Source organism: Streptomyces sp. NRRL F-6492 (assembly GCF_001280125.1).
In the GTDB taxonomy this organism is placed as follows: domain Bacteria; phylum Actinomycetota; class Actinomycetes; order Streptomycetales; family Streptomycetaceae; genus Streptomyces.
Map to the genome: position 1 here is coordinate 1 of NZ_LGEG01000024.1, position 55,393 is coordinate 55,393.

Sequence of the window (55,393 nt, forward strand, 5' to 3'; positions counted from 1 at the left end):
AAACGCCCGGTTACATTCCGAACCCGGAAGCTAAGCCTTTCAGCGCCGATGGTACTGCAGGGGGGACCCTGTGGGAGAGTAGGACACCGCCGAACAATTTTTAGCCTCAACCCCCGGACATTGTCCGGGGGTTGAGGCATTTTTGCGTTCTAGGCTTGTGCCATGCGATACGACTTGGTCATCTTCGACAACGACGGTGTGCTGGTGGACAGCGAGCCGATCTCCAACACCCTGTTGGCCGGCTATCTGACGGAGCTCGGGCACCCCACCTCCTACGAGGACTCGCTGCGGGACTACATGGGGTCCGCCATGCACCGCGTTCACGACCTGGTCGAGGAGCGGACCGGGCAGCGGTTGCCCGTGGACTTCGACGACGTCTTCCACGCGCGCGTCTTCGCCGCGTTCCGGGCGGAGTTGGAGCCCGTGCCCGGGGCCGAGGACGTGCTGAAGCGGCTCGTCGGGGCCGGGGTCCCGTACTGCGTGGCCTCCTCGGGGAGTCACGAGCGGATCGGGGTCGGGCACCGGAAGACCGGGCTCGACGCCTGGTTCCGGGACGGGAACGTCTTCAGCTCCGAGGACGTCGGCCGGGGCAAGCCGGCGCCGGACCTGTTCCTGTACGCCGCCGCGCGGATGGGCGTCGAGCCCGGGCGGTGCGTCGTCGTCGAGGACAGCCCGCTCGGCGTGCGGGCCGCCCTGGCCGCGGGGATGGACGTGTACGGGTTCACCGCGATGACGCCCGAGGAGAAGCTCGCCGGGGCCCGTGGGTTCTTCCGGAGGATGGACGAGCTGCCCGCGATTTTGGGTCTCTGATCCATCTACCCAGGGGTAGGTTCCGGCCGTACGCTGTGCCGCCATGACGGATACGCGGTTGCGGCGTGGGCGGGGATCCCTGGCGGTCGGCTTCTTCGTGCAGGGGGTCACCTTCGCCCTGCTCGTGACCCGGATACCCGCGATCCAGGACCGGTACGGGATATCCGACGCGCTGCTCCCCGCCTTCCTGGCGGCCGTGCCGATCCTCGCCGGAGTGGCGAGCGTGACGACCGAGAAGGTCGTCGCCCGGGTGGGGCCGGCCGTGGTGCTGCGGTGGGCGCAGCCCTTCGTGCTCCTGTCCCTGCTCGGCGTGGGGGCCGGTACGGAGCTGTGGGAGGCGGCCGTCGCCCTCGGGCTCTTCGGGGTCGCCGTGGGCGCCCTGGACGCGTCCATGAACATGCTGGGCGTGAGCCTCCAGCGGGCGTACGGGCGGAGCATCATGCTCGGCTTCCACGCCTCGTACAGCCTCGGCGGGATCGTGGGGGCCTCGCTCGCCTGGGTGGGGGCGCACTGGCACCTGTCGCTGTTCACGTCCTATCTGCCGGTCGTGGCCGTCCTGTTGCCCCTCGCGCTCGTCGGCAGCCGGTGGTACGCGGCCGGTGGTGACGGACCCGCAGCGCAGGAGGGCGCGGAGAAGGGGAGCGGCGGGGTCGCGTTCAAGCTGCTGCTGCCGCTCTGCCTCGTCATGACCTTCGCGTACATCGGGGACTCCACGGTCGCCAACTGGAGCGCCAAGTACCTCCAGGACGTGCTCGGCAGCTCCGAGGAGCTGGCGACCGTGCCGTACAACGCGTACATGGTGACGACGCTCCTCGGGCGGGCCGTCGGGGACTTCGGGGTGCGCCGGCTCGGGGCCGCGGCGGTCGTGCGCGGCGGGGCCGTGCTCGCGGCGCTCGGGTTCGGGCTCGTCGCGGTGGCGCCGGGCGCCTGGGCGGGGATCGCCGCGTTCACGCTGCTCGGGCTCGGGCTCAGCGTGATCGTGCCGCAGACCTTCGCCGCCGCCGGGCGGCTCTTCCCCGGGAACAGCGACGCGGCCGTCGCCCGGCTGAACGTCTTCAACTACGTCGGGTTCCTGATCGGGTCGCCGCTCGTGGGGGCGCTCGGGGACGCGTGGAGCTACCGGGGCGCCATGCTGGTGCCGATGGTGCTCGTCCTGGTGACGGTGGCGTACGCCACGTCGTTCGGCCCGCGAGGGGCCCGATACGGTGGCGGGCATGAGCGGCCGCGCACTGTTGATGTGGGATGAAGCTGTCACGCAGTACGACTTCGGGTCCGAGCATCCGATGGATCCGGTACGGCTCGCGCTGACGATGTCGCTGGTGCGGGCCTACGGGCTCGACCGGGCGGTCGACGTGGTCGCGGCGAAGCCGGCCGGGGACTCGACGCTGCGGCTCGTGCACCGCGAGGACTACGTGACGGCCGTGCGGGCGGCCTCGGCCGACCCGCGCCGCGCCGACCAGGCGTACGGGCTCGGCACGGTCGACGATCCGGCGTTCGCCGGGATGCACGAGGTGTCGGCGCTGATCGCCGGGCAGTCGGTGGGGGCGGCGGAGGCCGTGTGGCGCGGGGAGGCCGCGCACGCGGTGAACTTCTCCGGCGGGCTGCACCACGCGATGCCCGGGGCGGCCGCGGGCTTCTGCATCTACAACGACGCCTCGCTCGCCATCGCCCGGCTCCTCGAACTGGGCGCGGAGCGGGTGGCGTACGTGGATGTGGACGTGCACCACGGGGACGGGGTGCAGGCGGCGTTCTGGGAGGACCCGCGGGTCCTGACGGTCTCGCTGCACGAGCATCCGAGGACGCTGTTCCCGCAGACCGGCTGGCCGGAGGAGACCGGCGCGCCGGGGGCCGGCGAGGGCGGGGCCGTGAACGTGGCGCTGCCGGCCGGGACCGGGGACGCGGGATGGCTGCGGGCCTTCCACGCGGTCGTGCCGGAGCTGATCGCCGACTTCCGGCCGCAGGTCCTCGTGACGCAGCACGGGGCGGACACGCACTTCGAGGACCCGCTCGCCCACCTGGCGGTCTCCCTCGACGCCCAGCGGGCGGTGCAGGAGGCCTGCCACGAGCTGGCGCACGAGCACGCCGGGGGCAAGTGGCTGGCGCTCGGCGGCGGCGGGTACGCGGTGGTGGACGTCGTACCCCGGTCGTGGACGCACCTGGTGGGGATCGCGGCGCACGCGCCCGTGGACCCGGAGTCGGTGATCCCCTCGTCCTGGCGGGACGAGGTGTACGCGCGGACGAGGCAGTTGGGGCCCGCGCGGATGACGGACGGGCGGTGGCCGGTGGACTTCCGGGACTGGGCCGGGGGGTACGACCCGGCGGACCGGCTCGACCAGGCGGTGATCGCGACCCGCAAGGCGGCCTTCCCGCTGCGGGGGCTGCTGGCCTAGCCGGCCTTCGGCCCCGGGAACGCCCTGCCGGAAGTTACGCCGACGGTGGGGCGTCCGGCAGGTTCGCGTCCCCCGGCGCGCGCGTTCCGGCAGCATCGGAAGGGTGTTGAGTACCGGGGAGCTGCGGGCGCATCTGTTGGCGGCGGGGTTGGCGGGCGCGGTGGCGACCCCGCGGGAGGAGAACCTGCGGAGCTACCGGCTCTTCGCCGCGCGCGATCCCCGGGTGCTGCTCGGGCTCGACCCGGTGCGGGCGTGGGACGAGGCCGCGCTGCTGCGGCTCATGGCCGACCGGTGCGGGGTGTCGGGGGACCCGGGGCACCGGTCGGGGCCGGACGCCATCGACCCGGAGCGGACGGTGCGGGGGCTCGACGCCTTCGCGGCGCGGCTCGGCGCGGCGGCGGCCCGGCGGGTTCCGGTGCTCCTGGGGACGGGGCATCCGCACCGGTTGCTCGGTTTCTACGCCGCTCTCGCAGACGCCTTGTCGGCGGCGGGATGTCTTGTCCTCACCCCGGCGCAGGGGAGATGTGTCGACATGACGACCCGGTTCGGCGTACGCACGTACCTCCTCGACTACGCACGGGGGGTGGCGTTCGTGCGGGAACCCGGACCGCCCGGCGGCGGGCGCGCACCGGGGGCGCACTGTCATTCGCCGCTGCCGGTCAGGGCCGCCCTGGAGAGCGCGGCCGACTCCGGCGGGCCGCTTCCGGAGCTGGTGGTCGGGGACCACGGATGGGTCTGCGGAGCAGGTCAGCTGGGTATCGAGGCCATCGGGCTCGCCGATACGGACGATCCCGCGCTGTTCGTCGGGGAGGCGGAGGGGCAGGTGTCGGCCGTGGTTCCGCTCGACGACGGGGTGCGCTCCGCCTCGTACCTCCCGCTGACGCGCTATGTACTCAATCGCGCGTGTCTGTCACGGTAAACGGCCGGTGGCAGCTCCTCTTCCCCACTCGTACCACCCGCCCCTACTCTGGATCGTGAGCGCTCGGCGACGAAGAGTCACCGGAGGGGAAGCCGGTGGGCGTCGCGGCGGAAGGTACAGGTGGGTCATGGCTGCTGGCGATCGACCTCTCAACGAGGTCAAGTTTCTGACCGTGGCGGAAGTCGCCTCGGTGATGCGCGTCTCGAAGATGACCGTGTACCGCTTGGTGCACAGCGGTCATCTGCCGGCGATCCGGGTGGGCAGGTCCTTCCGGGTGCCGGAACAGGCGGTGCACGAGTACCTCCGGGAGTCCTACGTGGGGGTGGGGACCGCGTAGCGAGCGCGCGGCACGGCGCCGGGAGAAGCCCGGGAGGACCCCGGGCGGCCCCCGGGTGATCCGGACATCGCCCTCGGATTACGAGCGAGGTGCTCGGGACGGTAGGCTAGGCCGACGTAGGTCGTGTGGGCCCAGACGCCCCGCACCGATTCCCGCCGAGGCGGGAATGTTCCGAGAAGTGAGCGAGGGTAGTCGTGGGCTCTGTTATCAAGAAGCGGCGCAAGCGGATGGCGAAGAAGAAGCACCGCAAGCTGCTCAAGCGCACGCGCGTTCAGCGTCGCAACAAGAAGTAAGGCGACAGCTGCACCGCAGCATTCAGTGCGTCGGGCGTGGCCCTTCACCGTTCGCGGTGGAGGGCCACGCTTTTATTGCAACGAAATCTGGAAGCGCTACGGTGGCGACCAGCGGAACCTAAGGAACCGGTCGGACCGACGGAACCGGCGGGACCGGCAGAAGCAGCGGAAGCGATCCCCGGAAGACGGACGGAAGGCGCTGATCTTGGGCAAGGTCGTGCTCGTCACCGGTGCCGCCCGGCACCTCGGCGGCCGCTTCGTGCGGCGGATCCAGCGGGACCCCGAGGTGGAGCGGGTGATCGCGGTGGACGCGGTCGACCCGGCGCACCAGCTCGGCGCCGCCGACTTCGTACGGGTGGACATCCGCCGCCCCGAGATCGCGAAGGTCCTCGTCGAGCACGACGTCGACACGGTGGTCCACCTGGACGTCACCGGGACGGCCCTCGGCGGGGGCGGCCGGACGTCGGTCAAGGAGACCAACGTCATCGGCACCATGCAGCTCCTCGGCGCCTGCCAGAAGTCGCCGCGGATCGCGCGCCTCGTCGTCAAGTCCAGTACGAGCGTGTACGGCTCCGCGCCGCGCGACCCGGCCGTCTTCACCGAGACGACGCCCGCGAAGGCGCTGCCGAGCGGGGGCTTCGCGAAGGACGCCGTCGAGGTCGAGGGATACGTACGGGGCTTCGCCCGGCGCCGCCCGGACGTGGCCGTGTGCGTGCTGAGGTTCGCGAACATCCTGGGGCCCCGGATCGACTCCCCGCTGACCGAGTACCTGGCGCTGCCGGTCCTGCCGACCGTCCTCGGCTACGACCCCCGGCTCCAGTTCGTCCACGAGGACGACGTGACCGACGTCCTGCGCCTGGCGGCGCACGAGCCGCGCAGGGCCACCCAGAACAGCGGCACCTTCAACGTGGCCGGGGACGGGGTGCTGCTCCTCTCCCAGTGCGCGCGGCGGCTCGGCCGGCCGACGGTGCCGGTGCTGCTCCCGGCGGTCACCTGGGTGGGGACGGCGCTGCGCACGGTCGGCATCACCGACTTCGCGCCCGAGCAGATCCGGCTGCTCACGCACGGCAGGGTCGTCTCGACGGTCCACACGCGCGAGGTCTTCGGCTTCTCGCCCCGGCACACGACGGCGGAGGCCTTCGCGGACTTCGCCCGCGGCCGGGGGCGGGGGCTGCTGCCGCCCGAGGCGCTGGCCGGGGCGGTGGACCGGCTCGCCGGGCACCTCGCTCCTTCTTCTCCTTCCGGAACTCCCACAGTTCACGACGGCGCCTGAGGAGGCCCGACTGCGATGGCGGACGCCAAGGTCATTCCCTTCGACGACGACCGCTCACGGGCCCGTCGCAGGCCCGCCCGGGCCGACGGCGAGGAGGCGGCCGTACGGGCCCTGCCGGGGCCCCAGGAGCCGGAACTCCCCGCCGTCCGGGCGGTGGAGGAGCAGCCGGCCGCGCCCGTCGCCCCGGAGCCGCCGGAGGCCGGGGGCGGCTGGGAGCGGCGGCTCGCGGGCGGGCTGGCGTTCCTGCGGCGGCGGATCACCGGCGAGTACGAGGTCGACGAGTTCGGCTACGACGAGGAGCTCACCGACCAGGTCCTGATGTCGCTGCTGCGCCCGCTGTACGAGAAGTACTTCCGGGTGGAGGTGAAGGGCGTCGAGAACATCCCCGACAAGGGCGGGGCGCTGATCGTCGCCAACCACTCGGGGACGCTGCCGCTGGACGGCCTGATGATGCAGGTCGCCGTCCACGACCACCATCCGGCGGGGCGGCACCTGCGGCTGCTGGCCGCGGACCTGGTCTTCGTGCTGCCGGTCGTCAACGAGCTGGCGCGCAAGGCGGGGCACACCCTGGCGTGCGCGGAGGACGCGGAGCGGCTGCTGCGGGCCGGCGAGATCGTCGGGGTGATGCCGGAGGGCTTCAAGGGGATCGGGAAGCCCTTCGGGGAGCGGTACAAGCTCCAGCGGTTCGGGCGGGGCGGGTTCGTCTCGACGGCGCTGCGGGCCGGGGTGCCGATCGTGCCCTGCTCGATCGTGGGCGCGGAGGAGATATACCCGATGGTCGGGAACGCGAGGACCCTGGCGCGGGTGCTCGGCCTGCCGTACTTCCCGCTGACCCCGACCTTCCCGTGGCTGGGGCCGCTGGGGGCGCTGCCGCTGCCGACGAAGTGGACGATCCAGTTCGGGGAGCCGATCCAGACGGACTCCTACGCGCCGGAGGCGGCGGAGGACCCGATGCTGATGTTCAACCTGACGGACCAGGTGCGGGAGCAGATCCAGCACACGCTCTACAAGCTGCTGGTGCAGCGGCGTTCGGTGTTCTTCTGAGCCGTGCCCGGTCCCCGTGGCCGGGGGCGGGGCAGGAAGAAGGGGCGTCCCCCGTCCGTGGGGGCGCCCCTTCTCCTTGCTAGCGAGCGTCCTCGCTGTCGATGCCGAGGCCCGGAAGCAGGCCCGGCAGGATGGGCGGGATGGTGACGTCGGGGACGTCGGGTGCCGGCTGGTCCGCCGCCGGCGGGGACGTCGGCGTCCCGGTCGGGGAGGGCTTGAGCAGTCCGCCGCTGCCGCCGCCGATGAGGCCGTCGTCCTGCGGCGGTGCGGTGGTGCCGCCGTCCGTGCCGGGACTCGTGCCCGTGCCGCCGGGGCCCGACGGGCGGGGCGCGGTGGACGGGCCGCCCGAGGACGGCGTCTCCCGGCCGGCCGGCGGACGCCGGGTCACGGTCTCGCGGGCGTCCTGCGGCGCGCTGGGCGTGCTGCGGGGGCCCTCGGTGCCGACCGCGCCCTTCTCGGGGGTGCGGGGGAGCACCGACTGGAGCGGCTCGACCTCTTCGTCTATGGCGTCGAAGACGTGCGTGACCTCGCTGCCGACGTCCGCGAGCTGTACGGGGAGCCGGTCGCGCAGGCCGTCCCAGGTGTCCCGGTGGGCCTGGGCGAAGGAGTTGAGCCGGGCCATCGGGGCGATGGCGCCGTCCCGCTCGTACGCCTGGCGGAGCAGCCGGTGGCCCTCGGCGGCGTCGTGCTTCATCCCGCCCAGGACGCGGCGGATCTCGGCGAGCGACTCGTGGTCGAGGTCGCCCGCGCGGCCGCGCTCCATGAGGCGGCGGGCCTCGCTGAGGCGGGTGGAGGCCTGGTCGAGGTAGATGCCGCCGCGGTCCGCGTCGTCGTCCGCCATGCCCAGCTTGATGTCCTCCATCCCGCGCTTCAGCCCGTAGAGCGAGTCACCGGGAAGCGCGTCGGAGCTGGCGGCGGCCACTCCGCCGAAGGCGCCCGCGGCCACACCGACCGTGAGGCCGCCGGCGGCGAGCCCCTTGGACCAGCGGGAACGGGGGCGCAGCTTCCGGAGCGAGGACGCCCGGTGGGCTCCCTTGCCGGTGGACGTCCGCTGCTCCGGCACCGTGGGGCCCGCGGCCGCGGTCCCCTCCATGAGCATCGCTTCCATGGCGGCGACCATCCGGGCCCGGTGCACCACCTTGACCTCGGGATCCAGCTGCGGCTTGGGCAGCTCACCGAGTCCGTTCGCCAAGGCCAGGAGCCGTCCCTGCGGTGCAGGTTCGGCCGGTTCGGCCGGGGTCTCGGGCTGCTCGGCCGCAGCGCCCTCGGACGCCCGTTCCTCCAGGGCCTGGGCGAAGGCGTTCGCCCGCCGGTGCGCCGATACGTTCGCGATCACTGGCGGCACCTCCTCTCGTCATGACGGTCGACTCCCCGGGGTGTCCGGAGGGTTGCACACCTTGAGCGCGACCACACGAAAGAGTGAGTGGCCGCGGGCATGGCGTGACCTCGGGGAGCCTGCATCCCGCACAACGAGCGGCGCGGCACTTGGGTTACGCGCGAGAGATGATCGGACCAGTGCGTCACTGAGGCGTCACCGACTGTGAGTTGGACGGGGGTCGTGGGGACGTGTGGGGGGAGTGAGGGGAATGGGGGAGAAGGAGGGACGGCCGCGGACCGGGGCGCGTGGGGGGCGCCGGGCGGTCGGCGGGGGGCGTCCGGTCGGCGCGCGCCGCCGGTTCGGCGGGCATCGCCGGTTCGGCGGACGCCACCGGGCCGGCGGGCGCCGCCGCGTCAGCGGGCGTCGTCCGGAAGGAGGCGGGCCAGGGTGCGGACCGCCCGGTACTGGAGGGTCTTGATCGCCCCCTCGTTCTTCCCCATGACGCGAGCGGTCTCGGCGACCGAGAGGCCCTGGAGGAAGCGCAGGGTCACGCACTCCTGCTGCTGGGGGTTGAGGCGGCGGACCGCGTCGAGGAGGGCGGCGTTGGAGAGGGACTCCAGGACGGAGTCCTCCGGGCTGCGTTCCACCTCGTTGGCGTCGAGCATCTCGCCGGTGGTGACCTCCAGGCGGAACCGGCTGGACTTGAAGTGGTCGGCGACCAGGTTCCGGGCGATGGTGACGAGCCAGGCGCCGAAGTCGCGGCCCTGCCAGGTGAAGGTGGAGATCCGGCGCAGGGCGCGCAGGAACGTCTCGCTGGTGAGGTCCTCCGCCGTCGCCTTCCCGCCGACGCGGTAGTAGATGTAGCGGTAGACCGTGTCGCTGTACTGGTCGTACAGGCGGCCGAAGGCCTCGGCCTCGCCCGCCTGGGCGCGCTCGACGAGGTCCATCATGCGGGCGCTGTCGCTGTCCGCGGTGGGACGGCGGGCGGGGGCCGAGGCTCCGGAACGGGCGCCGCGTCTGCCCACGGCGGCGCTGCCGTCGGCCAGGGCGTAGCAAGGTCCGACGGGTGCCGGTGCGGCGAAGGCGAAGGCGGGGACGGGGCCGGCGTACGCGGTGGGGACGAAGCCGCGCAAGTGGTCGAGGACCGTTGCGCGCAGCGTAGCCAGGCCCGAGGTGTCAACCCCGACGTGTGGGTACACGGGACTCCCAGAGGCAGAGCTTCCATCACGTGCAGTGCGGGACCGTTCACCCGTCGTAGCGACGTGAGGGGTCCTTTGTGCGTCTGAGGAGAATAACGCTTCGTACAGGCAGCGCTACACCCAGTTGCAGAAATCGCCGGTTCCGTCGTATCTGTTACTGCTTGCAGTCGGATCAAGGTCCAGTTGGTGACTGGTTGTTGATCGGTCTGCTTTCGAATGTGATCACGTGCACGTTGCGTTGTGCTCAAGTGAGAGATGCGCGAGTGATCCGGGCCGCTGCGGGGTAAGGGCCCGGGAATGCCCGGGAGTCGACCTGTGCGGTGCTGTTCGACCACGGACGGGTGAGGGCGCCCGGTCCGGGGTTGTCGCAGATGATCGCAGCCGAAACGTATCGGCAGCTCAGGGGCGGCGGAGGGCGCCCGGAGTCAGTGGCGGCGGCGGTGCAGGGCGACCGCGGCGGCCGTGCCGCCGGCCAGCGCGCCCAGGCCCGCGGCGGCGGGGATGCCGACCTTGGCGGCCTTGCGCCCGGTCCGGTAGTCGCGCAGCCGCCACTCCCGGTCCTTGGCGTGCCTGCGGAGCTTGGTGTCCGGGTTGATCGCGTACGGGTGCCCGACGAGCGAGAGCATCGGGATGTCGTTGTGCGAGTCGCTGTACGCGGCGCAGCGGCCCAGGTCGAGGCCCTCCGCGCCGGCGAGGGCCCGCACCGCCTCGGCCTTGGCCGGTCCGTGCAGGGGCTCGCCGACCAGCCTGCCGGTGTAGACGCCGTCGACGGACTCGGCGACCGTGCCGAGCGCGCCGGTCAGGCCGAGCCGGCGGGCGATGATCGTGGCCGTCTCGACCGGGGCGGCCGTGACGAGCCACACCTTCTGGCCCGCGTCCAGGTGCGCCTGGGCGAGGCCGCGGGTCCCGGGCCAGATCCGGTCGGCCATGTACTCGTCGTAGATCTCCTCGCCGATGCTCATCAGTTCGGAGACGCGGTGGCCCTTGACGATGGACAGGGCGCTTTCGCGGGCGTCCTGCATGTGCTCGGGGTCCTCGACGCCGGCGAGCCGGAACCAGGCCTGCTGCCAGGCGAAGCGGGCGAGCTCGCGGCGCTGGAAGAACTTCCGCTTGTACAGGCCGCGGCCGAAGTGGAAGATCGCGGCGCCCTGCATCACGGTGTTGTCGAGGTCGAAGAAGGCGGCCGCCCGCACGTCGCCGACGACCGGGAAATCGGGCTCGGCGGGGGGGACGGCCGAGGCCTCCTCCCGCTCCCGTTCCAGCTGGAGCGAGGTCTTGCGCGCTGCCTCGGCAGCGGCCTCGCCTGCGAGGACGCTGCGCGCGGTGGCGGAGCGCCTACGAGGGGTGAGCCATCCCAGAGCGGCCATGCCGTGAGCATAGCCAGTCTGTTCGGTACTTCCCGACTTGTGACGATGCCGCGGCGTGAACAGTGCGGGGCCCTCCTGTCGATCGGGTCACGTCCGGGCGCGTCCGTCCGGGGGCGCCGGTCCGTCCGGGTGCCGGGACCTCCGCGCGCCGGGCCGTCCGCGCGCCGGGCCGTCCGGGGTTCCGTCGCGGCGGGACAGAATGGGCGCCATGTTCGGACGGAAGAAGAAGGCGGACGCCGGGGCGCGGACCGTGACCCTGATCGGCAGGCCGGGCTGCCACCTCTGCGACGACGCGAGGGCGGTGGTCGAGGCCGTGTGCGCGGAGACGGGGGCCTCCTGGGAGGAGAAGGACATCACCCGCGACGAGGAGCTGTACCGGGCGTACTGGGAGCAGGTTCCCGTCGTCCTGGTCGACGGGGAGCAGCACACCTTCTGGCGTGTGGACGCCGACCGGCTCCGGCGCGAACTGGGCGCATGACCGGAACCCGGTTACCATCATGGACGTTTTGTTGGGTTTCGGGGGCGTCACCGTGAGGAGAGTGTGCGGCTTTGCCCCCTTCGGGTTCTCAACGCGTCGCGCTCCTCCGCGGTTCCACGGCAACGGGAACCGGCCGCGTGACCCCGGTCACTTTGGCCGGACAAAACGGACACCATCTTTGTGCACGCGTTCACAAAGACATAGCCTGCATTCGACGGGGCGGTCTTGGGACATACGGCCGCCTGCAGCCCCGCTCATCCCGCAGGAGCACCGTGGCAACTGGCCGAACTCACCGACCGGCGACCCGTAGCCGAGGAATTCCCGAGGCCACCGTCGCCCGGCTTCCGCTGTATCTGCGCGCGCTGACCGCGCTCTCGGAGCGCTCCGTACCCACGGTCTCCTCCGAGGAGCTCGCGGCCGCGGCGGGCGTCAACTCCGCGAAGCTGCGCAAGGACTTCAGCTACCTCGGCTCCTACGGCACCCGCGGGGTCGGCTACGACGTCGAGTACCTCGTCTACCAGATCTCCCGCGAGCTGGGCCTCACCCAGGACTGGCCCGTCGTCATCGTCGGCATCGGCAACCTCGGAGCCGCGCTCGCCGGTTACGGCGGCTTCGCCTCGCGCGGCTTCCGCGTCGCCGCGCTGATCGACGCCGACCCCGCCATGACCGGCAGGCCCGTCGCCGGCATCCCCGTCCAGCACAGCGACGACCTCGAGCGGATCATCGAGGAGGACGGCGTCTCCATCGGCGTCATCGCCACCCCGGCCGGCGTCGCCCAGCAGGTCTGCGACCGCCTCGTGGCCGCCGGCGTCACCTCCATCCTGAACTTCGCCCCGACCGTCCTCTCCGTGCCCGACGGCGTCGACGTGCGCAAGGTCGACCTCTCCATCGAGCTCCAGATCCTCGCCTTCCACGAGCAGCGCAAGGCCGGCGAGGACGCCGGGGCCGACGGCGACGCGGAGCACACCCCCGCCGCCGCACCGCCCGCCCCCCGCGGCACCACCGGCGGCGGCACCCGCAAGGGACCCGACGGGGACGTCCCCGCCGTGATGCCGGCATGAGCCTCCTCGTCGTCGGACTCAGCCACCGCAGCGCCCCCGTATCCATCCTGGAGCGGGCCTCCCTGCCGGCGGACACCCGCACCAAGCTCCTCCAGGACACCCTCGCCGCCGAACCGGCCACCGAGGGCACCGTCCTGGCCACCTGCAACCGCATCGAGCTCTACGCCGACGTCGACAAGTTCCACGCCGGCGTCGCCGAGCTGTCCACGCTCCTCGCCCAGCACAGCGGCGTCGGCCTGGACGAGCTCACCCCCTACCTCTACGTGCACTACGAGGACCGGGCCGTCCACCACCTCTTCTCGGTGGCCTGCGGTCTGGACTCCATGGTCGTCGGCGAGGGCCAGATCCTCGGCCAGATCAAGGACGCCCTCGCCCTCGGCCAGGACCTCCACACCGCGGGACGCCTCCTCAACGACCTCTTCCAGCAGGCCCTGCGGGTCGGCAAGCGCGCCCACAGCGAGACCGGCATCGACCGGGCCGGACAGTCGCTCGTCACCTTCGGCCTGGAACAGCTCGCCGACGGCGAGGACGTCGAGACCTGGGCCAAGGGCAAGAAGGCCCTCGTCATCGGCGCCGGCTCGATGTCCTCCCTGGCCGCCGCCACCCTCGCCCGCGCCGGCGTCGCCGAGATCGTCGTCGCCAACCGCACCCTCGCCCGCGCCGAGCGGCTCGCCCGGATCCTGAGCGAGCCCGGCGGCACGGGAGTCGCCGCACGCGCGGCCGAGATGGTTGCCGTCGGCGACGAACTGGACCGCGCCGACATCGTCGTCTCCTGTACCGGCGCCACCGGACTCGTCCTCACCGGCGACGGCGTCGCGACCGCCGTACGGGACCGCGAGGCCCCCCTCGCCCTGCTCGACCTCGCCATGCCCCGCGACATCGACGCCGCCGCCCACCGCGTCCCCGGCGTCCGGCTCGTCGACATCGAGTCGCTCGCCGAGGCCTCCGCCGACGCGCCCATGGCCGCCGACGTCGACCAGGTCCGGGCCATCGTCTCCGACGAGGTCGCCGCCTTCGGCGCCGCCCAGCGCGCCGCCCACATCACCCCCACCGTCGTCGCCCTGCGCGCCATGGCCGCCGACGTCGTGACCACCGAGGTCGCACGCCTCGAAGGCCGCCTCCCCGGCCTCGACGAGAAGCAGCGCGCCGAGATCACCCAGACCGTGCGCCGCGTGGTCGACAAGCTCCTGCACGCGCCGACCGTGCGGGTCAAGCAGCTCGCCAGCGAGCCCGGCGGCGCCGGGTACGCGGACGCGCTGCGGACACTCTTCGACCTCGACCCGGAGACGGTCGCCGCCGTCAGCCGGGCCGACCTGAATGACGCCGACGTCAAGAACCGAGGGCGAGTATGACCGAGAGGGCACTGAGGCTCGGGACCAGGCGCAGCAAGCTCGCCATGGCCCAGTCCGGGCACGTGGCCGAAGCCGTACGGCAGCTGACCGGCCGGCCCGTCGAGCTCGTGGAGATCACGACGTACGGGGACACCTCCCGCGAGCACCTCGCGCAGATCGGCGGCACCGGCGTCTTCGTCGCCGCCCTGCGCGACGCGCTGCTCGCCGGCGAGGTGGACTTCGCCGTCCACTCGCTGAAGGACCTGCCGACCACTCCGCACCCCGACCTGGTCGTGGCCGCGATCCCCCGCCGCGAGGACCCCCGCGACGTACTGATCGCCCCCGCCGGCATCACGCTGGACCGGCTGCCCGCGGGCGCCCGGGTCGGCACCGGCTCGCCGCGCCGCATGGCCCAGCTCCACGCCTACGCGCGCAGCCACGGCCTGGAGATCACCTGCGTCCCGATCCGGGGCAACATCGACACCCGGGTCGGCTACGTCCGCGGCGGAGAGCTCGACGCGGTGGTCCTCGCCGCGGCCGGACTCAACCGCATCGGCGGCACCGAGGAGCTCACCGGCTCCCTGAGCGCCGACCGCCTCCCGGTCGACGTCGTGCTGCCCGCCCCCGGCCAGGGGGCCCTCGCCGTCGAGTGTCCGGCGTCCGACGCCGGACTCGTCGCCGCGCTCGCCGCTCTCGACGACCCGCACACGCGGGCCGCCGTGACCGCCGAGCGTTCCCTGCTCGCCGCCCTGGAGGCCGGCTGTTCCGCACCCGTGGGTGCGCTCGCCGACCTGCTGGCCGACGACCCCGGTCACGGGCAGGCTGTCACCGAAATGCGCCTGCGCGGCGTCGTCGGCACCACCGACGGCTCGACGCTGGTGCAGCTGTCCACCACCGGACCCGTACCCACCTCGCACGACGAGGCCATGGCGCTCGGACGCGTACTCGCGGACGAGATGCTCGCCAAGGGTGCGGCCGGTCTTATGGGGGAGCGAGCACTTTGAACCCCACCAGCCCGACCACCAGCCCCCTGTCCCCGCCCTTCGCGGGCCACGGACACGTCACGTTCCTCGGCGCGGGACCGGGTGACCCCGGACTCCTGACCCTCAGGGCCGTCGAGGCCCTCGCGGGGGCGGACGTCCTGATCGCCGAGCCGGAGGTCCTCGACGTCGTCCGCGGCCATGCGCGCGCGGGGGTGAGCACGCCGGAGCTGGCGGTCGTCGACGAGGCGTCAACAGCCGCCGGAGTCCCCGTGTTGAGGGACGCGGCCAATCTTGTCATGGAGGCCGCGAGGGGCGGCAGGCGGGTCGTCCGCGCGGTGACCGGCGACCCCGGCCTCGACGGCAACGCCGGAGCCGAGATGCTCGCCTGCGCCGCCGAGGGCATCCCCTTCGAGATCGTCCCCGGCGTCGCCACCGCCGTCGGCGTCCCCGCCTACGCCGGCGTCCCGCTGCGCGACGCCCGGGGCACCGACGTGCGCTTCGTCGACGCCCGCAGCGCCGACGAGCGGTGCTGGGCCGAGGTCGGCGCCTCCGACGGCACCGTCGTCGTCTCCACCACCCTCGACTCGGTGGCCGCCGCCGCCGGCGAGCTGGTGGCGGCCGGCCGCAAGCCGGACACCCCGCTTACCGTCACGATCGCCGGCACGACCACCCGCCAGCGGACCTGGAACGCCACCCTCGGCACCATCGCCCAGGTCTTCAAGCAGGGCAAGGTCCTCCCCTCGCCCGAGGGCCACCGGCCGGTCATAGCCGTGGTCGGCGAGCGCAGCGCCCCGGCGCAGCGGGACCAGCTGTCGTGGTTCGAGTCCAAGCCGCTCTTCGGCTGGCGGGTCCTCGTGCCGCGCACCAAGGAGCAGGCCGCCTCGCTCTCCGACCAGCTGCGCTCGTACGGCGCCGTGCCGCACGAGGTCCCGACGATCGCCGTCGAACCGCCGCGCACCCCGCAGCAGATGGAGCGCGCGGTCAAGGGCCTGGTCACCGGCCGCTACGAGTGGATCGCCTTCACCTCCGTCAACGCCGTCAAGGCCGTGCGCGAGAAGTTCGAGGAGTACGGCCTCGACGCCCGCGCCTTCGCCGGGATCAAGGTCGCCGCGGTGGGCGAGCAGACGGCCGCCGCGCTCGTCGACTTCGGCGTCAAGCCCGATCTGGTGCCCAGCGGCGAGCAGTCCGCCGCCGGACTCCTGGAGGACTGGCCGCCGTACGACCCGGTCTTCGACCCGATCGACCGCGTCTTCCTGCCGCGCGCCGACATCGCGACCGAGACCCTGGTCGCGGGCCTCATCGAGCTCGGGTGGGAGGTCGACGACGTCACCGCCTACCGGACCGTACGGGCCTCGCCGCCGCCGGCCGACACCCGCGAGGCGATCAAGGGCGGCGGCTTCGACGCGGTCCTCTTCACCTCGTCGTCGACCGTGCGGAACCTGGTCGGCATCGCCGGCAAGCCGCACAACGTGACGGTCATCGCCTGCATCGGCCCCGCCACCGCCAAGACGGCGGAGGAGCACGGCCTGCGGGTCGACGTCCTGTCGCCGGAGCCGTCCGTCCACAAGCTGGCCGAGGCCCTCGCGGACTTCGGCACGCGGCGGCGGGAGTCCGCCCTGGAGGCGGGCGACCCGGTCACGCGGCCGAGCGAGCGGCGGCCGGGCGCGAGACGGCGCCGGACGACGTAAGCGGTTCTCCGGGGTGCGGGTCCCTTTCCAGGGGCCCGCACCCTTCGCGTTGTGCGGGAGGGGCTTTTCGCGGCAACACCCTGTCGGCAAGTGCACCGGGCGCGCGGGCGTAGCCTCGACCGTATGAACTCGTACGGATCCTTTCCCGGGGCGCGCCCGCGGCGGCTGCGGACGACGCCCGCCATGCGGCGGATGGTGGCCGAGACGCGGCTGCATCCCGCCGACCTGATCCTGCCCGCGTTCGTGCGCGAGGGGATCACCGAGCCCGTGCCGATTGGGGCGATGCCCGGGGTCGTGCAGCACACGCGCGACACCCTGCGGAAGGCCGCCGTGGAGGCGCTGGAGGCCGGGGTCTCCGGGATCATGCTCTTCGGCGTGCCCGAGGACGCGAAGAAGGACGCCGCCGGCACCGCCGGGACCGACCCCGACGGGATCCTCCAGGTCGCGATCCGGGACGTGCGGGCCGAGGTCGGCGACGACCTCGTGATCATGTCCGACCTGTGCCTCGACGAGTTCACCGACCACGGCCACTGCGGCGTCCTCGACGCCGAAGGGCGGGTCGACAACGACGCCACGCTGGAGCGCTACGCCGAGATGGCCCAGGTCCAGGCCGACGCCGGCGTCCACGTCGTCGGCCCCTCCGGGATGATGGACGGCCAGGTCGGCGTGGTCCGCGACGCCCTGGACACCATCGGCAAGGAGGACGTCGCGATCCTCGCGTACACCGCGAAGTACTCCTCCGCCTTCTACGGCCCCTTCCGCGAGGCCGTCGGCTCCTCCCTCAAGGGCGACCGCAAGACCTACCAGCAGGACCCGGCCAACCTCCGCGAGTCGATGCGCGAGCTGGCGCTCGACCTGGAGGAGGGCGCGGACATGGTCATGGTCAAGCCCGCCGGCCCGTACCTCGACGTCCTCGCCGAGGTCGCCGCCGCCGTGGACGTGCCCGTCGCCGCGTACCAGATCAGCGGCGAGTACGCGATGGTCGAGGCCGCCGCCGAGAAGGGCTGGATCGACCGCGACAAGGCGATCCTGGAGACCCTCACCGGCATCCGCCGGGCCGGCGCGCAGCTGATCCTGACGTACTGGGCGACCGAGGTCGCGCGGAAGCTCGGCCGCGGCGCCTGACCGACCCGGGCCCGCCTCCTGGCTGGTGGGGGGCCGTCGACCGGCGCACCCTGGAGGAGTAGCCGACAGGTACCTCGCCGGAGGTGGTCCTCATGATGCACACGCTGGTCGGATGGCACGTGGAGATGGAGTTCCGGGAGGAGGGCGACCGGACGCGGGCCGCGGCCATGGTCCGGCTGGGCGACGGCACCGAGTTCCGGGCCCACGGCACCGCGAACCGGCACCCCTCCGACCCGGACCAGCTGCGGGTCGGCGAGGAGATCGCCGGCGCGCGCGCCCTGATGGACCTCGCCTCGCAGCTCCTCCAGAAGGCCCACACGGAGATCGACGAGGTGTCCGGACGCACCTCCCACGGCATCCGGTGACGACACGGCGGCACGCCGCGGCCCGGGGGACGGGACGCGGCGCGCCGGAGACGGTTCGCGGGACCGGAAGGCCGGTCGGGGGGTCGATCGGAAGGCCGGTCGGAAGGCTGACCGGAAGGCCGGTCGGAAGGCCGGTCGGAAGGTCGGTCAGAAGGTCGGTCAGAAGGCCAGGGCGTCCTCCATCGAGTTCTGCCAGTACGTGACCCGGGTGGTGCTGTCCGTGTACGTGCCGGCCGGCAGCTTCAGGACCGCCGGGCCCCCGGCCGAACCCGAGCCGTCGCGCGGGGCGAACCACACGGTCAGGGACTTCGACGTCCGGCCGTGCTTCCCGCTGCCGTCGGCCGCCGACAGGATCATGGCCGCGTACGCGCTCTCGCCCGGGAACAGCGTGACGACCGCCTGCGGCTTGCTGCCCTGGTCCACCGCGACCGCCGCCTGCCCGTCGTCGAGGCGCAGCACCGGGGCGTAGTAGGCGCTGCACGCCGTGCGGCCGGTGTTGGTGACGGTGAGCAGCGCGTGGTTGAGCGGACGGCTGACCGGGCTGTAGACGACCCGCACGGCCGACGCGTCGCACGGCCGGTCCGCCGTGTCCTTTCCGCCGCCGCCTTCGCCCTTGCCCTTGCTGCCGCCGTTCCCGCCGTTTCCGCCGGGGGCGGGAGTGGAGCCGGGAGAGCCCTGCGGGGAGGTGCTGGTGTTGCCGGAGGAGTCCGGGGCCGTGGACGTGGGCGCCGGGGTGGGCGTCGGTGCCGACGTCGTCGGAGCGGTGGTGGTCGGCGCGGTCGTGGTCGTGGACGAGGCCCGGCCCTCGTCCCTCGTCCCGCCCGCCGAGCCCTGGCAGGCGGTGAGGGAGAGGGCGGCGGCGGTGACGGCCGCCGCGGCGGCGACGCGGATGCGGTGCGTACGCATGGTGGTGGAACCCCCGTGGGTGTCATTGCTTTTCGGTCGGTCTGCGTCTGCCGCACGATCCGTCGACCGGTGCCGTGCGGCGTGGTCCCAGGTTGCGGGGCGGCGGATTCCGGCCGCAACGCCGAACGGGCCATGAGGGACGCCGGAATACTCACGGGTACGGTGACCAGCGGGAACGGCCCCTGCCTGGAACGCCGTTCCGGGACGCGAGGGCACCGAGTACGGGGAGGGGCACGGTGGCGACCACGCCGGAGGCCCAGGAGTTGGGCGCGCTGCTGCGGCGGCTGAAGGAACGATCGGGACGCAGTTACGGGGTGCTCGCCGGACGGCTGCACGTCAGCACGTCCACCCTGCACCGCTACTGCAACGGGGACGCCGTACCGGCCGAGTTCGCGGCGGTCGAGCGGTTCGCCCGCCTCTGCGGGGCCGAGCGCGAGGAACTGATCGAGCTGCACCGGCGGTGGATCGTCGCGGACGACGCGCGGACGCGGGGGCGGGCGGCGACGGGCACGAAGTCGAACGGGTCGGAGCCGGTGCCGAAGCCGGAGCCGGAGCCGGAGCCGGAGCCGGAGCCGGAGCCCGAGCCGGAGCCGGAGCCCGAGCCCGAGCCCGAGCCGGAGCCGGGGCCGGGGCCTGACGCGGAGTCGGTGCCGGAGTCGGTGCCGGAACCCGTGCCCGTATCCGTACTCGTGCCCGTACCGGAGGCGGAGGCGGAGGTAGCCGAGGGAGGCGCCGTTCCTGACGGGGCCGACGTGCCCGACATCCCGCGCGTTCCCGACGCGCCCGGTCCCCGGAACGGGAGCCCGCGCCGGCGACGGGTGCTCGTCGCGCTCGCCGCCGCCGCGGTCGTCGCGGCGGCCGTGCCGGTCGCCGTGTTCGCGGCCGGTGGCGACGGCGACGGACGACCGGAACGGGCGGCGCGGACCCCGGCCCCGTCCGGCCCGGCGACCGGCGGCACCGCCCCCGTACGCCCCGGCCCCACCACGTCCCCGACCGCGACGCCGAAGCCGACACCGTCCTCGCCCGGCTCCCCGTCCGGGCTCCCGGACGGCAAGGGCTCCGCGTCCCCCTCGGCCTCCTCACCGGCCCCGTCGCGCAATCCGTCGCCGACCGCCTCGCGGCCCGGGACGCCCGCGACCGGTGTCCCGCTGCGCGTCGGCGTCAGCTCGTACAACTGGGAACTGCCCTGCGGCCAGTACTACCTGCTCGACCGCGCACCCGGCGCGGTCCCCCCGCCGCCGCCTCCGCAGGACCACCGCGGCTGGGCGCGGGCGCTCGGCGCCGTGGACGGCGGCGGGATGCGCCTCGAACTCACCGCCACGGGCCGCACGTCCGACTCCGTGGTGATCAACGACGTCCACGTCCGGGTCGTGGGACGCGCGCCCGCGCTGCCCTGGTCGGCGTTCTCGATGGGCGAGGGCTGCGGCAGCGGCGTCACCCCGCAGACCTTCGCCGTGGACCTCGACCGCGCCCAGCCCGGCGTCCGGCCGGTCGCCGGAAAGAACGGCGACGTCGTCGTGCCCGCCGAGGACTTCCCCTACAAGGTCGCCTCCGACGACCCCCAGGTGCTCCGCTTCGACGTGACCACGAAGGCCCACGACGTCAGCTGGTACCTGGAGGTCGACTGGAGCAGCGGCGACCGCAAGGGCACGATCCGGGTCGACGACGCGGGCCGCCCGTTCCGCACCAGCGCGACCGCCGGGCGCCCCGCGTACATCTGGTGGGTCGAGCCGGGCGAATGGCGCCCGGCCGACGGATGAACGCGGGGCCCGCCCCGGGGCGCTGCGGGATCAGAGGCGCTCGGGCGTCCGGATGCCCAGGAGCGCCATGCCCTGGTGGAGCGTGCGGGCCGTCAGGTCGCAGAGGAACAGACGGTTCTCCGCGACCTCCCGCGCCGGCTCCGGCTTGATGACCGGGCACTGGTCGTAGAACGTCGTGTACAGCGAGGCCAGCTGGTAGAGGTACGCGGCGAGCTTGTGCGGGGCGTACTCCGCGGCGGCCTCCGCGATCACCTCGCCGAACTGGTCCAGGTGCAGACCGAGCGCGCGCTCCGCCGGGGCCAGCTCCAGCTCCGGGTGGGCGACCGGGCTGCGGTCGCCCGCCTTGCCGAAGATCGACCTGACCCGCGCGTACGCGTACTGGAGGTACACCGACGTGTCGCCGTTCAGCGACACCATCTGGTCCAGGTCGAACTTGTAGTCACGCGCGGCCGACGTCGACAGGTCGGCGTACTTCACCGCGCCGATGCCCACGTACCGGCCGTTCTCGACGATCTCCGCCTCGGTCAGGAGGGACTGCCCGGTCTTCTTCCGGTAGTCCTCCTCCTTCTCGCGGACGACCTCCGTCGCCCGGTCCACGGCCTCGTCCAGCAGGTCCACCAGCCGGACCGTCTCGCCCTCACGGGTCTTGAACGGCTTGCCGTCCTTGCCCAGGACCGTGCCGAACGCCAGCTGGACGGCCTTCACCTCGTCGTTCAGCCAGCCCGCCCGGCGGGCCGTCTCGAAGACCATCTTGAAGTGCAGCGACTGCCGCGCGTCCACCACGTACAGCAGGGACGTCGCCTTCAGGTTCCGCACCCGGTCCCGGATCGCCGACAGGTCCGTCGCCGCGTACCCGAAACCGCCGTCGGACTTCTGCACGATCAGCGGCACCGGGTTGCCGTCCGGGCCCTTCACGTCGTCGAAGAACACGCACAGGGCGCCCTCGGAACGGACCGCGACGCCCGACTCCTCCAGGATCCGGCAGGTCTCCACCAGCATGTCGTTGTAACCGGACTCGCCGACCACGTCGGTGTCCCGGATGTCCATGTCCAGCTTGTCGAAGACCGAGTAGAAGTAGATCTTCGACTCGTCCACGAACCGCTGCCAGAGCGCGAGCGTCTCCTCGTCACCGGCCTGGAGGTCCACCACGCGCGCGCGGGCCCGCGTCTTGAACTCCTCGTCGGAGTCGAAGAGGGCACGCGACGCCTTGTAGAGCCGGTTGAGGTTCGACATCGCCTCCTCGCCGGACACCTCGGACTCCGAGGAGTGGTCCAGCTCGTGCGGGTGCTCGATCAGGTACTGGATGAGCATGCCGAACTGGGTGCCCCAGTCGCCGATGTGGTGGCGCCGGACCACCGTCTCGCCGGTGAACTCCAGGATCTCGACCATCGCCGCGCCGATCACCGCGGACCGCAGGTGGCCGACGTGCATCTCCTTCGCCACGTTCGGCTGCGCGTAGTCGATCACCGTCGTGCCGGCCGACTCGTCGAACGGCACGCCGAGACGCGCGTCGGCCGCACGGGCCGCGAGGGTCTCCACGATCGCCGCGTCGGTGACCGTGATGTTCAGGAAGCCGGGCCCCGAGACCTCGACCTCCTTCAGGACGTCGTTCGCCGGAATCGCCTCGACGACCTTCGTCGCCAGCTCACGCGGATTGCCCTTCAGCCGCTTGGCGAGCGCCAGGATGCCGTTGGCCTGGAAGTCGGCCCGGTCGCTTCGTCGCAGCAGCGGGTCGGCGGACGCGGCCTCCGGCAGGGCTGCCGAGAGTCCGTCCGCGAGGCGCTGCTGCACGGTCGAAGCGAGGGAAGGGACCGAGGCCATGAGCTTCCGTTCCGTTGAGAGGTGTCCGGTGGTCTATTTCGCTTGTCAAGTGTCCCATGGGAGAGCAACGTGTTTTCTCCGCCTGTGGACGACCGGACCCCACCCGGCCCGGCCGGAACCGCGGACGACCCCGACCTGTGGACAACCCCGGGGCCCGTCGTTCCGTCTGGGACAATGACAGGCGTAAGGCCTGACACAAGGCACCGAGGGATTTACGGAAAGAAGGACGTACCGACCGTGGCTCAGAGCAGCACCGAGACCGACTGGGTCTCCCGTTTCGCGGACGAGGTCATCGCCGAGTCGGAGCGACGTGCGCCTGGCAAACCGGTCGTCGTTGCCTCCGGCCTCTCCCCCTCCGGCCCGATCCACCTCGGCAACCTCCGCGAGGTCATGACCCCGCACCTGGTCGCCGACGAGATCCGCCGCCGCGGGCACACCGTCCGGCACCTCGTCTCCTGGGACGACTACGACCGCTACCGCAAGGTGCCGAACGGCATCGAGGGCATCGACGAGACCTGGGCCGAGCACATCGGCAAGCCCCTGACCTCAGTCCCGGCCCCCGCCGGCTCGCCCCACCCCAACTGGGCCGAGCACTTCAAGGCCGCCATGGTCGAGTCCCTGGCCGAGCTCGGCGTCGAGTACGACCCGATCAGCCAGACCGAGCAGTACACCGCCGGCGCCTACCGCGAGCAGATCCTGCACGCCGTGCGCCACCGCGCCGACATCGACGCCATCCTCGACCAGTACCGCACCAAGAAGACGCCCAAGAAGCAGTCCCAGAAGCCCCTCGACGAAGCCGAACTGGAAGCCGAGGAGGGCTCCGGCGCGGCCGCCGAGGACGACGGCTCCGGCGGCGCCACCGGCTACTTCCCGTACAAGCCCTACTGCGGGCGGTGCGAGAAGGACCTCACCACCGTCACCTCCTACGACGACGACACCACCGAACTCGCCTACACCTGCACGGCCTGTGGCTTCACCGAGACCGTCAAGCTCAGCGAGTTCAACCGCGGCAAGCTGGTCTGGAAGGTCGACTGGCCCATGCGCTGGGCCTACGAGGGCGTCGTCTTCGAGCCCTCCGGCGTCGACCACTCCTCGCCCGGCTCCTCCTTCGTCGTCGGCGGCCAGATCGTCCGCGAGATCTTCGACGGCGTCCAGCCCATCGGCCCCATGTACGCCTTCGTCGGCATCAGCGGCATGGCCAAGATGTCCTCCTCTCGCGGCGGCGTCCCCACCGCCGCCGACGCGCTGAAGATCATGGAAGCGCCCCTGCTGCGCTGGCTCTACGCCCGCCGCAGGCCCAACCAGTCCTTCAAGATCGCCTTCGACCAGGAGATCCAGCGCCTCTACGACGAGTGGGACAAGCTGGAGGCCAAGGTCGCCGACGGCACCGTCCTGCCCGCCGACGCCGCCGCCCACTCCCGCGCCGCCCGCACCGCCGCCGGCGAACTGCCCCGGACCCCGCGCCCGCTCCCGTACCGGACCCTGGCCTCGGTCATGGACATCACCGCCGGACACGACGAGCAGACCCTGCGGATCCTCACCGAACTCGACCCCGACCACCCCGTCACCTCCCTCGACGAGGTCCGGCCGCGCCTCGACCGCGCCGAGAACTGGATCACCAACCAGGTCCCGGCCGACCAGCGCACCATCGTCCGCGACGAGCCCGACACCGAGCTCCTCGGCTCCCTGGACGACGAGGGCCGCGAGTCGCTCCGCCTCCTCCTGGACGGCCTCGCCACCCACTGGTCGCTCGACGGGCTCACCACCCTCGTCTACGGCGTCCCGAAGGTCATGGCCGGACTCGACCCCGAGGCCAGGCCGACGCCCGAGCTCAAGCTCGCCCAGCGCGCCTTCTTCGCCCTGCTCTACAAGCTCCTCGTGAGCCGCGAGACCGGCCCGCGCCTCCCCACCCTCCTCCTCGCCGTCGGCGCGGAGCGGGTCAGGAAGCTCCTCGGCGCGTGACGGACGCGTAGGACACACGGAAGGGGCCGCCGCCCGGAAACCTCCGGGCGGCGGCCCCTTCCCCATGCACCGTACGGATCAGGTGGTGTGGCGCGTGGCCATCGCCTGCCGGATCTCCTCCTGGGTCTCCGCGATCAGCAGCGGGAGCAGCTCGGGGTCGTAGTACTCCTGACCGCCGTGCTCCTCGGCCACCAGCCGCGCGAACTCCGACTCCTCCAGGAGGTGGTCGTTCTCCCGGGCGTACTCCCACATCAGGTCCTGGACGACCTTGTGCAGCTGACCGTCCCGCGGGTCCGCCTCCTCGGCGTACTCCTCGGCGTACTCCTCGACGTACTCCCCGGCCTGCTCCTGGTACTCGGCGAAGCCCTCGGCACCCGGCGCGGGGAAGTCGCCCTGGGCGGGGAAGTCCCCCTGGACCCGCGGACCCGGGGCCGGCTGCTGCTCCTGGCCCTCGACGCCCTGCAGGTTGTACGTGCCCGTGTACGTCTTCGGGGAGACCTCCTGCGCGTCGAACCACGGACTCTCGTGATTCACCGGCGCGACCTGCGCGATCGGCGCGACCGACGCGTCCGCCCCCGGAAGCCCCGCCTGCTGCGGAAGCTGCTGCGACGCCAAGGCCGGCTGAGGCTGCTGGAACTGCTGGGGCAGCGCAGACGGCTGGGACGGATCGAGCACCTGACCGGGCTGCGGAGGCAGCACCGCCGGCTCGATGCCCGCCGCCGCCAGACCCGCCGCCGCCGTGTCCGCCAGCGGCACCCCGTACCGCGCCAGACGCAGCGGCATCAGGGCCTCCACGGGAGCCTTCCGCCGCCAGTTCCGGCCGAACCGGGCCTGGAGCCGGGCCTGGTAGATCATCCGCTCCTGCTCCAGCTTGATGACCTGCTCGTACGAACGCAGCTCCCACAGCTTCATCCGCCGCCACAACCGGAAGGTCGGCACCGGCGACAGCAGCCACCGGGTCAGCCGCACGCCCTCCATGTGCTTGTCGGCCGTGATGTCCGCGATCCGGCCCACCGCGTGACGCGCGGCCTCCACGGACACCACGAACAGCACCGGAATCACCGCGTGCATGCCCACGCCCAGCGGATCCGGCCACGCGGCCGCGCCGTTGAACGCGATGGTCGCCGCCGTCAGCACCCACGCCGTCTGCCGCAGCAGCGGGAACGGGATCCGCAGCCACGTGAGCAGCAGGTCGAGCGCCAGCAGGACACAGATGCCCGCGTCGATGCCGATCGGGAAGAAGTACGAGAAGGTCCCGAAGCCCTTCTGCACCGCGAGCTCGCGCACGGCGGCGTACGAACCCGCGAAACCGATCCCCGCGATGATCAACGCACCGGCGATGACGAGGCCGATGAGTATTCGGTGTGTGCGTGTCAGCTGCATCGCGGCCACCCGCGAACCCTCCCATCGAACGACATCTCGCGCGCACAGAGTGGCACATGTGAACGAAGCCCGGCCCCCGGGGGAGGGACGGGCTCCGCACCCACGTACCGTTCCGTGCTGCTTTGCGCCTACTTGTTCACGACGACCCGGCCGCGCCTACTTGTTGGCCGCGGCGACCGACGCCACGGCCTCCTTCGCCGCCCTGACCGCACCGTCCGTGATCGTCTTCTCCGACGGAGTGGGCGCACCCGCGTAACCGGCGCCGTTGTACGACAGCAGCACCAGCACGTTGCCCGTACGCGCCACGATCGAGGTGTAGACGAAGTCCTCGCCCGTCTTGCTCTCCTGGTACGTGATGGCCTTCGCCTCGTCACCGATGCCCGTGGCCGCCGTGGTCCGAAGCTTCTTCGCCCCCGCGGTCCCCTCGATCTTGGCGACCTCCTTCGCGAGGTTCTGCTCCGCCCGCTCCTGGCCGCTGCCGAGCGAGGCGTCCGACTCGTACCGGTAGACGGACACGTCCAGCCAGCGGTACTGCGAACCCTTCACGCCCTTGTCGTCGAGGCCGTTCCACGAGCAGCCGCCGCGGCTGCCCAGATCGCTGGAGACGCCCGGCGTCCCGTTCTTGGTCTTCGCCTTCGGCACCAGGGACGCCGTCGTCTTCGCCGAGACCGTCCGGCAGACCTGCGGCAGCTTCGCGAACTTCGCGGGCTCGACCGCCTTCGTCGTCTGCGAGGGCGAGGGGGTCGCGGACGCGCCCGTCTTCTCCTGCGCCTTCGGCTTCCCGGAGTCACCGGAGTCGGAGGAGCAGCCGGCGGCGACGAGCATCACCGGGACGGCTGCGCAGGCGAGTATGCGGGTGAGTCGCCGAGCTGATCGCTGCATGGTTCCTTCAGTCGCTTGTCGTACGGTCCGGCGGTCGTGCGGCCCGGCCCTGGCCCGGCGGCCGCGACCACCGGTACGGCCACGGGCCACGGCGACACGTTACGTGGTCGCCCTCCGCTCACGGAGCGGCACCGAACGGCTACTCGTCCAGTCGGTCGGCGAGCAGCCGGGCCACCTTCCGGGCCCTTTCCTGCAGTTCCGTGCTGTCCGGGGCCTCGGAGGAACCGGTGATCTCCTCCCGGTAGGACACCGTGACGATCACATTGGATGTGCGGAACACCACGCTGACCGACCGCTGACGGCTGTTCGCACCGGCGTTGCCGAGGACGTCGTCGAGGTACGCGACCTCCCCGAGGCCCTCCAGGACGCGGGGCTCCAGACCGGTGGAGTCGGGGGAGCCGGACGGGGCCGGCCCCGTGGAGGCCGACCCGGTCGGGGTGGGGGCGGTGGAGGGGGGAGTGGCGCCACCGGTCGCCGTCGGCCTGTGCGCCGGAGGGGTGGTCGCCGTCCCCGTGGGACCGGTCGTACCGCCGGGAGTGCCGGTGGGCTCCGGCGGCGCGGTGGGCGGCAGGGGGATGCCCGCCGCGAGCTGCTTGCGGACGTACACCTCCTGCGCCCGGGCGTCGTCGCTGACGGCGGTGTCGTACGAGACCACCCGCTCGACGTCGAGCGACAGCCGGTGCGAGGTCTCCGGGGTGTCGGCCCGCCACGAGCAGCCGACGCGCCGGTCGGTGTCGTACGTGACGGCGGCGGTGCCCCGGTACGTCCTGTCGCGCTCGGGGTCGGGCAGGGCGGCGGCGCCCGGGAGCATCTCCTTCAGGACGGCCTGCGGGACGGTGCCGCACGGCTCGAAGAGGGTGCGGTAGCGGCCGGGGGGCGCGACGGGGGCGGCGAGACCGGCCTTGGCGTCGACGGTGACGTCGTCGGCGGGGGTGCCGGAGGAGCATCCGGCCAGGCCCGCGCCGATGCCGAGGCCGAGTGCGAGGACGACGGCGGTACGGGCCGTGGGCCCGGTGCGGCCGGGGGCGTACCTCTTTCGCTGCACGGTCCCAGGCTCCCTTCTCCCGAAGACTTTCCCGAAAACTGTTTGCCGCGCGAACCCGGCCGATGGACACAATGTCTATCGCACACGCTGCCGTTGATGCCGGTCCCCTGTCACCTGTACGGGCTTTGGCTCCGGTTTTTGCGTTATCCGGCTTTTCGGGGGAATCGAGGAAGTATGTCGTACGTAGAGGTGCCGGGGGCGCAGGTGCCGATCCGGATGTGGGCCGACCCCTCCGCGGTCGAGGGCGGCGCCATGCAGCAGCTGCGGAACGTGGCGACGCTCCCCTGGATCAAGGGCCTGGCCGTGATGCCGGACGTGCACTACGGCAAGGGCGCGACGGTCGGCTCGGTGATCGCGATGCGGGGTGCGGTGTGCCCGGCGGCGGTCGGCGTGGACATCGGCTGCGGCATGTCGGCGGTCAAGACCTCCCTGACGGCCGAGGACCTGCCGGGCGACCTCTCCCGCCTCCGCTCCAAGATCGAACAGGCCATCCCGGTCGGCCGCGGCCTCCACCGCGAGACGGTGGACCCGAAGCGGCTGTACCAGTTCCCGACGGCGGGGTGGGACGACTTCTGGTCGCGGTTCGACGGGGTCGCGGACGCGGTGAAGTTCCGGCGGGAACGGGCGGGTCAGCAGATGGGAACGCTCGGATCGGGAAATCATTTCATAGAGTTCTGTGTAGATACATCCGGTTCGGTATGGCTCATGCTGCACTCCGGGTCCCGGAACATCGGCAAGGAACTCGCCGATCACCACATCGGCGAGGCGCAGAAGCTGCCGCACAACCAGGGGCTCATCGACCGCGACCTGGCGGTGTTCGTCGCGGACACCCCGCAGATGGCGGCCTACCGGCACGACCTCTTCTGGGCGCAGGAGTACGCCAAGTACAACCGCGCGATCATGATGGCGCTCTTCCAGGAGGTCGTCCGCCGGGAGTTCCGCAAGGCCCGGGTGACCTTCGAGCCGGTGATCTCCTGCCACCACAACTACGTGGCGGAGGAGCGGTACGAGGGCATGGACCTGCTGGTCACGCGAAAGGGCGCGATCCGGGCCGGCGCCGGGGAGTTCGGGATCATCCCGGGCTCGATGGGCACGGGGTCGTACATCGTGAAGGGTCTCGGGAACGTGGCGTCCTTCAACTCGGCCTCGCACGGCGCCGGCCGGAAGATGAGCCGGAGCGCGGCGAAGCGGCGCTTCACGACGCGGGACCTGGAGGAGCAGACGCGGGGCGTGGAGTGCCGCAAGGACTCCGGCGTCGTGGACGAGATCCCCGGCGCGTACAAGCCGATCGAGAAGGTCATCGACCAGCAGCGGGACCTGGTGGAGGTCGTGGCGAAGCTGAAGCAGCTCATCTGTGTGAAGGGCTGAGCCGCCCCCGCGGGGACCTCGCGGTTCCGGGGCTTCGGGACGGGAGGGGCCGGTGCTGTGCGCACCGGCCCCTCCCGTCGTCCTACGACTCCCGGTGGACCTTGGTGTTGGAGGCCTGGGCGCGGGGGCGCACGACGAGGAGGTCGATGTTGACGTGCGGGGGGCGGGTGCAGGCCCAGGTGATGGTCTCGGCGACGTCGTCGGCGGTGAGGGGGGCGGCCACGCCGGCGTAGACCTTGGAGGCCTTGTCGGTGTCGCCGCGGAAGCGGGTGGTGGCGAACTCGTCGGTCTTGACCATGCCGGGGGCGATCTCGATGACGCGGACGGGCGTGCCGACGATCTCCAGGCGGAGGGTCTCGGCGAGGACGCGGGCGCCGTTCTTGGCGGCGACGTAGCCGCCGCCGCCCTCGTAGGTGCCGTGGCCGGCGGTGGAGGAGAGGACGACGACCGTGCCGTCGCCGCTCGCGGTGAGGGCGGGGAGCAGGGCCTGGGTCATGTGGAGGGTGCCGAGGACGTTGACCTCGTACATGCGCCGCCAGTCCTCGGGGTCGCCGGTGGCGACGGGGTCGGCGCCGAGGGCGCCGCCCGCGTTGTTGACCAGGACGGCGAGGGCGCGGAAGGCGGTGGCGAACTCGTCGACGGCGGCGCGGTCGGTGACGTCGAGGGCGTAGGCGGTGGCCTGGTGGCCGGCGTCGTTGATCTCGGCGGCGAGGGCCTCGATGCGGTCCTTGCGGCGGGCGGTGAGGACCACGCGGTAGCCGGCGGCGGCCAGCTGCCTGGCCGTGGCGGCGCCGATTCCGCTGCTCGCGCCGGTGACGACGGCGATGGGGGTACCGGGGGCGGTCATGGCGTGCTCCTCGCGCAGGTGATCGACGGTGGTGATCGCCCGGCCAGGATAGGCGGGGCGGGTCGGGGAGGGTCGGGGCGGTCGGCCGGCGCCGGGTTCCGGTGCTCGCCGTCGGTGACCCGTGCGTACGATCTCTGCATGACGCAGAAGGGTTCCGCCCGGCGCGAGGCGCTGATGACCGAGCTGCACGGGGAGGCCCGCCGCTACATGGCCGCCTACGCCCTGTTCAACCAGGCCGTCGCGGACCATCTGGGGCTCCACCCGACCGATGTGCAGTGTCTGAACCTGCTCAGTCTGGAGGGCGGGCCGGTGACCACCGGGCGGATCGCCGAGCTGACCGGGCTCACCACCGGCTCCGCGACCCGGCTCGTCGACCGTCTCGAACGGGCCGGATACGTGACGCGGGCGCGCGACACCGAAGACCGGCGCCGGGTCCTGGTCTCGCTCGCCCCCGGGCGGGCGGCGGAGCTCGGTGCCCTGTGGCGGAGGCTCAACGGCACGTGGGGCACGATGTTCGACGTCTACAGCGATGCCGAGGTCGCCCTGCTCATCGCCCACATGCGGCGCACCGTGGAGGTGAGCGCCCAGCAGGTCGAGCGGTTGCGCGAGGGCGACTTCGACGGGCCGGACGCCCCTGGCGGAGACTCCTAGCGGGCCGCCGTTCCGCCGAATTCGCGCACCGCGTCGGAGACGATCGCCTCCAGGCGCGCGTGGTGGGCGCCGCGCCAGTAGACCCGGTCGCACTCCACGCACTGGGCGAACACGTCGTAGGTCTTCTCGGTGCCCTGCTCCAGTCGCTCGCGCACGGCGTCCTTGTCGGCGCCGCTCAGTTCGCCGTTGCAGGCCGTGCAGCGGGTCCAGGGCGCGAGCGGCGGTGCGAACCGTTCGAGGACGTCCCGGAGCTGCTCGTCCGGCCGGTCGCTGTAGACGTAGGCGCCCGCCCACAGTTCGCGGCGGCGCAGCAGGCCGCGGTCCCGGGAGAGCAGGACGCGGCGCTCCCGCGCGGAGAGGGCGGCCAGGGCGGGGTCGCCGATGTCCTCGCTCTCGTAGGCCGCGTCCACGCCGAGCAGGCGCAGTCGCCGGGCCAGGGTGCCGAGGTGGACGTCGAGCAGGAACCGGAGGGGTGCGCCGGGGACCGGTTGCGGGCGGGTGACGTCCTCGACCTCGATCGTCTCGCCCGCGGCCGGGACGTGCGAGGTCTCGACGGGCCGCCCGTCGGCCAGGAGCCGTCCGGCCTCGGTGAGGGGCACGCCCAGTGACTCCACGACGTGGCCGAGGGAGGAGGCGCCGTCGGTGGTCACGGGGGTGGGGCCCGAGCGCCGCTCCGCCGAGACGAAGAGCCGCAGGCCGGGGGCGAAACTGATCTGGATCTCCGGTCCGTTCACGGGGACAGGATGGCACCGCCGGCGGACGGGCTGCCAGGGAATTCGGCCGGGGCGGGGCCGGGGGCGGGGCCGGGGGCGGGCCGTTCAGGGTCGGAAGGCCTCCGCGTGGTCCGTGGCCCAGGTGGTGAAGGTGCGGGGCGGGTGTCCGGTCAGTTCCTCCAGGGTGCCGGTCAGGGGCGCGGGGCGGCCGTCGTGGGCGGCCCAGTGCGAGAGGAGGCCGTCGGCGATCGGCTCCGGGACGAAGGCGGCGACCGACTTCTTCCACTCCTCGGGGGTGACGGCGGTGTGCGGTGCGGGGCGTCCGGTCACCTGGGCCAGGATCGCCAGCTGTTCGGTGAAGTCCAGTGACGCGGGGCCCGTCAGCCAGTAGGAGGAGCCGCGCAGCCGGGGGTCGGTGAGGACCGCGAGGGCCGCTTCGGCGAGGTCGCGCTCGTGGATCGGGTCGCTGTGCGCGTGGGGGTACGGCAGGGCCGGGCCCTGGCCCGTCTTGAGCCGTCGTGCCCAGGCGAGGGCGTTGGTGGCGAAGGCGCCGGGCTGGAGGTGGGTGGCCTCGAAGGCGCCGGAGTCGGCGGCGGTCGCCAGGGCGCGCTCGGCCGCCAGGTGGCGGGCGGCGACGGCGTTCCCGGCGGCGTCGGGGGCGAGGACGGAGCTGGAGGAGAGCAGGACGACGTGCTCGACGCCGGTGGCGCGGGCCCGTTCGGCGAAGGTGTCGGCGTGTGCGGCCTCGGCGTAGAGGAAGACGGAGTCGACGCCTCGCAGGGCGGTGTCGAAGGTGGCCGGGTCGGTGAGGTCGCAGTGCACGGTGCCGACTCCGGGGGGTGGGGAGAGGTCCGCGGGGTTCTGGGAGCCGGCTGTGGCCTCGACGCCCGCGGCGGCGAGGAGGTCGAGGAGGGCGGAGGCGACGCGGCCGCGGCTGCCGGTGACGAGAACGGTCATGGGGTGTCCTTCCGGGAGGAGCAGTCGACGGGTGGCCGTTGGCCGTTGGCCTTTGGGCGTTGGGCGTTGGCCGTTGGCCTCTGGTCGGCGGGGCGTGGGAGACCGGCTCGGCCATTTCGACTGCGCTGCGAATAATCTGCGTGACACAGATGAATATCCAGGGCGACGCCTCGGCGGTCAACCCCGAAAAATCCTGGGGTACCGTCCCGGCATGAAGATCACCGACCTCGAACCGGGCGATCCCCGCCTGGAGACCGACCTCCTGCCGGTCCTCTCCGAACTCCGCCCCCACCTCACCCCGGAGCTCTTCCGCGAGGTGTACGAGACCGGGCACGCCCAGGGGCTGCGGTTCAGTGCCGCCTACGCGGACGACGGGCGCTGCGTCGGCGCGGCCGGCTGGCGGATCGTCGTCAACACCAGCTCGCTGCGCAAGCTCTACGTCGACGACCTGGTGACGGCGGCGGCCGACCGTTCCTCCGGCGTCGGGCACGCGCTGATCGCCCATCTGGAGGGCCACGCCCGCGCGGCCGGCTGCCACGAGCTCAATCTGGACTCCGGCACCCACCGCACCGGAGCCCACCGCTTCTACCTGCGGGAGCGCTTCGACATCGTGGCCTTCCACTTCACCCGGCCGCTCACCGGGCCGGATCAGGCCTCCTGAGCCGGGTCCTCCAGGTCGAACCGCCAGTCGTTGCACCGCATCGGGCGCCCCGCCGGGTACTCGAAGTCCCGCTCGCCGCGCGGTTCGAAACCCGCCTTGCGGCACACCGCGTTCGAGGCGGCGTTGTCCGCCGACGGGAAGGCGTGCAGGTGGCGGCGGGTGCCCGCTTCCGGGCCCTCCGTGGCCGCCGTCCGTGCCTGCGCGATCACCGCGCGCGTGGCGGCCGTCGCCACGCCCCGGCCCTGGAAGCCGGGCAGCACGGCCCACCCGGTCTCGTACACCGGCTCGCCGTCCCAGGTCTGGCTCCAGAAGCCGATGCTGCCCACCACGGTCTCCTCCGGGAGCAGCACGATCCGGAACATGCGGCCCGCGCCCGGGTCCGCGGCGCTCATCCCCACGTACCGCCGGTGGCGCAGGACGACCTGTTCCCCGGTCTCCGGGCCGCCGAGGTGGGCGGTCAGCTCCGGCGCGTTCAGGGCGTGCAGCAGTCCGGCGTCCTCCTCGGACCAGGGTTCCAGGCGTACGCGCGAGGTGTCGTTCTCCATCTTCGTACGGTAGGTCACGGCACTGACGGTCCGCGGGCGTAGGCCGTCGGCGGGACCCCGATCGTGGCGGTGAAGTCCCGTACGAGGTGGGCCTGGTCGGTGTAGCCCAGTTCGGCCGCGAGGGCGGCCCAGTCCGGTGGGACCGCGTTCTCGGCGCGTTCCAGGGCCTCGTGGATCCGGTAGCGCAGGATCACCCATTTCGGGCCGACTCCGACGCGGCTCGCGAAGAGGCGCTGGAGGGAGCGGGTCGACAGGCCGGAGACGGCGGCGAGTTGGGACGCCCTGCGGATCGTGCGGTCCGAACGGGCCAGTTCCACCAGCTCGACGGCGTGGTCGGCCGCCGGGTCGGGGGTGGGGCCGTGGGCCAGGAGGAAGGCGTCGAGCGCCGCCACGCGCGCGTGGTCCTCGTCGGGGGAGAGGACGGCGGCCGGGGCGCCGGTGGCCGCGTCCGTGCCCGGGGTGCCGGGGAAGGCCTCGGTCAGCGGGACGCGGCGGCCCGTCCACGCCGACACGGGCCACGCGGGCGCGAAGGGCCGGAAGCCGCCGGGGCGGAACTGGACGCCGCAGACCCGGCCCGTCTCCGCCAGCTCGTGGGTGAACAGGCCGGGGCCGATCCCCGCGACCTCGGCCGTCGTGCTTCCCGCGTCCGCCGGGGCGTCCAGGGGGCCGTACCGCTGGAAGACGACGTTCACCGACGGGTGCGGGACGACGTGGCTCGCGTACGGCTGCGGCAGTTCCCAGTCGATCAGCCAGTAGTGCTCCAGGTAGGGCCGCAGTTCCGGGGCCGGGAGGTGCCGGCGGAAGCGGACGCGGGAGAGGAGTCCGGCGGGGTCGACGATGCCCCGGGTGTCCCGGCGGGGGGCGGAGGCGGACATGGTCCGCATGCTAGACACCCCTGGCGCGCGCGGTCTGTCGTGTTTCTTCAAGACGGGGCCGGGCATGCTTGCCTAGCGTCGGGATCATGACGAACGAGGCTCCTCCCCGCATCGCCGAGCTGCTCCGCACCGCCGTCGACGACGCCGTTCCCGTGGTCGGCGGGATCGCCGACGCGTCGCTCGGCGCGTCCACGCCCTGTGCCGAGTACGACGTGCGGGCCCTGGTCGGCCATCTCTTCTCCGTCGTGGTGAACTTCCAGGTCCTCGCCGCCAAGGGAACGCCCGACTTCTCCGAGACTCCGGACCGGGTCGCCGAGGCGGGCTGGCGCGAGCTGTTCGGGGCGGAGGCCGGGAAGCTGGTCGACGCGTGGTCGGCGCCCGGTGCGGAGGAGGGGACGTCCGGGGCGATGGGGCTGCCCGCGCGGACGGTCGGCTGCATGGTGCTGCTCGATCTGACCGTGCACGCCTGGGACCTGGCCCGCGCCACCGGCCGGGCCTTCGAGCCGGATCCGGTCGTGGTGGCGGGGCTCGCCGGGGAGGTGGAGCGGATGGCTCCCCTGGCCCGGCGCATGGGTGTCTTCGGGGACGCGGTCGAGCCGCCCGGGGACGCCACCGCCTTCGAGCGGCTGCTGGCCACGACGGGCCGCGACCCGCGCGCCTGGTAGCCGCCACTGTCAGCCCCGGCCCAGCCCCGGCCCAGCCCCAACCCGGCCCGGCCCAGCCCCAGCCCGGCCCGGCCCAGCTCGGCTCGGTCCGGTCCGGCCCAGTCCGGCCCGGTGGGGGCGCGGCTCAGCGCAGGCGGCCCGTCGGGCCGGGGGAGAGGCGGGAGACGACCTGGCCGAAGGCGTGCTCCTCGGCGGGGGTCAGCGGGACCGACTCCTGGGGGTGCCAGACCCGCTCCAGCGGAGTGCCGTTCCGGGCGCGGGCGCGCAGGCCCAGGGCGAGCCAGGTCACCGTCGAGACGGCGAGCAGACCGAAGAGCGTGGTCACACGGGGGTCCGAGAACGGGCCGGGCAAGGGCATGGCTCACTCCAGGGCGTGAGGGCCGCCCGTACGCGTGCGCCCCGGCAGGTGGCGCTCCCGCACGACGGCGCGGCGATTCCTACGGCTTCCTCCCGACCTGTTCAGTTAACACCTCCCGGAGGCCTTTCGGCAGGGGGGAGCCGGGGCCGGGGGCGGCCGGTGCGGGGCGCAGGCCCCCTTGTGCGGATCGGACGTCCGTTCCAAGGTGGCGGAACAGGGAGATTCCGGCCGGGGAGGGAGCAGCCGCATGTCCGGAACGCAGGCATGGGGATTCACGGACGACAGGGGCGAGCAGCTGGGGGCGGCCCGGGTGCCGAGGCGGGTGGTCGCGTACGTACGGGCCGGGGCCGCCCTGTACGACCTGGGGGTGACACCGGTCGCGGTGTACGGCTCCGGGCACGACGGCGAGGTGTACGACCCGGCGAAGGCGGGCGTCCTGGAGGCGGTCGGGGTGCCGTACCTCGGGCCGGGCCGGGACCTGGACGAGGGGGTGCTGCGGGAGCTGCGGCCGGACGTCGTCGTCGACGTGACGTACGACGGGAAGGGCCCGTACGCGCTGGACAAGGCGCTCGTCGAGCGGCTCGGGGTGCCGCTCGTCGCCCTCTCCGTCGGCGGCGGCGGGCTCGACCTGCCGGCCATCCTCGACCGGTTCGCCGCCCTGGCCGCCGGGCTGAGGGTCGTGGGTCCGGAGGTCGTGGGCCCGGAGGCCGGGGGGCCGGGGGGCGCGGACGTGGTGGTCGTGAGTCCGGTGGTCGTGGGCGCGGAGGCGCTGGGGCCGGAGATCGTGCGTCCGGTGACCGTGAGTCCGGGCGTCGGGCCCGGTCAGGGGGCCGCCCTCGCGGAGTTCGAGGCCGCCGAGGCCGCGCTCCGGGAGGCGGCGGCCCGGACCGGGCTGCGGGTGCTCGCGCTCTCCGGGGCCGGTCCCGAGCAGGTGCACCTGGCCCGCCCGCAGGCCTGGCCCGAGCTGGCGTGGCTCGCCGGGCTCGGGCTCCGGCTGCTCGACCCGGGTCCCGGGCCCGGCGCCAACTGGCTCACCGCCGGCTGGGAGCTGGCCGCCGGGCTCCGTCCCGACCTGGTCCTCTTCGACGACCGGGACCACGCCACGCCTCCGTACGCCCTGCCCGGCGGGGTGCGGCTGGCTCCCTGGAACCCGGAGATCCCGCCCAGCCCCGCCGCGTACGCCCGCTTCTTCCGTGATCTCGCGGAGGCGCTGGCTCCCTGAGGGGCGCCCCGGGCTCAGGCCGGGGTCGCCGCCAGGCGGGTGCGGAGGGACTGGGCGAACTCCTCCGCGCGGGCGAGCTGCGTGCGCAGTTCGGCGACGCGCTCGGCGGCGGCCTCCTCGTAGCGGCGGACGCGGGAGACGAGGGCGGCCCGCTCGTCCGGGGCGAGTTCCGTGTCCGTGCCCGGGCGGTCGGCGGCCAGCCGGTCCACGGCCGTGAGGAGTTCGCGGGTCTCGTCCAGGGTGAAGCCGAGCGGCTTCATCCGGCGGACCACCATGAGCCGGGACACGTCCTCGTCCGTGTAGAGGGGGAAGCCGCCGGGGGAGGCCGCCGACGGGACGACCAGGCCGCTGTCCTCGTACTGCCGGATGGTGCGCAGGGGCAGCTCGGTCCGTGCGGCGACCTCGCCGATCTGCAGGGGCTCTCCGGCCATGCGTACTCCGCTCACGCGTCAGGTCCTTCCTCGTACGGGGGCTCCAGCGGGGTGCGGGGCACCCCCCTCAGGGCGCGGCTTCCGCGCATTACATACCATTCGTCCTAACTTCAGCACTTATGAGAGCTGGAAGTGCGGCGAAACGCCTGCTCGTAGGCCGTCCGCTGGAGAGCGGGCGGCTCGGCGAGACCCTGCTGCCGAAGCGGGTCGCGCTGCCGGTCTTCTGCAGCGACCCGCTCTCCTCGGTCGCCTACGCCACCGAGGAGATCCTGCTGATCCTCGCCCTCGGCGGCCTGGCCGTGCTCCATCTGACCTGGTACGCGGCGGCCGGCATCGTGCTGCTGCTCCTGGTGGTGGTCGCCTCCTACCGGCAGACCTGCTACGCCTACCCGGGCGGCGGCGGGGCCTACGTCGTCTCCGCCGAGAACCTGGGGCAGCGGGCCGCGCTCACCGCCGCCTCCGCGCTGCTCATCGACTACGTGATGACCGTCGCCGTCTCCGTCGTCTCCGGGGTCGCCGCCATCACCTCCGCCGCCCCCGCGCTCGACGGGCACGCCGTGGCCCTGTCGGTGTTCTTCGTCGTGGTCCTGGCCTGGCTGAACCTGCGCGGGGTCCGCGAGGCGGGGCGCTGGTTCGCCCTGCCCACGTACGCCTTCATCGGCGTGATCCACCTGATGTTCGCGGTGGCCGCCGTGCGGATGGCGACCGGCACGACGATCCGGGCCGAGTCCGCCGACCTGCCCGTCGACGAGGTCTCCGCCTACTCGGGGCTCGCGCTCGTCCTGCTCGGCCTGCGCGCCTTCGCCTCCGGCTGCACCGCGCTGACCGGCGTCGAGGCCGTCAGCAACGGCGTCCCCGCCTTCGCGAAGCCGAAGAGCCGCAACGCCGCCACCACCCTGGCGATCATGGGCGGGCTCTCCGTGACCATGTTCCTCGGGATCACCGTGCTCGCCATGGTGTACGAGGTGCACGTCGCGGAGGACCCCACGGAGCTGGGACTCGCCCCCGGCACCCCGACCTCCACCGCGCTCGCCCAGATCGGACGGGCCACCTTCGGCGACTGGCACGTCCTCTTCTACGTCCTCCAGGCCGTCACCGCCGGCGTCCTGGTCCTGGCGGCCAACACCGCCTTCAACGGCTTCCCGATGCTCGCCTCCGTCCTGGGCCGGGACCGCTACGCGCCCCGCCAGCTCTTCCACCGCGGCGACCGGCTCGTGTACTCCAACGGCATCGTCCTCCTCGCGCTCGCCGCGATCGCCCTCGTCGTCGCCTTCGACGCCCAGCTGACCCGCCTCATCCAGCTCTACATCGTCGGCGTCTTCGTCTCCTTCACCCTTTCCCAGGCCGGCATGGTCAAGCACTGGCGGCGAGAACTCGCCAAGCCCGCCGGGGCGGCCCCGCGGCACGCGCTGCACCGCCGCCTCGCGATCAACGCCTTCGGCGCCTGTCTGACGGCGGTCGTCCTCGTCATCGTCCTCGTCACCAAGTTCACCCACGGCGCCTGGCTGGTCGTCCTCGCGATGCCGGTGCTCTACGCCGGGATGAAGGGGGTGCGACGGCACTACGACACCGTCGCCGCCGAGGTCGCCGTCGGCCCCGGCGAGCGCCCCCGCGCCCTCGCCGAGCACCACGTCCTGGTCCTCGTGGCCTCGGTCAACGCGCCCAGCCTCCGCGCCCTGTCGTACGCGAAGACCCTGCGGCCCGCCTCGCTCACGGCCGTCACCGTCGCCGAGGACCCGGCGCGGGCGGAGGAGCTCCGCGCGACCTGGGAGGCCCACGGCATCGACGTACCGCTGCGTGTGCTCGGCTCCCCGTACCGCTCGATCGTCCAGCCGGTCCTGCGGCACGTCCGGGAGGCGCCCGAGCGGAAGGGGGACGCGGTCGTCTCGGTGGTCATCCCCGAGTACGTGGTCGGGCACTGGTGGGAGCAGCCGCTGCACAACCAGAGCGCCCTGCGCCTCAAGGCCCGGCTGCTGTTCATGAAGAACGTCGTGGTCATCGACGTGCCGTACCGGCTGGCCTCCGCGCGCGAGCTGGCGTCCGAACGCGCGCGGGCGGCGAAGGCCGCGGAGACGGCGGAGCCCGGGGAGGGCGGCGAGCACCCCTCCTGACCCTGGCCGCTCCCGACCCGGAGAAACCCGGACCGCTCCCGACCCGGACCGCTCCCGACCCGGAAACCCTGGCCGTTCCCGACCCGGAGAAACCCGGACCGCTCCCGACCCGGAAACCCTGGCCGCTCCCGACCCGGAGAAACCCGGGCCGTCCCCGGCCCGCGTCGTTCCTACCGCGTCCTCACGGCCACACCAGGCAGTACGGCTGGTGTCCCGCCTCGTGGAGGCGGACCGAGAAGTCCTGCCACTCGTGGAGCAGCTGGTAGACGTCGAAGGCGTCGCGCGGGCCGCCGCGGTCCGGGACCGTGGACCAGATGAAGGCGGCGGCGCCGACCGACTCCTCGCCGATCGCGCGCAGCGGGTCGACGACGGTCATCGGCAGCTTCACCACCGCGTAGTCGGGGTGCAGGACCACCAGCTCCAGCGGGGGCACCTTGTACAGGGGCATGCCCTGGATGCCGGTGAGGACCATGGCCGCTATGGTCTCCGGCTTGATCTTGGTGAACATGCCGCCCATGCCGAGCTCGTCGCCGCCGAGCTCCTCGGGACGCATCGAGATCGGCACGCGGGCCGCCGTGGCGCCGTCGGGCGCGCCGAAGTACTTGTACGTCACCCCCAACCGGCCCCTCCCGCCCCCGGCGTCCCGCTCGTCCCGGGCGTCCGGAGGGCCTTGCCTTCCCGGAGCGTCCGGAATCGGGTCTTCGGTCCGCCGGCGCCGGTGCCTTCCCCGCCGGGCAGACTCCGGACCCAGGTCGTCCGTCCCCTCGCCCGGTCCGCCACCGCGATGCATATCTCCACCCGACTGCTTTTTCTCGGCAACACGACCCCGCCGCGCAACCCGATCATCGTGACAGTGACCTCCCCCGCGCTCGTACGGCGAAACACCCGTCCGCGAGAACGCCGTGGCCTCTGACACCATGGATTCCGTGAGCCATCCCTATGACGCCCCAGTTTCGCAGACGCGGAGGGCGGACGCCCCGGCGTAATACACGGGATGTCCACGCCGTCCCTCCGTTCCCGTTGTCGTGCCCTCAGTCGTTCTCGCAGGTCAGGATCACAGTGCCGTATTCATACGAAGCCCCAGTCTCACAGACGCTTTTCGACCGCGCTTCCCTCGTGACGCCCGGCGGCGTGAACTCACCGGTGCGTGCCTTCCGGGCCGTGGGTGGAACGCCCCGGTTCATGGTGTCCGGTTCCGGTCCGTACCTCACCGACGCGGACGGGCGGGAGTACGTCGACCTGGTCTGCTCGTGGGGACCGATGATCCTCGGCCACGCGCACCCGGAGGTCACCGCGGCCGTGCAGGCCGCCGTGGCGCGCGGCACCTCCTTCGGCACCCCCGGCGAGGGCGAGGTGGCGCTCGCGGAGGAGATCGTCGCGCGCGTGGAGCCGGTCGAGCAGGTGCGCCTGGTCTCCTCGGGCACCGAGGCGACGATGTCCGCGATCCGGCTGGCCCGCGGGTTCACCGGACGCGCGAAGGTCGTCAAGTTCGCGGGCTGCTACCACGGTCACGTGGACGCGCTGCTCGCCGCGGCCGGTTCCGGCCTCGCCACCTTCGCGCTGCCGGACACGCCCGGGGTGACCGGCGCGCAGGCCGGCGACACGATCGTGCTGCCGTACAACGACCTGGAGGCGGTGCGGACCGCGTTCGCCGCGAACCCGGGCGAGATCGCCTGCGTCATCACCGAGGCCTCGCCGGGCAACATGGGCGTCGTCCCGCCGGCCGAGGGCTTCAACCAGGGCCTGGCGGACCTGTGCCGGGAGAACGGCGCGCTGTACATCTCGGACGAGGTGATGACCGGTTTCCGCACCTCGAAGGCCGGCTGGTACGGCGTCGACGGCGTGAAGCCCGACCTGCTGACCTTCGGCAAGGTCATGGGCGGTGGCTTCCCGGCCGCCGCGTTCGGCGGCCGCGCCGACGTCATGGGGCACCTCGCTCCGGCGGGCCCGGTCTACCAGGCGGGCACGCTCTCCGGGAACCCGGTCGCGACCGCCGCCGGGCTCGCGCAGCTGCGGCTGCTCGACGACGCCGCGTACGCGAAGGTGGACGCGGTCTCGGCGGAGATCCGGGGCCTGGTCGCGGACGCGCTGTCCAAGGAGGGCGTGGCGCACCGGCTGCAGACCGCCTCCAACATGTTCTCGGTGTTCTTCACCGCCGACGAGGTGCGGAACTACGAGGACGCGAAGAAGCAGGAGGCCTTCCGCTTCAACGCCTTCTTCCACTCGATGCTGGCCGACGGGGTGTACCTGCCGCCGTCCGCGTTCGAGTCCTGGTTCGTGTCGACGGCACACGACGGGCGGGCGGTCGAGCGGATCGCCGCCGCGCTCCCGGCCGCCGCCCGCGCCGCCGCGGAGGCGACGGCATGAGCGACGTGCGGACCCCGGACGGCGTGAGCGACGCGAGCGACGTGGAAGCGCTGAACGACGCCGTGAACGCGGAGAAGCCCGTGGGCGACGACGACATCACCGTCGTCCACCTGATGCGCCACGGCGAGGTGCACAACCCCGACGGCGTCCTCTACGGGCGCCGGGCCGGCTACCACCTCTCCGAGCTCGGCCGGGAGATGGCGGACCGGGTCGCGGAGCACCTGGCCGGCCGGGACGTCACGTACGTCGTCGCCTCCCCGCTGGAGCGGGCGCAGGAGACGGCGGCGCCGGTCGCCGCGTCGCACGGCCTGGAGCTGGCCAGTGACCCGCGTCTCATCGAGGCGGCGAACGTCTTCGAGGGCAAGACCTTCGGCGTCGGCGACGGGGCGCTGCGCAAGCCGGCGAACTGGAAGCACCTGACCAACCCGTTCCAGCCGTCCTGGGGCGAGCCGTACGTCGAGCAGGTCGTCCGCATGATGGGCGCGCTCGACGCGGCGAAGGACGCGGCCCGGGGTCACGAGGCGGTCTGCGTCAGCCACCAGCTGCCGATCTGGATCGTCCGCAGCTTCGTGGAGAAGCGGCGGCTGTGGCACGACCCGCGGCGGCGGCAGTGCACGCTGGCGTCGCTGACCTCGTTCACGTACCGGGGCGACAGGATCGTCTCGGTGGGGTACAGCGAGCCGGCCCGGGACCTGGTCCCGGCGCACCTGCTCGCGGGCGCGAAGCCGGTCAAGGGGAAGTCGAAGGCCTTCGGGGCGTAGCTCCGTCCGGAGGGTCGGGCGCGTCCGCGGGACGGCCCGGCTTGACGGGGCGGGGTCCAGGGCGTTCGGATGATGTTCATGTCATCCGAACGCCCTTAAATTTTTGTGCTATTTAACGGGAACCCCCGTGTTCCTCCCTGCATCTCACTGTTTGTCGGTTTGGATGACATTCAGGTCATACGTCAGCGCGAATTGGGGACGGCATGCGCGAGATCAGCGGAATCACTCGAAGGGGGCTGCTCGGGGCGGGCGTTGGGGCCGCCGCGGCGATGGGCATCGCGGCGTGCAGCACCCCGAAACAGGACAAGGCTGGACATCCCGGGCCCAACAAGCCCGGCCAGGGCGGCGACACCACGGCGGACCCGGGCACCCCCACCCCGACCAAGGACCCCGTGCGGCTCATCGGCGACGGCTCCACCGCCGACACCGGCAAGCAGCCGCACCAGCCCGACGCCCCCGTCCCGCTCGAACCCGGCCAGACCCCGCCCCAGTTCGTGATCTTCTCCTGGGACGGCGCCGGCGAGGTCGGCAACGGGCTCTTCCCCCGCTTCCTCGAACTCGCCAGGAACCACGACGCGGCGATGACCTTCTTCCTCTCCGGGATCTACCTCCTCCCCGAGTCGAAGAAGAACCTCTACCGCCCGCCGAACAACCGCGTCGGCGCCTCCGACATCGGCTACCTCACCGACGACCACGTCAAGGACACCCTGAAGTACGTCCGGCAGGCCTGGCTCGAAGGCCACGAGATCGGCACCCACTTCAACGGGCACTTCTGCGGCGGCTCCGGCTCCGTCGGCAACTGGACCCCGGCCCAGTGGCAGAGCGAGATCGACCAGGCCGTGAAGTTCGTCACCGAGTGGAAGACCAACAGCGGCTGGACCGAGCTCGACCCGCTCCCCTTCGACTACTCCAAGGAACTCGTCGGCGGCCGCACCCCCTGCCTCCTCGGCCAGGACAACCTGCTGCCCACCGCCAAGCGGCTCGGCTGGCGCTACGACGCCAGCTCGCCCGGCGGCCGCCAGACCTGGCCCGACAAGCGCCAGGGGATCTGGGACCTCCCGCTCCAGGCCGTGCCCTTCCCCGGGCACTCCTTCGAAGTCCTCTCCATGGACTACAACATGCTCGCCAACCAGTCGAAGAACAGCACGAAGGGCATGCCCTCCCGCTATCCGGGCTGGCGCAAGCAGGCGGCCGGGGCGTACCTCTCCGGCTTCACGCGCGCGTACGAGACGAATCGCGCGCCCTTCTTCATCGGCAACCACTTCGAGCAGTGGAACGGCGGCATCTACATGGACGCCGTCGAAGAGGCGCTCAAGGGAATGGCCGGAAAGAAGGACGTCCGGCTCGTCTCCTTCCGGCAGTTCACGGACTGGCTCGACGTCCAGGACCCGAAGATCCTCGCGAAGCTGCGCGGCCTGGGCGTCGGAGAGAAGCCCGCCGGCGGCTGGAACGCCTTTCTCAAGGCCGCCTGATCATTCTCGGGCGTCTCCCCTTAGCCATCCTTGACAAGGTGCTTTACGGGCACGTAGGGGGGTGCCCAAGATCCCCCAAACGCCCATGCGAAACTTTTCACATGAGCCTTAGCCGTGCCCCTCGACGCACCCTGTTCGCCGTCGGAGTGCTGACCGCCGCCCTCGCGCTCTCGGCCTGCGGCGGCGACGGCGGCGGCACGTCCGGTGGCGGCGGCACCAACTTCGTCAACACCAAGGGCGGCATCTCCACCGCCCCCAGGGGCGAGCGCGCGACCCCGGGCAAGCTCGCCGGCGAGACCCTCGAAGGCGAGCGGCTCGACGTCGCCGACCTCAAGGGCAAGGTCGTCGTCCTCAACGCCTGGGGCTCCTGGTGCGGCCCCTGCCGCGCCGAGGCCTCCCACTTCGCCAAGGTCGCCAACGACCTCAAGGGCCAGGACGTCGCCTTCGTCGGCCTCAACACCCGCGACTCCAACAAGCAGCAGGCGCTCACCTTCGAAGAGGACTACGAGGTCCCCTACCCGAGCCTCTACGACCCCGCCGGCAAGCTGATCCTCTTCGGCTTCCCCAAGGGCACCCTCAGCCTCCAGGGCATCCCCTCCACCGTCGTCCTCGACAAGGAGGGCAAGATCGCCGCCCGCGCCCTCATGGCCCTCGACGAGAAGAAGCTCCGCTCGATGATCGACCCGCTCCTCCAGGAGAAGTGAGCCGGTGAACGAGACGGTCACCAGCGGAGCCCTGCTGCTCGCCCTGCCCCTCGCGGTGCTCGGCGGGCTCGTCTCCTTCTTCTCCCCGTGCGTCCTGCCGCTCGTCCCCGGCTACCTCAGCTACGTGACCGGGGTCACCGGCACCGACCTCGCCGACAGCCGGCGCGGCCGGATGACCGCCGGCGCCGTCCTCTTCGTCCTCGGCTTCACCGCCGTGTTCGTCTCCGGCGGCGCCCTCTTCGGCTACTTCGGCTCCACCCTCCAGGAGTACCGCGAGACGCTCACCACGGTCCTCGGCGTGCTCATGGTCCTCATGGGCGTCTTCTTCCTCGGCCTGATGCCCTGGTTCACCCAGCGCGAGTTCCGCTTCCACCGGAAGCCCGTCGCCGGCCTGGTCGGCGCCCCGCTGCTCGGCGCCCTCTTCGGCATCGGCTGGACCCCCTGCATCGGCCCCACGCTCGCCTCCGTCAACGCGCTCGCCCTGGAGCAGGCCAGCGCCGGGCGCGGCGCGATACTCGCCTTCGCGTACTGCCTCGGTCTCGGCGTACCGTTCGTGCTCGCCGCCGTCGCCTTCCGCAAGGCGCTGGGGGCGTTCGGCTGGGTCAAGAGGCACTACACCTGGGTCATGCGGATCGGCGGCGGCATGATGATCGTCACCGGCGTCCTGCTCCTCACGGGGGCGTGGGACAGCATGGTCGCCACGATGCAGGGCTGGTCCAACGGTTTCACGGTGGGGATCTGAGTTCCATGAGCAAGACCGACACGACGGAAAGCGCCGCGGCCGACGAGGCGTCCGGCGCCGCACTGTCGACCGCCCCCAGGGAGGACCGCGAGGACACCGCCACCGGCGGTCCCGTCCTCGGGGTCGTCGGCTGGATCCGCTGGTTCTGGCGGCAGCTGACCTCCATGCGGGTCGCGCTGATCCTCCTCTTCCTGCTCTCCCTCGGCGCCGTGCCCGGCTCCCTCGTCCCGCAGACCAGCGCGGACGAGATGAAGGTGCAGGCCTTCAAGGACGCCCACCCGGCCCTCACGCCGCTCTACGAGAAGCTCCAGTTCTTCGACGTCTACAGCTCGGTGTGGTTCTCCGCGATCTACATCCTGCTGTTCGTCTCCCTCATCGGCTGCATCGTCCCGCGCAGCCGGCAGTTCGTCGGCCAGCTCCGCGGCCGCCCGCCGGGCGCCCCCCGCCGCCTCGACCGGCTCCCCGCGTACACCACCTGGCGCACCGCGGCCGGGCCCGAGGAGGCCCGGGAGGCCGCGCTCGCCCTCCTGAAGAAGCGCCGCTTCCGCGCCCACCGGGCCGGAGACGCGGTCGCCGCCGAGAAGGGCTACCTGCGCGAGGCCGGGAACCTGGCCTTCCACGTCGCCCTGATCGTGATGCTCGTCGCCTTCGCCTGGGGCCAGCTCTTCAAGTCCGAGGGCGGCAAGCTGATCGTCGAGGGCGACGGCTTCTCCAACACGCTCACGCAGTACGACGACTTCAAGTCCGGCTCCCAGTTCGGCACCGACGAGCTGGAGCCGTTCAGCTTCAAGCTGGACTCCTTCACCGGCACGTACGAGAAGGGCGGGCCGCAGCGCGGCACCCCCCGCACCTTCGAGGCGGCCGTCACCTACTCGCGGGGCGGGGCGGACCGCAAGGCGGTCATCCGGGTCAACGAGCCGCTGAAGGTGGGCGACTCCAAGGTCTATCTGATCGCCCACGGCTACGCGCCCGTCGTCACCGTCAAGGACGGGCGCGGCAGGACCGTCTTCCACGGCGCCGTGCCCCTGCTCCCGATCGACAACAACATCACGTCGACCGGCGCGATCAAGGTCATGGACGGCTACCGCGACAAGAACGGCAAGAAGGAGCAGCTGGGCTTCCAGGCCTTCTTCGTGCCGACCTTCGCGGGCGCCGGCCAGGGCACGATGTTCTCGCAGTTCCCGGCGCTCGACTTCCCCGTCATGGCGCTCACCGGCTTCCACGGCGACCTGCGCGTGAACTCCGGCCTCCCGCAGAACGTGTACCAGCTCGACAAGTCCAAGATGACCCAGTTCAAGGACGCGTCCGGCAACAAGCTCGCCCAGCGCCTGCTGCCCGGCGAGACCATGACGCTCCCCGGCGGCGCCGGCTCGATCACCTTCGAGAAGGACGTCAAGGAGTGGGCGAGCTTCCAGGTCTCGCAGCAGCCGGGGAACGGGCTCGCCCTCGCGGGCGCGATCGCCGCGATCGCCGGTCTGACCGGTTCGCTCTTCATCCAGCGGCGCCGGATCTGGGTCCGGGCCGTCCGGGGCGAGGACGGCGTCACCGTCGTCGAGATGGCCGGTCTCGGCCGCAGCGAGTCCGCGAAGCTCCCCGAGGAGCTGGCCGACCTCGCGGTCGCGCTCACGGCCCAGGCCCCGCCCACCGCGGAGACTCCGCGAGCCGATCCGGAGGCCGTACCGGAAACCGCCGTACCGGAAACCGCCGTACCGGACACCACGGAACCGGCGGACGCACCCGCGGAAGACCCCGCCCCTTCTGGAGAGGCTGACAAGTGATCCTCGCCGCCACGACCGACGAGAGCCTGGCGCGGATGAGCGACCTGCTCGTCTACTCCTCGATGGCCGTCTACACCCTGGCCTTCTTCGCCCACATCGCCGAGTGGGTCCTCGGCAGCCGCAGCAAGGTCGGCCGCACCGCGGCCGCCCTCACCCCGCGGACCGCGGCCGCCACCGCCGCCGTGACCGTGCGGGTCGAGCAGGCCGGCTCCACCGCCGTGCTCGACAAGCCGAAGGTCGTCACCCGGGCCGCGGCCGGCACCCGCGACGTGCCGGACGGCCCCGGCGCGGCCGGCGGCACGGTCAAGGGCGACCTGTACGGCCGGATCGCCGTCTCGCTCACCGTCCTCGCCTTCCTGGTCGAGGCGTCGGGCGTGGTCACCCGGGCGCTCTCCGTGCAGCGGGCCCCCTGGGGCAACATGTACGAGTTCTCCACCACCTTCTCCACGGTGGCGGTCGGCGCGTACCTCGGCTTCCTCCTCGCCAAGAAGAACGTGCGCTGGATCGGCCTGCCGCTGGTCACCACCGTCCTGCTGGACCTGGGCCTGGCCACCACCTGGCTGAAGACCCCCAGCGACCAGCTGGTGCCCGCGCTCGACTCGTACTGGCTGTGGATCCACGTCTCCACCGCGATCTTCTGCGGCGCGGTCTTCTACCTCGGCGCGGTCGCCACCCTGCTGTACCTCTTCCGCGACTCGTACGAGAACAAGCTCGCGACCGGCGGCAATCCCGGCGCCTTCGCCCGTTCGGTCCTGGAGCGGCTGCCCGCCGCCGCCTCGCTCGACAAGTTCTCCTACCGGGTGAACGCGGCGGTCTTCCCGCTGTGGACCTTCACGATCATCGCGGGCGCGATCTGGGCCGGCGACGCGTGGGGCCGCTACTGGGGCTGGGACGCCAAGGAGGTCTGGTCCTTCATCACGTGGGTCGGCTACGCCGCGTATCTGCACGCGCGCGCGACGGCCGGCTGGAAGGGCCGCAAGGCCGCGTACATCGCGCTCATCGCCTTTGGCTGTTTCCTCTTCAACTACTACGGCGTGAACATCTTCGTGAGCAGCAAGCACTCGTACTCCGGCGTCTGACCCCGCCGCACTGGCACCGCTCCCGCCCCTGGGCGACGCTGGGAACCATGAGCGAGATACCCCGGGGCAGGAGCGAGACCCACGACGGCGACGCGCACCTGCTGCGGTTCACCGTCGAGCTGCCGCACCCGCCGTCCGAGGTCTGGACGGCGGTCACCACCCCCGAGGGCCTGGCGCGCTGGCTGTGCGCGGCGGACCCGCTGGAGCCCCGGCTCGGCGGCCGGGTCGTCCTCCACCGGCTGACCAGCGGCGACACCGAGGACCCGGGGCTCGTGACCGCCTGGGACCCGGAGAGCGTGGCCGAGTACACGGTCGATCCGACGCACGGCCGGATCCGGTTCCACCTGGAGCCGGGCCCGGAACCCGGCGGCGACGGGTCGACCGTGCTGCGTTTCACCAACGAGCTGCGGGGCCCGCCGGAGCACCGCCTCGACCGGCTCGCCGCCTGGCACGACCACTTCGAGTGGCTCGTCCGCGCCCTGGACGGCCACCCCGCCGACTGGCGGCGGCGGACGTCCGAGCGCTGGCTGCACCTGCGGGAGCTGTACGAGCGGGACGCGGCGCGCTGGCCGAAGTGGGAGCCGTAGACCCTTCCCGTACGGTCACCCCCGCTTCGGCGGCAGGCACGGCGCCGCCGGCGGGCGCCCCTCCGGCCAGGCGATCTGCACGAAGCGCTGCGAGCCGTCCGGGGCCAGCTCCACGATCGGGACGGCCTTGTTGTACGGGTTGCCGTAGTTGTCCAGGCAGATCCAGCCGCTCGCCCCCTCCACCCGCAGCGAGCCCTTCACCTGCGGCCACTGGGTGGCCACGTCCGCCGCCGCCGGGTGGCGGGCCCCCTGCGGGGTGGCCTGGCGGATCGCGTGGACGGCCGTCGCCATCGCGTCGTACGCGACGATCGCCTGTCCGTCCGCGAGCGCCGGCGGCTCCTCCGCGCCCCGGGTGACGTCGCCCAGGAAGGTCGCGTACGCCTGGGCGGAACCGCCCGTCGCCGGGACCTTCCGCCCCTCCGCAGGCACCCAGGCGTCCGGGTGGGCGAGCGCCGCGTACCGCACGGTCAGCTTCGACTTCAGCGCCTTCCGGTCCAGCTTCGCGTCCGCGCCCAGGTACGAGCCCTCGTCGCCGGTCAGGACGGTGAAGGCCCGGTGGGCGCAGCCGCGCGCGCCCAGCGCGTTGATGAACTGGCGCAGCTGGGTGTGGCGGCCCGCGAAGAAGACGGTCTCGGCGCGGGTGTCGCAGATCAGGTGGGTGATCTGGCGGAAGGTGTTGGCGGTGGTGCCCTCCTCGTTGGCGTCGGCGGGCGAGGTGAACAGCTCGGGGTCGTGCGGGGCGCCCTTGAGGGTGGCGGCGAAGGCGGCCTTCAGGGTGTCCGTGTAGTGGTCGCCGCCGCGGGTGTCCTGGACGAGGAGCGCCTTGGCGGCGTCCACCTTCCCGAAGTGGGCCAGGGCCCGGGCCTCGTCGCCGTTGGTGGGCGAGACGCGGGCGAGGCCGGGGTAGCGGTCGTTCCCGGGGGCGTTGGCGATGTCGTCGGCGGTGATGGTGGTGCCGACGACGGCGATCCCGGCCCCGGTCAGCGCGGTCACCGCCTCCCGCACCTCGGTGGAGGAGGTGGCGACGCCGGAGACGGCCCGGAGCCGGTCGGCGGAGTCCTTCATGGTGATCAGCCGGTCGACGACGGGACGCCAGTGGGCGTTGCCCTTGCCGGTGTTGGCGAGGACGAGCCGGATCTTGGGCAGCTCCTCGTTGGACTCGTGGTTGGCGCGGTACTGGTAGGCGTGGGCGCCCCGCAGCTCGTTCAGCACCTTGAGCCGCATGCCGCCGTCGGTGGAGGTCAGCGGCAGCAGCAGGGCGACGGTGACGTGGTCGTCGGGCTTGAGGGTGGCGTTCTCGGCGCCGATGGCGCCGGCGATCCCGCCCAGTTCGCCGATGCCGAAGTCGTGGCCGTCGCCGTTGACGCCGACGCACTCCCCGCTGCCGGCCGGGCGCTCGACGCCCGCCGCGCAGGAACGGTCCTCCGGGGTGGTGAGGCGGACGACGCCGTACCCGCCGAGGCCGAGGACGACGGCGGCCGTGACGAGGGAGGCGACGAGCTTCTGGCGGGGGGTGCGGACGCGGCGGCGGAGCCGGTCGAACGGGCGGGGGGTCGGGCGGTCGGGCATGGCGTCAGACTCCGTCCTCGCGGCCCGGCGGCAGCGAGAGCTCCCGCCGGGCGCGGATGTCGCGCGGCCAGTGGGTGGCGGCGTCCCAGAGCGCACCGCTGCCCGACAGATGACGGCCGGACAGCCGGCGCAGCTCGTGCGCGAGCCGGTCGGCGACCTCGTCGTTGGGCAGGGCGAGCGGATCGGTGAGCAGCCATACGGCGTGCAGCAGGCGCCGCAGGGAGAGGTGCAGTTCGACGCCGTCGGCGTCGAGCCCGGCGGGAAGCTCGCCGGTCGGGTCCTGGCCGCCCGCCGGGGCCTGCCCTCCCGCTGGGGCCTGCCCGAGGGCGAGCGCGCGGCGCGGATCGGGCCCGGCCGCGTTCCGCTCGCGCGGGTACGGGGCGGAGGCGACGAACCGCAGCCGCCCGAGCCAGCCGGGGACGTCCGGCTCGGGGAAGGTGGTCCGCAGGTGGGCGACGGCCTCCTCGGTGCGGCCGAGCGCCAGGTCGTGATGGAGCCGGTACGGGCTCGGGCCCGGCCCGTAGTGCCGGCGCAGGGTCTCGTGGACGGCGTGCCAGGCGGCGTAGCGCGGATGGTCGCCGTCCTCGAAGCGCAGCCGGTGCAGGAGCAGGGCGCGCAGCAGCGGATCGGCCACGAAGTGCCGGGAGCCGGGCGCGGACGCGGACCAGTCCTCGGCGCGCAGCCGGTCGCGGACGCGCAGCGCCACGTCCCCGTCCAGGGACTCGGACGCGAGCCGGGCGTGGGCGAGGACCCGGGCGGACTCCTCGTCGTGGGCGGCGGCGAGCACGGCGTACGGGCCGGGCCGGGGCACCGGCAGCAGCTCGGCGAGCAGGGCGGGGGCGACGGGCACCGGCGGGGAGTCCTCGCGCAGCTCCACCGTCAGGTCGAGCAGCCGACCGGGGGTGAGCCCGGGCTTCAGGTGCGCGGGGGCCTCCCCGGCGGCCCGCCCGAGGAGCGCCACGCCCAGGGGGCGGCCGCCGGTCAGCCGGTGGACGGCGGGGGCGAGCGCGGCGGGGGCGCGGCCCGCCGGGTCGTACCGGTCGAAGGCGCTACGGGTCTGGGCGGGGGAGAGGGGGGTCAGCTCGACGGCGAGGATGCCGGAGCCGACGCTCGTCCCGCGCGGGCAGGGCGCCCGGTGCGCGGTCTCGGGCAGCCGGAGCCGGGTGGCCTGGCGCAGCGCCTCGTGGTCGCGGACCCGGGAGGCGGCGAGGACGACGACCCGGTCCCGGCGCCCCTCGGCGGCGCGGGCGCGCAGGATCGGCTCGACCAGCTGCCGGCCGAGCGGCTCGTGGGCGTTGTCGAGGAGCAGCAGGGGCCGGCCGATGCGGCTGCCGCGCCGCAGCCCGATGTAGGCCTGGAGGAGGTCCTCGGTCAGCGCCCCGACGAGGAACGCCCCGGCCTCCTCCCGGCGCCGGCCGCCCTGCTCGAAGTCGTTGGCGAGCTGCTGGAGCCCGGCCTTCCCCCGCCCCCCGGCGTTGCGGTATCCGCCGTACCACCCCTCCACGGACCGCTGGAGCCGCCCGAACACCTCCTCCATGACGGTCTCCACGGTCGCCTCGGCGAGCAGCCCGGCGAGCGGGGCGGCGGTCTCCGCGAAGGTGGCGGCGAGCTTGGCGAGGACCTTGCCGACCCAGTGGGCGGCGGCGCCCCGGGTCGCGTCGACGGTCGCGAGGAGCGGTCCGAGCCGCTGGAGGTCGCGCCGGGCCCGCTCGTCGTCCTCCCGGGACCAGCCGATCGCGGCGACGGCCACCAGCCCGAGCGAGAGCCGGGGGAACCGCACGGGCCGCGCCCCGAGCACCTTGGGCGAGAACTGCACGGCCAGCTCGGACAGCGCCCCGGTGAGCGGGGTCCAGCCGGGGCCGTGATCGGCGGGCGGCTCGACGTGGGCGCAGTCGAGCAGCGCGAGCGGGGTGTACCCCCGGTACCGGTTCCTGACCTCCTTGAGCAGGGCGGTCTTCCCGGTCCCGCGCCCGCCGGTGAAGACAGTGACCGGCGGATCGTCCCCGTGCTCGTACGCCACCCGCGAGACCCCGTGCCGGGTGAGCCCGCTGAGCCGCGCGACCAGCCCGCCGTCGTCCAGGGCCGCTTCGCGGCCGTACAGCTCCCTGTCCAAGCCCCGCCACCCCCGTAACAGTCAACACAAGGATATCGACGGTGTGTTGGGAAAGCGGGTGGCTTTTCGAGTCTGTTGTGGATCCGTAGCGGTCCTGTGGCGGGGGCTCACCCCTCCCCGATGTCCTCGCCCCACAGCTCGGGGTTCTCCCGGACGAACTCCCGCATGAGCGCGGCGCATTCGGGGTCGTCGAGCACGACGACCTCGACGCCGTGCCCGGCCAGCCACTCGTGCCCGCCGCGGAAGGTCCCGGCCTCCCCGACGACCACCCGCGAGATCCCGAACTGCCGGACGAGACCGGAGCAGTACCAGCAGGGCGACAGGGTCGTGACCATGGTCGTCCCCCGGTACGAGCGCTGCCGCCCGGCCGCCCGGAACGCGTCGGTCTCCGCGTGCGCGGACGGGTCCCCGTCCTGCACCCGCCGATTGCGCCCCCTCCCGAGCAGCGTGCCGTCGGCCCCGTAGAGCGCGGCCCCGATCGGGATCCCGCCTTCCCCGAGCCCGGTCCGGGCCTCGTCGAGGGCGGTGGCGAGCCATGCGCGGGCCTGGTCCTTGTCCACGGGGGTCATGGGGGACTTATTCCCGGTGGGGCGGGGGGATCACGCGTCGGTCGGAGGGCTGCTCGGCAGGACGTAGGAGCCCTTTCCCGGCACGGTGACGATCAGTCCGCGTTCGCGGAGTTCACGCATGGCCCGACGGGCCGTGAGGACGGCGATGCCGTACTCCTCGGAGAGACGGCCCGGCGTGGGGATCATCCGGTCGGGGGCGAACTCGCCGGTGGAGATCTTGGCTGCGACCACGTCGGCCAGCTGCATGTACAGCGGGCGGGCCGACTTCGGATCAAGGCTCATGGTTTCAACAGTAGATAGTCATACAAATACACGTTGGGGTGGCTCTAGCTACATCGTGATGCATCACAGTGCATCACGGTTTACGGTTTTCTACGCAAGACCCCGGCGACCGCTGCAACCGGCCCCGGGGCATGGCCACCAACTGCTCAAGGAGTTGATGACGTGCGGAACCCTATCGCGCGCGTACTGGGCCGGGCCTGGATCCCGGTCCTCCTCTGGGTGCTGATGCTGACGCTGCCACCCACGGGCAGGCACCGCCCCGTCCGGACCACCCACCGCCGCCCGGCCGCGCCGCCCCGTCGCCGGGCGCCCGCCCCGCGCTCCCCGTACGCCCGGGAACAGGCGATGCCCCTCGACGGCGCCCGCTCGCCCCTCACCCGTCCCTACCTGGCGACGGCCACCTCGCGCGCGGCGCAACGCAGGCGCCGGAGGGCGTTGTGGCTGGCGACGGTCGGGGTGGACGTCGACCACCGGAACATCCACGCGGGATGTTCCGGGTGAGCCGCTGCGGGGCGCGGCGTTCCGTGCTCGCCGTCGCGGAGACGGTGCGCCTGGTGTGGGCCGGCTCGGTCTGCGTCCTCGGCCCCGGGCACGACGGCCCGCACCGCGACCGCGCGGGCGACGGCTGGTGGGTGACGCCCGAGATCGCGGACGCGGTGAGCGTGTCCCTGGTGGTCCGCGCCCTCGCGGCCGAGCCGGAGCCGGAGTTCCGCTCACCGCGCTGCGTCGTCGGCCGCCACGCCCACTGCCGGGACCACGTCCCGCGCGACAGCGGCGTGCCGGGGGTGCGTCACTTCGTGTGCGAGTGCCCCTGCCATCGGGAGCCCCCGGCCTGAGCGCGACCGGCCCGACCGATGGCGGTCGGGCCGGTGCGCCTGCCGCGACCTGGGGGATCCCGGCGCCGCCGCTCAACCGCCCGGGTTCTGGCGTACGCGCGTGATCACGTTCCGGGCGTCGTCTCCGAAGACGGCGGATTCACGGAGCGTCGTCCAGACGCGCGAGTAGAGCGCGACCGAGTCGGCATCGTCGAGCCACAGCTCCGCGTGCCAGTCCTCGGTGACCACCAGCCGTTCGTCGAGAATCCAGAAGCCGTTGGCGGCCGGCACCTTCAGGGGAGCCCCGAGCGGGATGACGCCGAGTTCCACGGTGTCCATGCCGATCACGCCCGCGAGGCGGTCGAGCTGGGCGGCCAGCACCGAGGGAGGGCAGACGCGGGCGTGCAGGGCCGCCTCCCACACGAGCACGTGGAGTTTTCTGCCCGGCTCGTAGAGCCAGCCCTGGTGCTTGATCCGCGCGCGTACCGCCGCTTCGGTGTCCCGCACGGAGTTCTGCAGTTCGGCGTAGCGCGTGAAGACGTGACGGGCGTAGTCGGCGGTCTGCACCATGCCGGGGACGACGGCCTCTTCCCACGCGTGGATGACCGTGGAGCGCGAGACCTCGGCGTTCCAGTTCTCCTGCACCGGCCGGTGCCCGGCCGCCAGTTGGCGACGCCACGAGCGGATGTGGGACTCGAATCCCCTGAGCCGGTTCTCCAACTCGTCGTACGCCTCGGGCCGGCCGGTCGCCTCCGCCCAGGCTTTCAGGTCTTCGGGCGTCGCCGTCTGGCGTCCGTTCTCCAGCTTGGAAACCTTGGAGCGCGGCCAGTCCAGCCGCCGGGCCAGCGCCGTCCCGGTGAGCCGGCCGGCAGGACCGGAGACGCGCAGTTCCCGAAGTCTCGTCCCGAGGGCTTCCCGCGCCTGCTGGTAGTCCGTGCTCACCGGTACAAGCCAACCGCTAGTCCCGTTCGGCAAGTTGCTCCGCGAACCGGTCGTACGGGACGGCGTACCGCATCGCGGCGTCGCGCACCTGGGCGTACCGCAGGACCTCGGTCGGCTCCGTGATCACCTCGACGCGGAGCAGGTCGTCGGCGTCGTCGAAGACGAGGAGCGCGACCAGGCGCGAATCGAAGATCCAGAAGTCCTCGGCCGGGAGCCGCACCCGGTCGGCGTCCGCCCGCCACAGGTTCCGTACGTCCTCGCCCGTGGCCGCGTTGCACTTCGCGTAGTCCAGCAGGAACAACTGCCCTTGGCTGGGCGGGTCGTCGACCACACGCACCCGCCCGACGTACTTTCCGGCCCCGGTCCGGCGCAGGATGTTCGTGCACCACTCGCTGCCGAGGTCCCAGAGGGCGGAGCCGGTCTCCACGAACGCCCGGTACGAGTCGTCGTCCCGGTCGGACGCGTATCC

General features: G+C 72.7%; 55 protein-coding genes and 1 rRNA gene (1 of these 56 cut by a window edge). 34 read left to right on the forward strand and 22 right to left on the reverse strand.

Annotated features, from left to right (window positions below; genetic code table 11):
- From rrf to ADL08_RS04260, 9 genes are all read left to right on the forward strand, one after another.
- Positions 1-95: ribosomal RNA gene (rrf, locus tag ADL08_RS04225) — 5S ribosomal RNA — on the forward strand; the annotation flags it as partial.
- A gap of 67 nt (positions 96-162) precedes the next feature.
- Positions 163-810: an HAD family hydrolase gene (locus ADL08_RS04230; RefSeq protein ID WP_053640669.1), complete on the forward strand. Its 648-nt coding sequence runs from the start codon at positions 163-165 to the stop codon at positions 808-810.
- Positions 811-853: 43 nt separating this feature from the next.
- Complete coding sequence (locus ADL08_RS04235) at positions 854-2,056, forward strand: MFS transporter (protein ID WP_053640670.1); 1,203 nt, start codon at positions 854-856, stop codon at positions 2,054-2,056.
- Positions 2,025-3,200, forward strand: a complete 1,176-nt coding sequence (locus ADL08_RS04240; protein ID WP_053640671.1) for an acetoin utilization protein AcuC — start codon at positions 2,025-2,027, stop codon at positions 3,198-3,200. Before ADL08_RS04235 ends, ADL08_RS04240 begins: the two co-directional genes overlap by 32 nt.
- Before the next feature lie 103 nt (positions 3,201-3,303).
- Positions 3,304-4,119: a phosphatase gene (locus tag ADL08_RS04245; protein WP_053640672.1), complete on the forward strand. Its 816-nt coding sequence runs from the start codon at positions 3,304-3,306 to the stop codon at positions 4,117-4,119.
- Between the two features lie 127 nt (positions 4,120-4,246).
- Entirely contained in the window at positions 4,247-4,456 is a 210-nt protein-coding gene (locus ADL08_RS04250; protein ID WP_030219271.1) for a helix-turn-helix domain-containing protein, read from the forward strand.
- Between the two features lie 194 nt (positions 4,457-4,650).
- Entirely contained in the window at positions 4,651-4,749 is a 99-nt protein-coding gene (locus ADL08_RS35095) for a 30S ribosomal protein bS22 (RefSeq protein ID WP_003948845.1), read from the forward strand.
- Between the two features lie 205 nt (positions 4,750-4,954).
- On the forward strand, positions 4,955-6,022 hold the full coding sequence (locus tag ADL08_RS04255; RefSeq protein WP_053640673.1) for an NAD-dependent epimerase/dehydratase family protein: 1,068 nt from the start codon (positions 4,955-4,957) through the stop codon (positions 6,020-6,022).
- Positions 6,023-6,037: 15 nt separating this feature from the next.
- A complete protein-coding gene (locus tag ADL08_RS04260) occupies positions 6,038-7,066 on the forward strand; it encodes a lysophospholipid acyltransferase family protein (protein WP_053640674.1) in 1,029 nt (342 codons plus the stop codon).
- A 79-nt stretch (positions 7,067-7,145) separates the two neighbouring features.
- Here the strand turns inward: ADL08_RS04260 and ADL08_RS04265 are convergent, their stop codons facing one another.
- The 3 genes from ADL08_RS04265 to ADL08_RS04275 form a co-directional block, all read right to left on the reverse strand.
- The gene (locus ADL08_RS04265) at positions 7,146-8,402 is read right to left on the reverse strand and encodes a DUF5667 domain-containing protein (protein WP_053640675.1); all 1,257 of its coding nucleotides are present in this window, start codon (positions 8,400-8,402) and stop codon (positions 7,146-7,148) included.
- Positions 8,403-8,797: 395 nt separating this feature from the next.
- A complete protein-coding gene (locus ADL08_RS04270; RefSeq protein WP_053640676.1) occupies positions 8,798-9,583 on the reverse strand; it encodes an ECF subfamily RNA polymerase sigma factor, BldN family in 786 nt (261 codons plus the stop codon).
- Between the two features lie 425 nt (positions 9,584-10,008).
- Complete coding sequence (locus tag ADL08_RS04275) at positions 10,009-10,950, reverse strand: HAD family hydrolase (protein ID WP_053640677.1); 942 nt, start codon at positions 10,948-10,950, stop codon at positions 10,009-10,011.
- Positions 10,951-11,149: 199 nt separating this feature from the next.
- Between ADL08_RS04275 and ADL08_RS04280 the strand changes: the two genes are divergently transcribed.
- The 7 genes from ADL08_RS04280 to ADL08_RS04310 all read left to right on the forward strand — a co-directional run bounded on the left by ADL08_RS04280 (position 11,150) and on the right by ADL08_RS04310 (position 17,981).
- Positions 11,150-11,428, forward strand: a complete 279-nt coding sequence (locus ADL08_RS04280) for a glutaredoxin family protein (protein WP_053640678.1) — start codon at positions 11,150-11,152, stop codon at positions 11,426-11,428.
- Between the two features lie 272 nt (positions 11,429-11,700).
- Positions 11,701-12,489 carry a redox-sensing transcriptional repressor Rex gene (locus ADL08_RS04285; RefSeq protein WP_053640679.1) on the forward strand — a complete coding sequence of 263 codons (789 nt, stop codon included), beginning with the start codon at positions 11,701-11,703 and terminating at the stop codon, positions 12,487-12,489.
- A complete protein-coding gene (locus tag ADL08_RS04290) occupies positions 12,486-13,841 on the forward strand; it encodes a glutamyl-tRNA reductase (protein ID WP_053640680.1) in 1,356 nt (451 codons plus the stop codon). The genes ADL08_RS04285 and ADL08_RS04290 overlap by 4 nt, the downstream gene beginning before the upstream one ends.
- Entirely contained in the window at positions 13,838-14,824 is a 987-nt protein-coding gene (gene hemC / locus ADL08_RS04295; RefSeq protein ID WP_053640681.1) for a hydroxymethylbilane synthase, read from the forward strand. Before ADL08_RS04290 ends, hemC begins: the two co-directional genes overlap by 4 nt.
- Entirely contained in the window at positions 14,821-16,491 is a 1,671-nt protein-coding gene (locus tag ADL08_RS04300) for a uroporphyrinogen-III synthase (RefSeq protein ID WP_053640682.1), read from the forward strand. Before hemC ends, ADL08_RS04300 begins: the two co-directional genes overlap by 4 nt.
- 123 nt (positions 16,492-16,614) lie before the next feature.
- Positions 16,615-17,616 carry a porphobilinogen synthase gene (gene hemB / locus ADL08_RS04305; protein ID WP_078967972.1) on the forward strand — a complete coding sequence of 334 codons (1,002 nt, stop codon included), beginning with the start codon at positions 16,615-16,617 and terminating at the stop codon, positions 17,614-17,616.
- Between the two features lie 95 nt (positions 17,617-17,711).
- A complete protein-coding gene (locus ADL08_RS04310; protein WP_053640757.1) occupies positions 17,712-17,981 on the forward strand; it encodes a DUF1876 domain-containing protein in 270 nt (89 codons plus the stop codon).
- 159 nt (positions 17,982-18,140) lie between these two features.
- Here ADL08_RS04310 and ADL08_RS04315 read toward each other — a convergent pair whose 3' ends face one another.
- A complete protein-coding gene (locus ADL08_RS04315; RefSeq protein ID WP_053640684.1) occupies positions 18,141-18,887 on the reverse strand; it encodes a DUF4232 domain-containing protein in 747 nt (248 codons plus the stop codon).
- 236 nt (positions 18,888-19,123) lie between these two features.
- Here ADL08_RS04315 and ADL08_RS04320 point away from each other — a divergent pair, with 236 nt between their 5' ends.
- Complete coding sequence (locus ADL08_RS04320) at positions 19,124-20,647, forward strand: helix-turn-helix domain-containing protein (protein ID WP_053640685.1); 1,524 nt, start codon at positions 19,124-19,126, stop codon at positions 20,645-20,647.
- A 30-nt stretch (positions 20,648-20,677) separates the two neighbouring features.
- Here ADL08_RS04320 and argS read toward each other — a convergent pair whose 3' ends face one another.
- Positions 20,678-22,468 carry an arginine--tRNA ligase gene (gene argS, locus ADL08_RS04325; protein ID WP_053640686.1) on the reverse strand — a complete coding sequence of 597 codons (1,791 nt, stop codon included), beginning with the start codon at positions 22,466-22,468 and terminating at the stop codon, positions 20,678-20,680.
- 174 nt (positions 22,469-22,642) lie between these two features.
- Here argS and lysS point away from each other — a divergent pair, with 174 nt between their 5' ends.
- Positions 22,643-24,430: a lysine--tRNA ligase gene (gene lysS / locus ADL08_RS04330; RefSeq protein ID WP_234351990.1), complete on the forward strand. Its 1,788-nt coding sequence runs from the start codon at positions 22,643-22,645 to the stop codon at positions 24,428-24,430.
- A 78-nt stretch (positions 24,431-24,508) separates the two neighbouring features.
- Here the strand turns inward: lysS and ADL08_RS04335 are convergent, their stop codons facing one another.
- The 3 genes from ADL08_RS04335 to ADL08_RS04345 all read right to left on the reverse strand — a co-directional run bounded on the left by ADL08_RS04335 (position 24,509) and on the right by ADL08_RS04345 (position 27,740).
- Positions 24,509-25,822: a DUF2637 domain-containing protein gene (locus ADL08_RS04335; RefSeq protein ID WP_053640688.1), complete on the reverse strand. Its 1,314-nt coding sequence runs from the start codon at positions 25,820-25,822 to the stop codon at positions 24,509-24,511.
- A 147-nt stretch (positions 25,823-25,969) separates the two neighbouring features.
- A complete protein-coding gene (locus tag ADL08_RS04340; RefSeq protein ID WP_053640689.1) occupies positions 25,970-26,695 on the reverse strand; it encodes a hypothetical protein in 726 nt (241 codons plus the stop codon).
- A 139-nt stretch (positions 26,696-26,834) separates the two neighbouring features.
- Complete coding sequence (locus tag ADL08_RS04345; RefSeq protein ID WP_053640690.1) at positions 26,835-27,740, reverse strand: hypothetical protein; 906 nt, start codon at positions 27,738-27,740, stop codon at positions 26,835-26,837.
- A 174-nt stretch (positions 27,741-27,914) separates the two neighbouring features.
- Between ADL08_RS04345 and ADL08_RS04350 the strand changes: the two genes are divergently transcribed.
- Positions 27,915-29,108 (forward strand): RtcB family protein, encoded by a 1,194-nt coding sequence (locus ADL08_RS04350; RefSeq protein WP_053640691.1) that lies wholly within the window; start codon positions 27,915-27,917, stop codon positions 29,106-29,108.
- Positions 29,109-29,190: 82 nt separating this feature from the next.
- Here ADL08_RS04350 and ADL08_RS04355 read toward each other — a convergent pair whose 3' ends face one another.
- Positions 29,191-29,955 carry an SDR family NAD(P)-dependent oxidoreductase gene (locus ADL08_RS04355; protein WP_053640692.1) on the reverse strand — a complete coding sequence of 255 codons (765 nt, stop codon included), beginning with the start codon at positions 29,953-29,955 and terminating at the stop codon, positions 29,191-29,193.
- 138 nt (positions 29,956-30,093) lie between these two features.
- On the opposite strand from ADL08_RS04355, the gene ADL08_RS04360 reads away from it, so the two are divergent.
- A complete protein-coding gene (locus tag ADL08_RS04360; RefSeq protein WP_053640693.1) occupies positions 30,094-30,606 on the forward strand; it encodes a MarR family winged helix-turn-helix transcriptional regulator in 513 nt (170 codons plus the stop codon).
- On the opposite strand, the gene ADL08_RS04365 is transcribed toward ADL08_RS04360, so the two are convergent.
- Positions 30,603-31,340, reverse strand: a complete 738-nt coding sequence (locus ADL08_RS04365; protein WP_053640694.1) for a Mut7-C RNAse domain-containing protein — start codon at positions 31,338-31,340, stop codon at positions 30,603-30,605. The genes ADL08_RS04360 and ADL08_RS04365 overlap by 4 nt on opposite strands.
- An 84-nt stretch (positions 31,341-31,424) precedes the next feature.
- Positions 31,425-32,276 (reverse strand): NAD(P)H-binding protein, encoded by an 852-nt coding sequence (locus ADL08_RS04370; RefSeq protein ID WP_053640695.1) that lies wholly within the window; start codon positions 32,274-32,276, stop codon positions 31,425-31,427.
- Between the two features lie 211 nt (positions 32,277-32,487).
- On the opposite strand from ADL08_RS04370, the gene ADL08_RS04375 reads away from it, so the two are divergent.
- Positions 32,488-32,937, forward strand: coding sequence for a GNAT family N-acetyltransferase (locus ADL08_RS04375; RefSeq protein ID WP_053640696.1), 450 nt, complete (start codon positions 32,488-32,490; stop codon positions 32,935-32,937).
- Here the strand turns inward: ADL08_RS04375 and ADL08_RS04380 are convergent.
- Positions 32,925-33,482 carry a GNAT family N-acetyltransferase gene (locus ADL08_RS04380; RefSeq protein ID WP_053640758.1) on the reverse strand — a complete coding sequence of 186 codons (558 nt, stop codon included), beginning with the start codon at positions 33,480-33,482 and terminating at the stop codon, positions 32,925-32,927. The two genes, ADL08_RS04375 and ADL08_RS04380, sit on opposite strands and share 13 nt — an antisense overlap.
- Before the next feature lie 14 nt (positions 33,483-33,496).
- Entirely contained in the window at positions 33,497-34,357 is an 861-nt protein-coding gene (locus ADL08_RS04385) for a helix-turn-helix domain-containing protein (protein WP_053640759.1), read from the reverse strand.
- Between the two features lie 86 nt (positions 34,358-34,443).
- On the opposite strand from ADL08_RS04385, the gene ADL08_RS04390 reads away from it, so the two are divergent.
- Positions 34,444-35,022, forward strand: a complete 579-nt coding sequence (locus ADL08_RS04390) for a TIGR03086 family metal-binding protein (protein WP_053640697.1) — start codon at positions 34,444-34,446, stop codon at positions 35,020-35,022.
- Positions 35,023-35,146: 124 nt separating this feature from the next.
- Here the strand turns inward: ADL08_RS04390 and ADL08_RS04395 are convergent, their stop codons facing one another.
- Positions 35,147-35,380 carry a hypothetical protein gene (locus ADL08_RS04395; protein ID WP_053640698.1) on the reverse strand — a complete coding sequence of 78 codons (234 nt, stop codon included), beginning with the start codon at positions 35,378-35,380 and terminating at the stop codon, positions 35,147-35,149.
- Positions 35,381-35,627: 247 nt separating this feature from the next.
- Here ADL08_RS04395 and ADL08_RS04400 point away from each other — a divergent pair, with 247 nt between their 5' ends.
- On the forward strand, positions 35,628-36,602 hold the full coding sequence (locus ADL08_RS04400) for an ABC transporter substrate-binding protein (protein ID WP_053640699.1): 975 nt from the start codon (positions 35,628-35,630) through the stop codon (positions 36,600-36,602).
- A 14-nt stretch (positions 36,603-36,616) separates the two neighbouring features.
- Here ADL08_RS04400 and ADL08_RS04405 read toward each other — a convergent pair whose 3' ends face one another.
- Positions 36,617-37,033, reverse strand: a complete 417-nt coding sequence (locus ADL08_RS04405) for a MerR family transcriptional regulator (RefSeq protein ID WP_053640700.1) — start codon at positions 37,031-37,033, stop codon at positions 36,617-36,619.
- A gap of 119 nt (positions 37,034-37,152) precedes the next feature.
- On the opposite strand from ADL08_RS04405, the gene ADL08_RS04410 reads away from it, so the two are divergent.
- Entirely contained in the window at positions 37,153-39,144 is a 1,992-nt protein-coding gene (locus tag ADL08_RS04410; RefSeq protein ID WP_053640701.1) for an APC family permease, read from the forward strand.
- A gap of 181 nt (positions 39,145-39,325) precedes the next feature.
- Here ADL08_RS04410 and ADL08_RS04415 read toward each other — a convergent pair whose 3' ends face one another.
- Positions 39,326-39,934, reverse strand: a complete 609-nt coding sequence (locus tag ADL08_RS04415; RefSeq protein WP_078967973.1) for a hypothetical protein — start codon at positions 39,932-39,934, stop codon at positions 39,326-39,328.
- Positions 39,935-40,203: 269 nt separating this feature from the next.
- Here ADL08_RS04415 and hemL point away from each other — a divergent pair, with 269 nt between their 5' ends.
- From hemL to ADL08_RS04455, 8 genes are all read left to right on the forward strand, one after another.
- Positions 40,204-41,511, forward strand: a complete 1,308-nt coding sequence (gene hemL / locus ADL08_RS04420; RefSeq protein WP_078967974.1) for a glutamate-1-semialdehyde 2,1-aminomutase — start codon at positions 40,204-40,206, stop codon at positions 41,509-41,511.
- Between the two features lie 113 nt (positions 41,512-41,624).
- On the forward strand, positions 41,625-42,272 hold the full coding sequence (locus ADL08_RS04425; RefSeq protein WP_053640760.1) for a histidine phosphatase family protein: 648 nt from the start codon (positions 41,625-41,627) through the stop codon (positions 42,270-42,272).
- A 203-nt stretch (positions 42,273-42,475) separates the two neighbouring features.
- The gene (locus ADL08_RS04430) at positions 42,476-43,744 is read left to right on the forward strand and encodes a hypothetical protein (protein WP_053640704.1); all 1,269 of its coding nucleotides are present in this window, start codon (positions 42,476-42,478) and stop codon (positions 43,742-43,744) included.
- A 101-nt stretch (positions 43,745-43,845) separates the two neighbouring features.
- Positions 43,846-44,448, forward strand: a complete 603-nt coding sequence (locus tag ADL08_RS04435; protein WP_053640705.1) for a TlpA family protein disulfide reductase — start codon at positions 43,846-43,848, stop codon at positions 44,446-44,448.
- Between the two features lie 4 nt (positions 44,449-44,452).
- Complete coding sequence (locus ADL08_RS04440; protein ID WP_053640706.1) at positions 44,453-45,190, forward strand: cytochrome c biogenesis CcdA family protein; 738 nt, start codon at positions 44,453-44,455, stop codon at positions 45,188-45,190.
- A 5-nt stretch (positions 45,191-45,195) separates the two neighbouring features.
- The gene (locus tag ADL08_RS04445; RefSeq protein ID WP_053640707.1) at positions 45,196-46,968 is read left to right on the forward strand and encodes a cytochrome c biogenesis protein ResB; all 1,773 of its coding nucleotides are present in this window, start codon (positions 45,196-45,198) and stop codon (positions 46,966-46,968) included.
- Positions 46,965-48,047 (forward strand): c-type cytochrome biogenesis protein CcsB, encoded by a 1,083-nt coding sequence (gene ccsB / locus ADL08_RS04450; protein WP_053640708.1) that lies wholly within the window; start codon positions 46,965-46,967, stop codon positions 48,045-48,047. Before ADL08_RS04445 ends, ccsB begins: the two co-directional genes overlap by 4 nt.
- A 47-nt stretch (positions 48,048-48,094) precedes the next feature.
- Positions 48,095-48,634, forward strand: coding sequence for an SRPBCC domain-containing protein (locus ADL08_RS04455; RefSeq protein ID WP_053640709.1), 540 nt, complete (start codon positions 48,095-48,097; stop codon positions 48,632-48,634).
- Positions 48,635-48,649: 15 nt separating this feature from the next.
- Here the strand turns inward: ADL08_RS04455 and ADL08_RS04460 are convergent, their stop codons facing one another.
- The 4 genes from ADL08_RS04460 to ADL08_RS04475 all read right to left on the reverse strand — a co-directional run bounded on the left by ADL08_RS04460 (position 48,650) and on the right by ADL08_RS04475 (position 53,167).
- Positions 48,650-50,203: an ABC transporter substrate-binding protein gene (locus tag ADL08_RS04460; protein WP_053640710.1), complete on the reverse strand. Its 1,554-nt coding sequence runs from the start codon at positions 50,201-50,203 to the stop codon at positions 48,650-48,652.
- Between the two features lie 4 nt (positions 50,204-50,207).
- On the reverse strand, positions 50,208-52,316 hold the full coding sequence (locus ADL08_RS04465; protein ID WP_053640711.1) for a hypothetical protein: 2,109 nt from the start codon (positions 52,314-52,316) through the stop codon (positions 50,208-50,210).
- A 107-nt stretch (positions 52,317-52,423) separates the two neighbouring features.
- Positions 52,424-52,885: a nucleoside deaminase gene (locus ADL08_RS04470; RefSeq protein WP_053640712.1), complete on the reverse strand. Its 462-nt coding sequence runs from the start codon at positions 52,883-52,885 to the stop codon at positions 52,424-52,426.
- A gap of 30 nt (positions 52,886-52,915) precedes the next feature.
- On the reverse strand, positions 52,916-53,167 hold the full coding sequence (locus ADL08_RS04475) for a GntR family transcriptional regulator (RefSeq protein WP_053640713.1): 252 nt from the start codon (positions 53,165-53,167) through the stop codon (positions 52,916-52,918).
- A 162-nt stretch (positions 53,168-53,329) separates the two neighbouring features.
- On the opposite strand from ADL08_RS04475, the gene ADL08_RS04480 reads away from it, so the two are divergent.
- On the forward strand, positions 53,330-53,668 hold the full coding sequence (locus ADL08_RS04480; RefSeq protein WP_053640714.1) for a hypothetical protein: 339 nt from the start codon (positions 53,330-53,332) through the stop codon (positions 53,666-53,668).
- Entirely contained in the window at positions 53,656-54,003 is a 348-nt protein-coding gene (locus ADL08_RS04485) for a hypothetical protein (RefSeq protein WP_234351991.1), read from the forward strand. Before ADL08_RS04480 ends, ADL08_RS04485 begins: the two co-directional genes overlap by 13 nt.
- Before the next feature lie 72 nt (positions 54,004-54,075).
- Here the strand turns inward: ADL08_RS04485 and ADL08_RS04490 are convergent, their stop codons facing one another.
- Positions 54,076-54,924: a helix-turn-helix domain-containing protein gene (locus tag ADL08_RS04490; RefSeq protein ID WP_053640715.1), complete on the reverse strand. Its 849-nt coding sequence runs from the start codon at positions 54,922-54,924 to the stop codon at positions 54,076-54,078.
- Positions 54,925-54,940: 16 nt separating this feature from the next.
- On the reverse strand, positions 54,941-55,393 hold the 3' portion of the coding sequence (locus ADL08_RS04495; protein ID WP_053640716.1) for a DUF6879 family protein. It continues 300 nt past the right edge of the window; only the last 453 of its 753 coding nucleotides appear in the window; its start codon lies off the right edge, out of view; its stop codon occupies positions 54,941-54,943.

Coding starts and splice junctions, on each gene's coding strand:
- ADL08_RS04230 (WP_053640669.1), top strand. CDS start 163: ATGCGATACGACTTGGTCATCTTCGACAACGACGGTGTGCTGGTGGAC.
- ADL08_RS04235 (WP_053640670.1), top strand. CDS start 854: ATGACGGATACGCGGTTGCGGCGTGGGCGGGGATCCCTGGCGGTCGGC.
- ADL08_RS04240 (WP_053640671.1), top strand. CDS start 2,025: ATGAGCGGCCGCGCACTGTTGATGTGGGATGAAGCTGTCACGCAGTAC.
- ADL08_RS04250 (WP_030219271.1), top strand. CDS start 4,247: ATGGCTGCTGGCGATCGACCTCTCAACGAGGTCAAGTTTCTGACCGTG.
- ADL08_RS04260 (WP_053640674.1), top strand. CDS start 6,038: ATGGCGGACGCCAAGGTCATTCCCTTCGACGACGACCGCTCACGGGCC.
- ADL08_RS04275 (WP_053640677.1), bottom strand. CDS start 10,950: ATGGCCGCTCTGGGATGGCTCACCCCTCGTAGGCGCTCCGCCACCGCG.
- ADL08_RS04280 (WP_053640678.1), top strand. CDS start 11,150: ATGGGCGCCATGTTCGGACGGAAGAAGAAGGCGGACGCCGGGGCGCGG.
- ADL08_RS04290 (WP_053640680.1), top strand. CDS start 12,486: ATGAGCCTCCTCGTCGTCGGACTCAGCCACCGCAGCGCCCCCGTATCC.
- hemC (WP_053640681.1), top strand. CDS start 13,838: ATGACCGAGAGGGCACTGAGGCTCGGGACCAGGCGCAGCAAGCTCGCC.
- hemB (WP_078967972.1), top strand. CDS start 16,615: ATGAACTCGTACGGATCCTTTCCCGGGGCGCGCCCGCGGCGGCTGCGG.
- ADL08_RS04310 (WP_053640757.1), top strand. CDS start 17,712: ATGCACACGCTGGTCGGATGGCACGTGGAGATGGAGTTCCGGGAGGAG.
- ADL08_RS04315 (WP_053640684.1), bottom strand. CDS start 18,887: ATGCGTACGCACCGCATCCGCGTCGCCGCCGCGGCGGCCGTCACCGCC.
- argS (WP_053640686.1), bottom strand. CDS start 22,468: ATGGCCTCGGTCCCTTCCCTCGCTTCGACCGTGCAGCAGCGCCTCGCG.
- lysS (WP_234351990.1), top strand. CDS start 22,643: ATGACAGGCGTAAGGCCTGACACAAGGCACCGAGGGATTTACGGAAAG.
- ADL08_RS04340 (WP_053640689.1), bottom strand. CDS start 26,695: ATGCAGCGATCAGCTCGGCGACTCACCCGCATACTCGCCTGCGCAGCC.
- ADL08_RS04350 (WP_053640691.1), top strand. CDS start 27,915: ATGTCGTACGTAGAGGTGCCGGGGGCGCAGGTGCCGATCCGGATGTGG.
- ADL08_RS04355 (WP_053640692.1), bottom strand. CDS start 29,955: ATGACCGCCCCCGGTACCCCCATCGCCGTCGTCACCGGCGCGAGCAGC.
- ADL08_RS04360 (WP_053640693.1), top strand. CDS start 30,094: ATGACGCAGAAGGGTTCCGCCCGGCGCGAGGCGCTGATGACCGAGCTG.
- ADL08_RS04370 (WP_053640695.1), bottom strand. CDS start 32,276: ATGACCGTTCTCGTCACCGGCAGCCGCGGCCGCGTCGCCTCCGCCCTC.
- ADL08_RS04375 (WP_053640696.1), top strand. CDS start 32,488: ATGAAGATCACCGACCTCGAACCGGGCGATCCCCGCCTGGAGACCGAC.
- ADL08_RS04380 (WP_053640758.1), bottom strand. CDS start 33,482: ATGGAGAACGACACCTCGCGCGTACGCCTGGAACCCTGGTCCGAGGAG.
- ADL08_RS04385 (WP_053640759.1), bottom strand. CDS start 34,357: ATGTCCGCCTCCGCCCCCCGCCGGGACACCCGGGGCATCGTCGACCCC.
- ADL08_RS04390 (WP_053640697.1), top strand. CDS start 34,444: ATGACGAACGAGGCTCCTCCCCGCATCGCCGAGCTGCTCCGCACCGCC.
- ADL08_RS04395 (WP_053640698.1), bottom strand. CDS start 35,380: ATGCCCTTGCCCGGCCCGTTCTCGGACCCCCGTGTGACCACGCTCTTC.
- ADL08_RS04400 (WP_053640699.1), top strand. CDS start 35,628: ATGTCCGGAACGCAGGCATGGGGATTCACGGACGACAGGGGCGAGCAG.
- ADL08_RS04405 (WP_053640700.1), bottom strand. CDS start 37,033: ATGGCCGGAGAGCCCCTGCAGATCGGCGAGGTCGCCGCACGGACCGAG.
- ADL08_RS04410 (WP_053640701.1), top strand. CDS start 37,153: ATGAGAGCTGGAAGTGCGGCGAAACGCCTGCTCGTAGGCCGTCCGCTG.
- ADL08_RS04415 (WP_078967973.1), bottom strand. CDS start 39,934: ATGCATCGCGGTGGCGGACCGGGCGAGGGGACGGACGACCTGGGTCCG.
- ADL08_RS04425 (WP_053640760.1), top strand. CDS start 41,625: ATGCGCCACGGCGAGGTGCACAACCCCGACGGCGTCCTCTACGGGCGC.
- ADL08_RS04430 (WP_053640704.1), top strand. CDS start 42,476: ATGCGCGAGATCAGCGGAATCACTCGAAGGGGGCTGCTCGGGGCGGGC.
- ADL08_RS04435 (WP_053640705.1), top strand. CDS start 43,846: ATGAGCCTTAGCCGTGCCCCTCGACGCACCCTGTTCGCCGTCGGAGTG.
- ADL08_RS04445 (WP_053640707.1), top strand. CDS start 45,196: ATGAGCAAGACCGACACGACGGAAAGCGCCGCGGCCGACGAGGCGTCC.
- ADL08_RS04455 (WP_053640709.1), top strand. CDS start 48,095: ATGAGCGAGATACCCCGGGGCAGGAGCGAGACCCACGACGGCGACGCG.
- ADL08_RS04460 (WP_053640710.1), bottom strand. CDS start 50,203: ATGCCCGACCGCCCGACCCCCCGCCCGTTCGACCGGCTCCGCCGCCGC.
- ADL08_RS04470 (WP_053640712.1), bottom strand. CDS start 52,885: ATGACCCCCGTGGACAAGGACCAGGCCCGCGCATGGCTCGCCACCGCC.
- ADL08_RS04475 (WP_053640713.1), bottom strand. CDS start 53,167: ATGAGCCTTGATCCGAAGTCGGCCCGCCCGCTGTACATGCAGCTGGCC.
- ADL08_RS04485 (WP_234351991.1), top strand. CDS start 53,656: ATGTTCCGGGTGAGCCGCTGCGGGGCGCGGCGTTCCGTGCTCGCCGTC.